This window comes from Alicyclobacillus acidocaldarius subsp. acidocaldarius Tc-4-1 (genome assembly GCF_000219875.1).
GTDB classification, from domain to species: domain Bacteria; phylum Bacillota; class Bacilli; order Alicyclobacillales; family Alicyclobacillaceae; genus Alicyclobacillus; species Alicyclobacillus acidocaldarius_A.
The window spans coordinates 2,061,603-2,119,273 of the sequence record NC_017167.1; the positions used below are offsets into that span (position 1 = coordinate 2,061,603).

Below are 57,671 nucleotides of genomic sequence, written 5' to 3' on the forward strand. Positions count from 1 at the left end.
CCAAGGCGGCCTTCAACAGCTCAGCGGGTCTCACAGCACTCAATTTCATGAAACGCCTGGTGGATGAACATGCGGCGAAGGTCATCGGCGCGAACGAATACCTCTCCGACGGCTTCAACACGAACGCGTACGCGATGGATCTCGATACCGTGGCCGCGATGTCGTTCATCAATAACCCGAACATCCATTGGAAGGTTGCGCCGCTTCCGAAGGGCGTGACCTACGCCGTCCCCACGGCTGGTTTGAATCTGGTGATCTTTAACGCAGCGACACCCGCTCAGAAAGCCGCGGCGGCGAAGTATTTGAACTTCCTCATTTCTGTGCCATCCACCATCGAGTGGGCAGAACAGACGGGCTATCTCCCGGTCCGGCAGAGCGCGCTCACCAACCCGGAATGGACGAGCTACATCAAGACACACCCGAATCAGGGAGTTGCCCCGAACGAGCTGAAGTACGCCTACTTCTCTCCTCGACTCGCTTCGCTCTACTCCGCGGAGCAAGAGATGACCACGCAGATTGGCAACATGCTTGCGGGTCGTCAGACGCCACAAGTCACCCTGCAGAATATGGCGAACATCACGAACAACGCTCTCGCGCAGGGGAAACTCGGGCCAGTGACCCGACTTTCGAGAAGCAGGCGGCCGATTGTGGGCCGCCTGCTGTCATATTGGGCGCCTTGCGCCATGGAGGATGCGACCGGTGCTCCTCCGTGATTTGAATGGGGCTTGCATAATAAATTAACAGGTATATATAATTTGTATCATGCTCTTTACGGAGAAGTGGAGGTGCTGTCCAGTGGCAGACCGCAAAAGTCCGGCTCCGAGCGAAGATGGCGTATTCCCTGCGACGTGGTACGCGGTCTGTTTCTCCGCCCAGATTACGCGTCGCAGACCGCTTGCCGCGCGCGTCGCCGGGCGCGATCTCGTCCTGTTTCGCAATGCATCCGGGCGTGTTCACGCGCTCAGCCGCTACTGCACGCACCGGGGCGCGGATCTCGCGCTCGGCCGCGTGGAAGGCGCGCACCTCGCGTGTGCCTACCACGGATGGCAGTTCTGCGGCGACGGCCGCTGCACCCGAATTCCCGCCCATCCGGATCGACCCATTCCAGACTTCGCCCACACGCGCGCCTATGCCACGTGCGAGTTAGCCGGCATAACTTGGGTCTACCTCGGCGGCGAAGCGCGTCCGCCGGAGTTGCGCGTGTTCTCGGAACTCACGGACGGGTCCTATCGGCTGGTGCCGTATGAAGATGTGTGGCAGGCACACCTCACCCGCGTCGTGGAGAGCGTGCTCGACGTCGCCCACCTGGCGTTCGTTCACCGCAAAACCATCGGGCGCCGCACGCCGGCCGCCATCCCACGCCTGTCGTTTGAAACGGACGGAGGAAATCGCATCCTCATCCGCAACGGCGGCGGCTTGCTCGAGTACTGGTTTCCGCAGATGTGGATTCTGCGGCCAACCGAAGGAAGGGGTGGTTTCCTCAACTTCGTCACCTTCACGCCCGTCGACGAGGAGACCACGCGCATCCTCGGTTACGCCGGCCGCACCTTCGCGCGATCCGTCCCTGGCATGGACGCCCTATTTCGGCGCTACAGCCTGCGCGTGCTCCGCGAGGATCAGCGCGTGGTCGAGAGCCAACACCCGAGACCCATCCCGGAAGCGCTTCGGATGGAGGCGCACGTCCCGGCAGATGCGCCGCAGGTCCGCTTCCGCCATCGCTGGTATCGGTTTCTGACGGGTGATGAGCCTCGCGTGACGGTCGAGCATTCCGATTCCTAAGGCCGTCGTGTTCTGGACGGTGAGTCGGGTTCCACCTCAGAGCGCCGGGCAGCCCCTCCCGCGCGCGTGCGCAATGCGATGGCCCGGCGCCCACACCGCCTATTCTCCGCGGAAATGTGGCTTGCGCTTTTCCGCGAACGCGGCAAGCGCCTCCAGCCGATCCGCCGTCGGCAGAACGCCCTCATACGCCGCATCCTCCATGGCAAGCCCCGTCGCCAAATCGACGTCCAGGCCGCGATCGATGGCCCACTTCGCCTGGCGCACCGCGACCGGCCCGTTTTGGGCGATGGAACGGGCCAGCGCTCGCGCGGCGTCCATCGCGGCCTCGCGCGTATCCGCCACCTCGAGCAGGAGGCCGAGCTCTCTCGCGCGCTCCGCGTCGATGCGCGCGGCCGTGAAGATCATCCACTTGGCCCACGTCGGCCCGATGAGGCGAGCCAGCCGCTGCGTCCCGCCCGCCCCGGGCACGATGGCGAGCGACGTCTCCGTCAGCCCAAGCCGAAGATCGCGGGTGCCGATGCGGAAGTCGCACGCCAGCGCCAGCTCCAGCCCGCCACCAAACGCGAATCCGTGCAGGACCGCGATGGTCGGCTGCGGCAGGCGCGCGACGCGATCAAACGCCTCGCGCGTCAGGCGCACGTTGCGCCGCACCTCGTCGGGCCCCAAGCCGCGCCGCTCCTTCAGGTCCGCGCCCGCGCAGAACCCCTTGCCTTCCCCGCGCACCAAGACGGCAAGCACGCCGCGGTCGTCCGCGATTTCGCGCACGGCATCTTCCAGCGCGCGGAGCAGCGCGTAATTGAGCGCGTTCATCGCATCCGGCCGGTTCAGGACGAGCTCCGCGATCCCGTCGTCTCCCCTGTGCCACACAATCGGCTGTTCCACCGCCGTCTCCCCCCCTCAGACCGGGTACACCGGATGCTTCCGGTGACCGAACGCGACCGATTTCCCTTCGTACATCGCAAATCGGCGGATGAGTTCGTCCCGGAGTTCATCCGCGTCCACGATGTGGTCCACCACGAGCTCGGAGGCCAAGCGGTAAATGTCGATGTCGCGCCGGTACTCCTCCCGCTTCTCCTTCACGAACGCCGACCGCTCGGGCTCCTCCAGTTCCGCAATCTTGTTGGCATAGACCGCGTTCACGGCCGCCTCCGGTCCCATGACGGCGATCTCTGCGGTGGGCAGCGCGATGCAGGCGTCCGGCTCAAACGCAGGCCCCGCCATCGCGTACAGCCCCGCGCCGTACGCCTTGCGCACGATCACGGAGATCTTCGGCACGGTGGCCTCCGACATCGCGGCGATGAGCTTGGCCCCGTGGCGAATGATGCCCTGGCGCTCCACCTTCGTTCCAATCATGAACCCGGGCACGTCCGCCAGGAAGAGGAGGGGGATGTGAAAGGCGTCGCACAGCGCAATGAAACGCGCCGCTTTGTCCGCGGAGTCGACGAACAGCACGCCACCCTTGACGCGCGGCTGGTTCGCGATGATGCCGACCGGCCGACCGGCGATGCGCGCGAGCCCCGTGATGATCTCCTGCGCGAAAAGCGCCTTGACTTCAAACCACGAGCCCTCGTCGATCAGCCGATCAATGAGGTCGTACATGTTGAACGGCACGTTCGGGTTCTTCGGGACAATCTCCGAGGCCCTGCGCGGTGACGGCGCCGGATCGCGCGGATCTTCCATGGGTGGACGCCCGAGGTACGAATCCGGCATGTAGCGCAGGTACCGCCTGCAGGCCTCGATGGCGCTCGGCTCGTCAGGCACGAGCACGTCCCCGCACCCGCTCACGGTGCAGTGCATGCGCGCGCCGCCCATCTCTTCGAGCGTCACCTTTTCCCCGATGACCATCTCCGCCATGCGCGGCGAGCCCAGGTACATGCTCGCGTTGCCTTCGACCATGATGACGAGATCGCAGAAGGCGGGAATGTACGCGCCGCCAGCCGCAGACGGGCCGAAGAGCAAGCAGATCTGCGGGATGTGACCGCTCAGGCGAACTTCGTTGTAGAAGATTCGCCCTGCGCCTCGCCTGCCGGGAAACATCTCGACCTGGTCCGTGATGCGCGCGCCGGCCGAATCCACGAGATAGATTAAGGGGATGTGCAGCTTCTCCGCAGTCTCCTGGATGCGGAGGATCTTCTCGACCGTCCGCGCGCCCCAGCTCCCCGCCTTGACCGTGCTGTCGTTGGCCATGATGGCGACCTTCCGCCCGTGGATGCGCCCGATGCCGGTCACCACGCCGTCGGCCGGCAGATCGTCCGCCGCGCAGTTCGCATACAGGCCGTCCTCCACCTCCAGGCCGTCATCCAAGAGCAGCCTGAGTCGATCGCGGACAAACAGCTTGCCCTGCTCTCGGTTTTTCTCGTGATACTTCGCCGCGCCGCCAGCCATTGCGCGCGCTCGCATCTGTTCCAAACGCTCGTCCGCCACGGCGTCAACCCTCCCTCACGTTGCCTGACACGCGCTTCTCGCCACTTGGCGCGCGTGGCTCGACAGGGGCTTCTTAAGCTTCCCCTCCAACCAGGCGACGACGTCCAGATACCGCTCGGCGTCGACGCCCGTCTCCGCGCCTATGCCATGCAAGAGGTACAGCACGTCCTCCATGGCCACGTTTCCAGACGCGCCTGGCGCGTAGGGACAACCGCCGAGCCCCCCGATGGATCCATCAAACTGCCGCACCCCCGCGACAAAGCCCGCGTAGAGGTTGGCGATGGCCATCCCGCGCGTGTCGTGGAAGTGGAGCGAAACGCGATCCAGAGGCACGATGCGCTCCACCTCGCGCACGACCTCCGCCACCTGCGTGGGTACCGCCACGCCGATGGTGTCGCCGAGCGCCACCTCGTCGACGCCCAGCTCCAGCAGGCGCTCGACCACGGAGAGGACCTGCGACACCGGCACTTTACCTTCGTACGGGCAGCCGAAGACGGTAGACACGTACCCACGCACCACGAGCCCCTCCGCCTTGGCTCCCTCGATCACGGGGCGCAACACGGGATACGTCTCCGCGATGGTCTTGTTGATGTTCTTCAGATTGTGCGACTCGCTCGCCGACATGAACACGTGCACGGCGTCCACCTTCGCCGCCAAGGCTCGTGCGAGCCCGCGCTCGTTGGGCACAAGCGCGGACAGCTCCACGCCGGGCCTGCGCCGAATCCGCGCGAACACCTCGTCGGCGTCCGCCAACTGCGGGATCCACTTCGGATGCACGAAGGAAGAGACTTCGATGAATCTGACGCCCGCATCCATCAGTCGCTCGACGAGCTCCACCTTGATCTCCGTGGCGATCACGCCCGGTTCATTCTGCAACCCGTCCCGCGGCCCGACCTCGCGCAGCCACACGCGTTCTCCCATGCCATCGCCCTCTTCCGCATCAGTCTTCCAGTCGGACAAGATCGTCTCCCTCGTTAACAAAATCGCCCTCGTTCACGAGCACTTCAACCACCACGCCGGCCTGTTCGGCCGGAATGGGGATCTCCATCTTCATCGACTCCAGCACGACGACGTCCTGCCCCGCCTCGACGCGTTGGCCCGGCTGAGCCAGCACGCGGAGCACGATGCCCGCCATCGTTGCCTGCACAGTTGTCATGACGCACCCTCCTCAGCGCTTCCCCCAGGATTCCAGAAAGTCGGTCGTCGTGTCGCCGGCGGCGAACCGATCCGAGGCGATGATGGCCCGAAGCAGCGGCAGGTTCGAGCGGATGCCTTCGATGACATACGCGTCAAGCGCCTGCTTCATGCGATCGATGGCCTCAGCCCGGTCCCGGCCGTGGGCGATGAGCTTGCCGATCATCGGATCGTAAAACGGCGTGATCTCCGAGCCCGATTCCACGCCCACATCGTTGCGAATGCCCTCGCCTTCAGGCAACACCATGCGCGCAATGGTGCCTGGGGACGGCAGCATCTTCTCGGGATCTTCTGCGTACACCCGGCACTCAATCGCGTGGCCGTCGCGCCGGATGTCGTCCTGCCCAAACCCGAGCGGCTCGCCGGCGGCGATGCGAAGTTGCCATTCGACGAGATCGAGCCCGGTGATCATCTCGGTGACAGGGTGTTCGACCTGCAGGCGCGTGTTCATCTCGAGGAAATAAAAATGCTTCTCCTCATCGACGAGAAATTCGAGCGTGCCCGCATTCTCATAGCCGATGGCCCGGCAGATAGCGAGCGCCGCCTCTCCCATCCTCCGCCTAAGCGCCTCGTCGACAAACGGGGACGGCGCTTCCTCGACGACCTTCTGATGACGCCGCTGGATGGAGCACTCGCGCTCCCAAAGATAGACGCCATGTCCATGCCCGTCGCACAAGACCTGGATCTCCACGTGTCGCGGCCTTTGCACGCGCTTCTCGAGGAACATCTCCCCGTTGCCGAAGTACGCCTTGGCTCGCGCGGAGTTTGACGCGAACGCCTTGCGCAGCTCTTCCTCTGAGTTCACCACCTGCATGCCGATCCCGCCGCCGCCGTACGACGCCTTGAGCATGACCGGATAGCCGATCTCGGCCGCGATGCGAACCGCCTCCTCCACGCTCGCCACCGCGCCCTCGCTCCCCGGCACGACGGGAGCTCCCGCGCGTTTCACCGTCTCCCGCGCCGCCACCTTGCTGCCCATGGCCGCAATGGCTTCGGGCGAAGGCCCGATGAAGCGGATGCCCCGTTCCATCGCGGCTCGCGCAAAATCGGCGTTTTCGCTGAGCAGTCCGTAGCCCGGGTGAATGGCCTCGGCGCCAGTCTGCTCGGCCGCATGCAGGATGGCCTCGATGTTCAGGTAGCTCTTCGCGACCGGGGCCTCGCCGATGCGCACGGCCTCGTCTGCCTCGCGGACGTGAAGCGCTTTCTCGTCCGCGTCGGAATAGACGGCGACGGTCGCGATGCCGAGGCGCCTGCAGGTGCGAATGATGCGCCTTGCGATCTCGCCTCGATTCGCGATCAACACCTTGGCAAACATGCCGTCCCCTCCTAACAGCCCAGCTGGCGCGCGATCACCAGGCGCTGAATCTCCGACGTGCCCTCGCCGATCTCGATCAACTTCGCGTCGCGATAGTGCCGCTCCACCGGGTATTCGCGCATGTAGCCATACCCGCCCAAGATCTGAATCGCCTGCTCGCACGTCCGCGTGCACATCTCGGACGCAAACAGCTTGGCGTACGACGCCTCGAGCGTGTACGGCCGGCCCTGATCCTTCAGCCACGCGGCCTTCATCACCGCATTACGCGCGAGATCGATGTGCATGGCCATGTCGGCGAGCTTGTGCTGAATCGCCTGGAACTTGCTGATGGCCTGCCCGAACTGGACGCGCGTCTTGGCGTACGCGAGAGCCGTCTCAAACGCCGCCCGCGCGATCCCGACCGCCAGAGCCGCGATGGCGACGCGCCCGCCGTCCAGCGTCGAGAGAAACTGCTTGAACCCGGCATTCAGCGGCCCGAGTAGGTTCTCCTTCGGGACGCGGACGTGATCGAGAATCAGTTCCACCGTGTTGGACGCCCGCATGCCCAGTTTCTCATACGGCTTGCTCACGGAGAAGCCCTCGACATCCGTCGGCACGATGAACGCGCTGATCCCGCGCGACGCCGGATCCGTCACCGCGGTGAGCACAACGTACTTCGCATAGCCGCCGTTCGTGTTGAAGATCTTGTTGCCCGTGATGACCCATTCGTCGCCCTCCAGGACAGCCGTCGTCCGCGTCCCTCCGGCGTCCGATCCGGCGGCAGGCTCCGTCAGGCCAAACGCGCCGAGCGCCTCGCCGCGCGCCATGGGGACGAGGTACTTCTGCTTCTGCTCCTCCGTCCCGTAGAGCAGAATCGGCGTGCACGCCAGCGACACGTGCGCCTCGTAGCTGAGCCCCGTTCCGCCACAGGCGCGCCCGATCTCCTCCACCGCCAGGCAATACGAGATCATGTCGGCGCCCGCGCCGCCGTATTGCTCCGGGATGGGCAGCCCGAGAAAGCCGAGCTCGCCCATCTTGCGAAACACCTCGATGGGAAAGTGCTCGGTCCTATCCCACTCCGCGGCGTGCGGCGCGATCTCGGCCTCCGCAAACTCGCGAACCGTATCTCGAATCATCTTTTGTTCCGGGGTGAGATCAAAGTCCACGCGGTCTCTCTCCCTTCGCTCTCACCTTTCACTGTAGCCGAATAAGCAAGCGCTTGCAATCAATTTTGAAACGCACAGTTTGCCACAATCGCTAGGGATGCCGCCATTCCTTTCCGATCGATTCGATCATTCACCGCCCGGCGCCCGCTCGCGCAGATCGTGCAAAAGCCGTTCCACGACCTCCCAGTCCTCCAGGCCGGTGACGTCTCCCTTCACTTCGCCGGTCTGCAAAATCTCGCGCAGCATCCGCCGCAGGATCTTGCCCGATCGCGTCTTCGGCATCGCTTCCACGAAATACACGCGCGCCGGCCGCGCAAACGAACCGATGTCCGCCACGACGCGCGCCTTCAGTTCCGCCTCCAGGTCGCTCTTTGGTTCCCACCCGCGCTCGAGGGTCACGAACGCCACCGGGACCTGTCCCTTCACGTCATCAGGCTCGCCCACGACCGCCGCCTCCACCACGGCCGGATGCTGGATGAGCGAACTCTCCATTTCCATGGTGCTGATGCGGTGGCCCGACACGTTGATCACGTCGTCGACCCGGCCGAGCACCCAGAAGTGGCCGTCTGCATCCCGCACCGCGCTGTCGCCGGTGAAGTAAAGGCCTGGCATGCGCGAGAAGTACGCGTTCAGATAGAGGCTTCGATCGCCGTACACGTCGCGTGCAAGAGACGGGAACGGACAGCGGATGACAAGGTATCCAGGCACACCGTCCGGCACCTCTCGGCCCTCTTCATCCACCACGGCGAGATCGTGCCCAAAGAACGGCACGCCGCACGAGCCGGGCTTCATCGGCACCGCGCCGGGCAACAGCGCGAGCGGCGTTCCACCGGTCTCGGTCTGGCCCCAGGTGTTGTTGATTACAGCGACGTCACCGCCCACAACGCGGCGGACCCAGTGCCACGCCTCGGGATTGAATGGCTCTCCGACCGACACCAAGAGCTGAAGCGACGACAGGTCGTATTGCCGCGCGATGTCCTCGCCGTGTTTCATCATCATCCGATAGGCGGTGGGTGCCGAGAACAGTTTGTTGACGCGGTATCGCTCGATCATCTCGTATAGCCTGCCCGGTTTCGGCCAATCGAGCGCGCCCTCGTACAGGAGGGTCGTGGTGCCTAAGGCGAGGCCGCCGACCAGGACGAAGATGTGGGATGTCAGCCAGCCGATGTCCGCTGTGTTCCAGTACACGTCCTCGGGTCGGAGGTCGAGCTGGTACTTCGTGTACGCGTAGGTTCCGAGCAGAAATCCTCCGCCGGCGTGGACGATGCCTTTGGGGCGACCGGTGGTCCCGCTCGTGAAGATGAGAAACGCAGGCTCGTTCGCCTCCAGCAGGGCCGGCGGGCAGTCCCGGGATGCGCCCTCGACGAGCGACTCAAAGTCGAGATCGCGCCCCGGCGTCATCGGCGTGTCGAGATCCGGCAGGCGTCGGTAGACGATCACGTGCTCCACCGTCTCCACGCCTTCAAACGCCCGATCGACGGTTTCCTTCAACCGCAGCACCTTGCCGCGCCTGAGGCTGCCGTTGGCACAGATGACGGCCTTCGCGCCGCACCGCACAATCCGCTCGCGCAGCGCCTCGGCGGAGAACCCCGCAAACACCGTGTTGTAGAGCACGCCGATGCGCAGACACGCCAAGAGCGCGACGTAGGTCTCGATGAGATTCTGCATGTACACGCAGACCACGTCGCCCTGGCGCAGCCCGAGATCTTGGAGCGCGTTCGCAAACCGGGACACGGCATCCTGGAGCTGGAGGTACGTGACGCTGCGGCGCTCGCCGTCCTCCCCCTCGAAGAAGAGCGCCACCTTGTTTCGGTACATCGGATGCTTCGCGTGCCGATCCACGCAGTTCTCGCAGACGTTGATGTAGCTGCCGGGAAAAAACTGAAAGTCGGGAAGCTCGCCCGCGATGACCGTCTTCCCGCGCTGCTGCCAGACCAACTCGTCGGCGATCTCGTCCCAGAATGCCGCCGGATCGTCGATGGACGCCTGATATCTCGCCCGGTACTCTTCGTAGCTCGAGAGATACGACCGAGCCGCGTAGGCCTCCGGTGGCGGGATCAGCCTTGCGTTCGCAATCATGCTCAACACTTCGTCTGCCACGAGGATCCCTCCTCAGGGTGATGGCCGCGCCCGTTTGTCAACGCGAAAGGCGTTCCACGACCATGGCGACGCCCTGTCCTCCGCCGATGCACAGCGTAGCGAGGCCGAAACGGCCGCCTCGGCGCTCGAGCTCGTACAGGAGCGTGACCAAGATGCGCGCTCCGCTCGCGCCGATGGGGTGACCGAGCGCGATGGCGCCGCCGTTCACGTTCAACTTGTCATCCGGGAACGACAGCTCGCGAGCCACCGCGAGCGCCTGGGCCGCAAACGCCTCGTTCGCCTCGATGAGGTCGAGGTCGTCCACGGAAAGCCCGGCCCGGTTGAGCGCCCGGCGCGTCGCCTCGATGGGACCGAGGCCCATTACGCTTGGGTCAAGACCGACGCTCGCGTAGCTGACAATGCGCGCCATCGGCTTCACGCCAAGCTCCTCGGCGCGATCCCGGCCAAGCACCAGCATGGCGGCCGCGCCGTCGTTGATGCCCGAGCTGTTGCCGGCGGTCACGGTGCCGTCTGCCTGAAACGCGGGCCGCAGTTTCGCCAACGCCTCATACGTCGTGTCGGGGCGCGGATGTTCGTCGCGGTCGACCAAGGCCGGATCGCCCTTCCGCCGCGGCACGGAGACGGGCACTATTTCTTCTTTGAAGCGGCCTTCCTCCATCGCTTCCTTGGCGCGCATCTGGCTCCTGAGGGCGAAACGGTCCTGATCCTCCCGGCTGATGCCGTGGCGGTTCGCCACGTTTTCGGCGGTGACGCCCATGTGGATGTCGCAAAACGCGCACCAGAGGCCGTCCCTGATCATGCTGTCGACGACTTCGCGATGGCCCATGCGGTAGCCGTCGCGCGCCCCTGGAAGCAGGTACGGCGCGTTCGACATCGACTCCATGCCGCCCGCCACCAGGACGCCCGCGTCCCCAGCGCGGATGGCTTGCGCCGCGAGCATGACCGACTTCAGGCCGGATCCGCACACCATATTCACCGTCGTCGCCGGGATGTCTTCGGGGATCCCCGCCCGCATCGCGGCTTGCCGCGCGGGATTCTGGCCGACGCCCGCCTGGAGCACGTTGCCCATCACGACTTCGTCCACCGCTTTCGACTCAACCCCTGCGCGCCGCAGCGATTCCCGGATCACGGCCGCGCCGAGATCCGGCGCCGAAAGCAGCGAGAGACTGCCCTGGAACGTTCCGATGGGCGTCCGCACGGCCCCTGCAATCACTACGTCTTGCACATGCCATCCCTCCTGATGTAGCCCGTGATCACTCGACGTCCATCACTCGAACACCCTCGGACGGGATGTGGAGTTCGGGTTCGGTGATGCGCTGCACCTCTTCCACGGTGTGGCCGGGCGCCACCTCACGCAAGAGAAGCCCTTGCTCTGTCACGTCCATCACGGCGTAGTCCGTGATGATTCGGTGCACCACCCTCCGGCCCGTGAGTGGCAGGCGACAGGTCTTCAGGATCTTCGGCTCGCCATTCTTGTTCACGTGCTCCATCGTGACCACGACGCGCTTCGCGCCGTGGACGAGATCCATCGCGCCGCCCATCCCCTTGACCATCTTGCCGGGGATCATCCAGTTGGCGAGATCGCCAAATTCCGAGACCTCCATGGCGCCGAGGATGGCGATGTCGATGTGGCCGCCGCGCACCATGGCGAACGACTCCGCGCTGTCGAAGAACGCGGCGCCTGGCACCGCCGTGACCGTCTCCTTGCCCGCGTTGATGAGATCCGGATCCTCCTCGCCCTCGTAGGGATAGGGGCCGATGCCAAGCAGACCGTTTTCGGAATGAAGCATCACCCCGCGGCTGGGATCGAGGTAGTTCGCCGCGAGGGTCGGCATGCCAATGCCGAGGTTCACGTAGTCGCCGTCGCGAATTTCTTGAACGGCCCGCCGGACGATTTGATCGCGCGTGAGCGGCATCCACCATCACCTTTCCTTTCACAGCGTCATGCCTGAGGACGCGGCCGGACAGTCCGCCGCTCGATCCGCTTGATGGGGTTCGGATTCACGACAATCCGATGCACGTAAATGCTTGGCGTATGAATGAAGTTGGGATCCAACTCGCCTGGCTCCACAAGTTCCTCCACCTCGACGATGGTGACCTTGGCAGCCGTCGCCATCACCGGGTTGAAGTTGCGTTCCGTCTCGTGATAGATGACGTTGCCGAGCTTGTCGGCCTTCCAACCCTTGATGAGCGCAAAATCCCCAGTGATGGCCCGTTCCAGCACGTACTCGCGCCCGTCGAACGCCCGCACGTCCTTGCCCTCGGCGACGGTCGTCCCAACGCCGGTGGCCGTGTAGAACGCCGGGATGCCCGCGCCGCCCGCGCGAATGCGCTCGGCTAGCGTCCCCTGCGGAACGAGTTCCACCTCGAGCTCGCCGTTCAAAAACAGGCGCTCGAACGTCTTGTTCTCGCCGACGTAAGAGGACACCATCTTGCGGATCTGCCGCGTCTGAAGCAAGATGCCAAGCCCCCAGTCGTCCACGCCGCAGTTGTTGCTGACGCAGACGAGATCGGACACGCCCCGATCTCGCAGAGCCTGAATGAGTGCCATCGGAATGCCACACAGCCCGAAGCCGCCGACAAGTAGCGTCGCGCCATTGGGAATGTCTGCGACTGCCGCCTCTGCCGACTCATACACCTTGTTGGAACCCATGAACCTCACTCCTCTTCGACCAAGGCGCGAGGCGCCGTGGTGCCTCCAGAACGAGTAAGCGTTTTCATTCTAACAGAAGCGCGAGGAGGCGCGCTAGACCGAAGGAGGCAGCGTTCCGCGCCCCGAAGTGACGTCCCGGCAAGCTCGAGTCCGCGGCGCGGCTCTCGCGGAGAGCCGCACCTGGCCTTGGCACCTCGGCGCCTCACACGGGCCGCACCGCATCGAGGAAGTTGCCGCGGAACAGCCTTTCGGCCACGCCCCCGATCTCGTCGCGCGTCACGCGCCACCCTTCCTCGGCCAATTTCGTATACTTGTGTACCAATACGTCCACTGCGAGCGCACGGGCGTTCTTCCACTTGTACACCAGGTGTTCCAAGACGCGCGCATCCGAGTGCTGCAGGACGAACGTGGGCCCCAGGAGTTCCAGGCGCATCGCGGAAATCTCGCGCGTCAGCGTGTCCGTGTTCACGAACCACCAGCAGCCGAACGGGATCACGTTCGCAAACTTGCGGGCCAATACGACGAGCTCGTGCTGATCCCCGCGCGACAACACTGTAACAAAGAAGCGTACATCGGGGTTCGAGGCGGCGAGGCGCTCGACTGCCGCGAGGTTCGCCCGTCCGCTGGCGTCGCCTGCCTCCCTGAGCCTTGGGTTCACCTGCCTGCGCACCCCTATCATGAGCGCAAGGGGCAGGCCATTCGCGCGACAAGCCGGCAGGATGCACGCGTCGAGCACGCGCCCGGGGGCCTCTTCGCTCGGGTAGGTGAATTCGGGCGGCGCCGAAAATGCCAGGTACACAGGCCGCATTCGGCCAAACCAGTCCTCGAGAAAGCGGCGCACCTCGGCGAGATCGGGCGCGTCTGCGGACTGAGACACGAAGACGCCCGCATTTGCGAGACGAGTCCGAAGGGCGCCCCAGTCCCCGAGAAAGGAGTCCAGGCGCAGCGCAGCAAGAAAGCGCGGATGAACGGGATCTCCCGCCAGCCAGTGCGCGCGTTCGGCGGGATCGAGTGGATCGTTCGTCATGACCACCTGATCCACTCCCGCGAGTTGAAACACGCGTTCGGCGTATGGCTCGCTCGGCTCGTGCTGCAGCGCTTCCCGAAGCCCTTCGATCCCGTCCTGTTGCAGATCCACGCCGAACGCCTGGGCGATGGCCACCACGCCCATCGCCGCCTCAGACAGGGGACTCGTGCGGGCAAAGATCTGCTCGTACACCCACGCCGCCTGTTCCCGAAGGGGCAGTCCGTAGAACCACTCCGGTGAGCGGCCGCCCGCGCGGATGGCTTCCGCGATCAGGTAATGATAGGTGAGGACGTGATCGGCACCGGAGCGCCAGAGCGAGGAGAACGAGGGCGGAAACAGGTGCGTGTGCATGTCGACAACCCGGACTCGATCGACGGCTTCCCGCACCCAAGTCGAGATGGATGGTTCCATGGGCACACCTCCTGGCCCGATTGTATCACGCTGCCTTCGGGAGGGAGGTGGGCGTTTCCACATGAGTTTCAGCGCCGTGTCAGCCAGCGAGCAAAGCCCGCCTGGCAGGCGGCCAGCTTTTCCAGCATCGGCCGATCCAGAAGCGAACGAGCCGGTTTGGGGTTCATCTCAATCATCCGGACGCTTCCGTCCTCCTCGACGGCCATGTCGAAGCCGACGAGACCGAGCGTCGGATACCGGCGGGACAGCGCTTCGGCAATCGTTTGGGCCGCGCGGACGAGTGACTCCACGGGTACTTCCTTGCCTTCCCGCTTGGCCGCGGATACAAGCCGTTCAAGCGTCCACCGCTCTCCGCCCGCGATGATGTTGGTCACCACGCCGTCTGGCGCGGCGAGCTTCGGCACGACGCCAATGAGCTGCCATTCGCCCCGGTGGTCCCTGTGCAGCACCACCCGAAAGTCGACCTTGCGCCCGCCTACGCGCAGGAGGCGAAGCCCCCGCTGCACCAGATACCTGCCTCGGAGCGAGCGCACAAAAGTGGCGAGGTGCGACCGGTCCATCACGCGCTCCCAGTGCCGCACGCGTCCGCCTCGCCGGTCCGCGCGGGCGCGGACGCCGCCGTTCGCGAGCAGTTCAAGGCGATGCACGTTGACGCCGCCATAGCCGCCGCTCGGCTTGACGTACACGGTTTGCCAGCGCTCCAGCGCTCGCCACAGTGCCTCGGCTGTGGTCAACGCCTCCGTCTCGGGTACAAAGTGGTCCAACCGAGCCCGGCGTAAGAAGCGTATCATCTGCCACTTCCCAGGTAACATTGGGTTAAAGAGCGGCACGCCGCGGCGATGCGCCTCCGCCCTGAGCGGCGCGCTGTAACCCTTGACCGCCAGATGCACATAGACGTTTTCGTACACGACGTCGGGAAATCGCAGCGAGACGGGTTCCCACGCCCCGTCTGGCCGGTCGCGATCGACAGGAGCGAAGGCCGAGAGGCGCGACCAGTCCGCCTGCCGGCCGGGATCGAACACGCACACCCGCAGGCCGTGACGCCTGGCGGCACGCGCGATGCGCCGGTAATGGACGCCAGGACTCCACCTACGACGACCGCCGTGCGGAACGGCCGTCGTGGCGATGCCAAGCCATAATCCTTCATGATGATCCGTCACGCGAATCCCCTCGCATTCGATTCATGGTATGCGAGAGGTGCGGGTTCGCGCGAAAACGCGATCGCCCACCCGCGATCGCGTTTTCCCGTCATTTGCGGTATTCTACGGTCACCTTGGTGTGAATTCCGCCGCGAATCGTGAAGTCGCCCACGACCTTGGCGTAGTGCGGCTCTGCGGCGGCCACGAAGTCGTTCAGAATGCGGTTCACGCAGTCCTCGTGGTAGCTCGCCTCGTTGCGATAGCTCCACAGGTACAGTTTCAACGACTTGAGCTCCACCAGCTTCTGATCCGGCTCGTATTGAATGTAAATGGTCGCGAAGTCCGGCTGGCCCGTCATCGGGCACAGTGTCGTGAATTCCTGCGTCTCCATCTCCACCGTGTACCGGCGATCCGGATGGGGATTCGGCACGGTCACGAGCGTCTTCGACGGCTGGTTCAACATGGAGAATCTCACCCCTTTGGCATTCTAACGTTCGAGTTGCGCGCGGACAAGCGAGGAGGATCGACCGATGCGCAATCCACCCGACATTCCGACAGCCTTCGTGCAACAGATGGAGCATTGGCTGGGCGCCGAGGCCCGAGATCTCGTCGCCGCCCTCTCCGGGAAGCCCTGGCGCGGGCTTCGCTACGCGGCGGTCGCGCGGCCTGATGGAGGTCTGCCGAACAGCCTCGCGCCGTTCTTGGCAGACGTCGTCCCGTGGGCGCAAGACGGTTTCTACCTCGCCCCCGGCCCGTCGCTCGGCTACACGGTGCTGCACCAGGCGGGCGCCTTTTACCTTCAGGATCCGTCGGCGATGGCCGTCGCCGTGGCGCTCGATCCCCAGCCAGGCGAGCGAATCCTCGACCTGTGCGCCGCGCCAGGCGGCAAGACGACACACGCCGCACTTTTGGCGGCGCGGCGTGGCGGCGCTCAGCTCGTCGCCAACGACATCCATCGCGATCGCGTCCTCGCCCTCGCCGAAAACGTCGAGCGCGTGGGCGCCCCGTGCGCCATCACGAACGAACCGCCCGAAGCGCTCGCCGCGGCGTGGCCGCAGGCGTTTGACGCCATCGTGGTGGACGCCCCATGCTCTGGCGAAGGCATGTTTCGCAAGGATCCGGCCGTGCGCGCGGAATGGCGCCCCGATGCGCCAGAACGGTTCCAGGCGCTGCAAAAAGAGATTCTCCGCCACGCGCTCACGATGCTCAAGCCGGGCGGGCGGCTGGTGTATTCGACGTGCACGCTGAATCCGCTGGAAAACGAACAAGTGGTGCTGTGGCTGCTCGAGCACTATCCTGTGGAGTTGGAGCCGCTGCCGGACTGGCCCGAGTGGCGCCCTGCCCGGAGCGACTGGGCGGCCGACCGCGAGGAGGTTCGCCTCGCCAAGCGCCTCTGGCCTCACGTCGGGCGAGGCGAGGGGCACTTCGTGGCGCGCTTCCGCCTGTGCGAGCCGGTGGTTGACAAGCCCCGAAGGCGCTCCAGAACCACGGCGGCCTCAACCGACAAAACGTGGGACGCGTGGCTGGCGTCGCTGCTGACGGAGGTGCCTCCCGCGTGGCGGCGAACCTGCACCCACAAGACGGTCGTGTTCGCCGACCTGCTCGGCGATCTCGCCGTGCCCTCCCTCCGCGTCCTGCGGCCAGGGCCACCGCTCGCGGAGCGCAAGGGACAGGTGTTCGTCCCGCACCACGCGGCGTCGCGCCTCATTCCGCTCGGCGGGTTTCGGGAGACGGTCGAGATCGACGAGGAGACGGCCATCCGGTACCTTGCCGGCGAGCCGCTGGCGGCACCGGACGGGCGCCATCCCGAGGCCCCCTTCTGCGCCGTGGTCCACGAAGGATTCCCTCTGGGGTTTGCCAAGCGAGCGCCGGGGCGGCTCAATAACCTCTATCCAAGAGGCCTGCGCTCCACGCGCATTGAATCGCTCGCCGCGCTCGCCGGAGCCGTCGCGTCTTCCTCGTAGACGTAAAACCCCTCTCCGCTCTTCCGCCCGAGCTTGCCCGCCCGCACCATCTGGCGCAACAGGCGCGGCGGAAGGTAGCGGCTGTCCCCGGTCTCCCGGGCGAGCTTCTCGCTGATGGCGAGGACGTGATCCAGCCCCATGCGATCCGCCAGTTGCAGGGGGCCTACGGGGTGCTGCAGCGCGAGCCGCATGGCTTCATCGATGTCGCTCGCGTTGGCGACGCCCTCTTGCAGCGCGCGGATGCCCTCGTGGATAAACGGAATGAGGAGGCGCTGCACCAGAAACGGCGGTACGTCGATGGTCTGAATGGGCGTGAGCCCCGCGCGCTTGCAGAATCGCAGCGCGAGATGATGCGCCTCCTCGCATGTGACATATCCGCGCACCACCTCGACCACGCGCGACGACGTAGGCGGCTGTGGAAAATGAAGACCCAGGAACCACTCCGGCCGGGAGGTGGCGCCGGAGAGCTCCGTGATGGAGAATGTCGAGGTGGTGGTGGCTAATACGGCCCGACCCGGGGCGAACCCATCAATCTCGCGCCACACGGCCAGCTTGGCCTCGAAGTCCTCCGGAATCGCTTCGACGACGAGATCGGCCGCGCAGGCGGACTCGAGCCGAGTCACGGTGCGGATGCGCCGAAGGACTTCCTCCATCTCGCCGGGCGTCAGGCCGTAGTGGCGCGAACGCGCCGCCAACCGCTGCCCCATGTGAAGCAGCGAGCGCTCGAGCACGTCTTCATTGATGTCGTACAGATGCACCCGCATGCCGCCCAGCGCGGCTGCCATCGCAACGCCACGGCCGATGAAGCCCGCCCCGATGACTCCGACGGATTGAACGTCCACCGACCTTCCTCCTTCCGCCCAAGGCCCAGGCGGTTCCCTTTGGCCGAATTGATGGTATAGGAAGCTCGAATCCTTCGAAACCTGTGAAATGCTGACGCAGAATCCGTTCACCAGATGAGAGGAGGCCCCCGGGATGCGCGAAACCACGGCGTATCTCATCGCTGCGGCCTGTTTCGCCGCGTACCTGACCTGGCGTCTTTCAGACGGCCTCAGGCGCTCGTTGAAACAGCGCAATGGCGGCGACGAGGAATCCAAGTCCTAGGGTTCGGGCCTGCGCGGGAAGGAGTCCTTCGCCACGATTTCGCGGGCGCCGGTGACCTCGAGTACGGTTCCATTCACTTCCTGGCTATCTTCGCGCAAGAACCACTCCACCGCGCGGGCTACGTCTTCTCCCACCGGCGGCCGCAATCCTTCTTCCGTCCGCACATCTTTCACGTCTTCAATCATCCGCATCTTGTCCTCGCCGCGGATGTCCCCCGGGCACACCATGTTGGCCGTGATGCCGTACATGCGCTCCTCCCGCGCGATGGAACGCGTGAGGGCCGCAAGTCCGGATTTCGCCGCTGCGTACGCGGCCCGATAACGCCATCCTCGGGCTTCGCCTGCGCCGTCATACCCGATAGTGACGAAGCGGCCAAACCGCCGAGCGCGCATGTCGTGCACGGTGGCTCGGTACAACCAGAAGAAATTCGTCAGATTGCCGTCCATCATCTGGCGCCACATGTCATCGTCGTAGTCCGCGAGCGGCCTGCGCTCAAACACAAAAGGCCCAAAGTTGTGGACGACCGCGTCGATCCCGCCCAACGCACCCTTGGCAGCCGACACCGCGGCCTGAATCGAGTCGGAGCTGAACAGATCGCAGTGGAGGGGCAGGGCGCGGCGGCCCGCGTTCTCCACGCGTCTCGCGAGCGCCACCGCTTCCTGCTGGCTGTTCCCGTATGTAAACGCCACGTCCCAGCCGGATTTCGCCAGCGTGAGCACCATGCTGTGGCCGAGCCCCTTCGCGCCGGACGTGATGAACACCACTTTCGCCACAGCTTGTCCCCCTTTCGAGCGTGCGGTGGGAGGGGGCCCTCACCACCACCAGGGTCCCCACCACCAAGGTGCGAGTGCTAAAGCCACAGCCCATGGAATGAAGATGAGCGGCCAGAGCCACCACGCCGTCTCGGCGTCGAGCGATTGCGGCGCTTGATCGAGTGTGCGAATGTCGGGCTCGCCGTCGAAGCCCATCACGCGCGCGCCTGGACGGTACACGCGCAGGTACATGCCGCGATCGTCCACGTGGTGCAGGATGCCGCGGTGTATGCCGTTGTGCGTGTGCACAACAACGGGCCGGCCGATATAATTTCGCGCGACCTCGCGCAGATCCGCCACGATCCATCCCTCCTTTGCCGCGTTTGTTGTACGGTACGCAGCAAAGGAGCGAAAGGGATGGACGGAACGGAAGGGTTGCCGCGCAGAAGGGCACAGGCCTCGACCCAATTTCCACTCATTGTACGGGTTTTACAGGTGCGAAGCCAGCCCCAAACGCGACGAGCGCGGGTCGGGCCGCCGCCCAGCCTACGACACCGCACCGCTTTGCACGCGGTGGTAGATCCGCATGCACAGGAACGCGCCTGCGAGAAACAGCGCCGGAACGAGGCCAAGCAAGAGGCGAAATCCTTCCACCGCGCTCGGCGGTTGCACGTTCGCGCCCGCGCGATACCCTGAGACGGCGAAAAAGATGGCCATGACGGCGTACTGCAGGGACAGGCCGAGGCGCACGATGCACCCGTTCACGCCCAAATACATCCCTTCGCGTCGGCGGCCTGTCCGGCTCGCGTCGAGATCGATCACTTCGGCCATGAGCATGTTCAAGAGGACCATGAACCCCGCCACGGGGACGCCGAGGCAAAGGCCGGTTGCGAGCACGGAAGCAGGCGACCGATCGACGAGCAGGAGCGCCTCGATGCACGCGTACAGCGCAATGGCGACCATGGCCGAGCGCGCCGCGCCGTAACGGATGGCTGCCCGAGCCCACACAAAGGCGACCGGCATCGCGACGACGAAGATGCCGCCGAGAAAAAGCGAGTTCTGCAAGGGGCTCAGGGACACCACGTACGATGTGTAGAACGAGGACGCCGTGGTGAAGAGCGTGGTCGTGAACTGGACGAGGAAGCTCGCGACGACATACCAGATGAACGCTCGATTTCGAAACGTCTCCCAGAGCGCCTCGCGCCAGCGAAAGGGTTCGACGGGATCGCCCGTTTCAAAGCTGCCCCAGAGCGACACGTACATGGAGGCGATGGCCACCGCGGCGAAGATCCACGCCATGCGAGACCAGCCAAGGGACTGACCGAGTGATTTGGACAGGGCGACGCCGGCGATGAGCCCAACGATGCCAAAGACCTGCTGGAGCGCCGACACATACGCGCGGTCCCGAGGATCAGTATACATCTCCGGGTACAACGCGTTCGCGTTGAGGGCGGCGAACGTAAAGGCGAGGTCGAACAAAAACGTCATGGCGAGAAAGTACACGACGAGACCTGTCTGCGTGAGGTGGGGCGGAGAGAACAAGAGCGCGAAGCACACGGCGTACGGGATGGATGCAATGGCGACATACGGAATGCGCCGTCCGAAGCGCGTCCTGGTGCGATCGCTCACGTGGCCCGCCACGAGATTGAAAATGGCGTTCAGCACGCCATAGACGATGAGGCCACTCGACAGCCGCACCGCAGACACGCCGTGATACGCCACGTAGTCATACACGGCCACCGCGTTGAACGCCTGCCACAGCATGTTGACGGCAATCTGATTGGCGGCGTACGCGGTCTTCTTCGCAACCGTCGGGCGCGGCCGGGCGGAAGGATGGAGGCCGACCTGGGCCATGATTTCGCCCCCGTTTCAGCTCGTCATGGCATCGGGAAAGAAGTGGAGCTGGCGAGGCGACAGGAGCTTGAACGTCTCCGCGAATCGCCCGTCTCCCGAGCCTTCAAAGAATCGCTGTGCCGCGACTCGCGCCTGAAACTCCAGGTAAGCCCTCAACGCGGGCCATTCAGGCGTGGCAAACTGACTCTCGTGCGCCTCAATCGCCCGGATCTTCCTATCCCAGAAATCCGTCACATCCACGGCGGCATTCGGATACGCGCTCGCGTAGAACGCAAACATCGGCGGAACGTACGCGGGTGAGGTTTGCGACACCGTGAGACTCGCGAGTCGGATGGCGCACTCCGCCACGGCGCGCCCGGTCTTGACGTGATCGGGATGCGCCTCGTACGGCGTCCAAGGGTCCACGGTGACCACGACCTCCGGCCGGATGTCGAGGAGCACCGGCACGAGCTTGTTGACGACGTCCCTCTCGGTGTACGAACCGAGATCTTCGAAACCGAATTCGATATGCTCCTGGATGCCGAGCGCCGTGCAGGCCGCCACGAGTTCCTCCTGCCTGCGGCGGGCGAGCTGGGCTGGATGAACCTCGCCTACGGCGCCGTAGCGCCCATCGGTGACGGTCACGGCGACCACTCGACAGCCTTTTGCGGCGAGCTTCGCCATCGTGCCGCCGGCGCCCACCTCGTTGTCATCGGGATGGGGCTGGACAAACAGCGCCGACTGCACGTCGTCAAGCGCTTTCAAACCAAGCAACGCGCGTACATCCATAAGGCGTCCTCCCTGCCGACGCGGTGGTATCGTACCAAGGATTCGACGCCCATTGGCAAAGTCCTGTGTACTCGTGAAATCGTGCGCGACAGAAAGCGGTTTGGCCTCCGCAGAAAAAGTCAGTACAATGGGAGCGGAGGTGTCCGCGCCATGAAATACCGCAGACTCGGAAAGAGCGGACTCAAGGTGTCTGAGATTGCGCTCGGCAGCTGGTTGACATATGGGACCGTGACCGAGCGGGAGCAGGCCATTGCCTGCGTGCGCAGGGCGTACGAGCTTGGGATCAACCACTTTGATTGCGCAAACGTGTACGGTGCAAAGCCCCACGCCGCGGAGGAGGTCATGCGCGAGGCACTCGCCCCCTTCCCGCGCGAAAGCTACGTGATCACGACGAAAGCGTTTTGGCCGGTGGGACAGGGGCCGAATGACCGCGGGCTGAGCCGGAAACACATCGTCGAACAGGTCCACCAGAGCCTCAAGGCGCTCGGCGTCGACTACATCGACATCTTTTACTTCCACCGCTACGACGCGGAGACGGATCTCGAGGAGAGCCTGCGCGCGGTGGACGACCTCATCACGCAGGGGAAGATCCTGTACGCGGGCTTCAGCGAATGGCCTGCGGACAAGATTGCGGAAGGTGTGCGCCTGCAGCGGGAACTTGGGCTGCATAAGTTCGTGGCAAGCCAGCCCATCTACAACATGTTCGAACGGTATATCGAAGCCGCCGTCGTGCCCATCTGCGAGACGGCCGGCATTGGCCAGGTGGTGTTCTCTCCGCTCGCGCAAGGCGTGCTGACGGGCAAGTACCGCAAGGGCCAACCCGCTCCGGTGGGATCGCGCCTCGCGACGCCGGGCGTCAACCAGTTCATGAAAGTGACCGACGAGATCCTCGACAAGGTCGAGCGGCTCGAAGTCGTGGCAAAGGAGGCGGGCCTCTCCCTGGCGCAACTGGCCCTCGCCTGGACGCTGCGCCTGCCCAACGTAGCAAGCGCGCTCGTCGGGGCGAGCCGACCCGAACAAGTTGAGGAGAACGCCAAGGCTTCGGGCGTGGCGCTGAGCGAAGACGTCCTGACGCGCATCGAGCAGGTGCTGAAAAGCTGAGGGCGAGTCCGATGGAACTTGTCACATTCGATGAAGCGTGGACGCGCCTCGAGCGGCATCTGCCGGTGCGCCCCACCGTCTCCGTCAGCTCATGGGTTCACGCCGAGCCGCGCTTTCTGGCTCAGGATGTGGCGGCGGCAGTTGATCTGCCGCCGTTTTCTCGCTCGATGATGGACGGATACGCCATCCACGCCGAAGACCTTGGTGCCGACGACACCTGGCTCCGAGTGGTGGCCGACGTGCGTGCGGGCGATGCGGCCGCGGGTGTCGCCGTGGCACCAGGACAAGCTGTGCGCGTGCGCACGGGGGCGCCCGTCCCACCCGGGACGGCCGCTGTGGTTCGGGAGGAATGGGTCGACGTCGAAGGCGACGCCATTCGGTTGCTTAGGTCCGTGCCTGCGGGCGAGTCCGTGCAGCCTCAGGGCGACGACGCACGGCGCGGCGACGTGATCGCCCGAGCCGGCCAGGTATGGGATGGGCAGACACAGGCCGTCCTCCGCGCAGCGGGCGTTCACGAATGCAGATGCTTCCGTCCGCTCACCGCGGCGATTCTGTCGACGGGATCCGAGTTGGTGATGGGGCCTCACCTCGAGGGGGCCCGCTGCCCGGACAGGTGTTTGCTGCGACGGACGCCTTCCTTCAATCGGCGCTGGACCAGCTCGGCGTGTCGGTCATCGCGACGGAGCATGTGGCGGACCATCGCGACGTTATCACGTGCGCGGCGCAGCGCCTCGCCCAAGCGGCGGATCTGCTGATTCTGACGGGCGGCGCTTCCGTGGGAGACGCGGATTACGCCCGGGACGCCCTCCATTCCATCGAGGGAGATGGCCCGCTTCTCTTTGAACGCATCTGGATGCGGCCGGGCGCGCCCTTCCTTGCGCGCCCCACGCCGAACGGATTCGCGTTTGGCTTATCGGGAAATCCGGCGGCCGCCTACGTGCAGTTCCACGCCCTCGTGGTGCCGTTCGTGTTGCGATGGCTAGGTGCAGAAGAGGCGCGCCCGTTTCCCCTCACGGCGCTTGTCGAAGGCGAGGTGCGCGCGAAGCCGGTCAAGCATACGCGCGTGCTCCGCGGTCACCTGCGCCTCCGCGGCGCCACGCTCGTGTTTCGCGCGGAGGACAGGCAGTCTTCAGGAAGCCTGACGGGCCTCGTGTCCACGAACGCCATTGCTCGGATGGACGGCGACCGCCTTTCCGAAGGCGAGACGGTTTCCGTCGCCTGGACGCGAGGATGGCTGCCGTCGCTCGGCTTGACCGGATTTCCAGATACAGGCGTGGCGCGCGCGTTGCAGGATGGCTAAAATATGGAGGACAGGCCGATTTGTGCGAAACATCGCAGAGGTGAAGCATATGAAGGTCAGAAAGGCGGTCATCCCGGCCGCGGGATTTGGCACGCGGATGCTTCCGGCCACCAAGGCCGTGCCCAAAGAAATGCTGCCCATCCTCAACAAGCCTTGCATTCAATACATCGTGGAAGAAGCGGTGTACTCGGGCATTGAGGAGATTCTCATCATCACCGGCCGCGCGAAAAAGGCCATCGAGGACCATTTCGACCGGTCGCCGGAGTTGGAATTGCACCTGGAGCAAAGCCGCAAGTCCAACATGCTCACCGAAGTGCAGGCCATTTCCGATCTCGTCAACATCCACTACGTGCGCCAGAAGACGCCGCTCGGCCTCGGGCACGCGATTCTGTGCGCGCGATCCTTTGTGGGTGGAGAGCCGTTCGCCGTGCTGCTCGGTGACGATATCATCCAGTCGGATGAGCCCGTGGTGCGCCAGCTCATGAAGCAATACACGGATCCAGAGCGCGCCCTGCTCGGGGTGCAGCCCGTCCCGGCGGCCGACGTGTCGAAGTACGGGATCATTGAGCCCGCTCGCCTTGTCGTCGGATCGGAACCATTCCCCGTGAAACGGCTCATTGAGAAACCGAACGAAGCCGAGGCGCCTTCGAATTTCGCCGTGCTTGGACGATACATACTGCCTCCATCCATCTTTGATGCGCTGGAGCAGACGCCCATTGGGCACGGTGGCGAACTGCAGCTGACCGATGCCCTTCAAAAACTCGCCGCGATGGGGCTCGTCGACGCATACCAATTCGAGGGCGTGCGGCACGACATCGGCAACCTCGAGGGGTGGCTCAAGGCGAATCTGGCATTCGGGCTGGAGGATCCGAAGCTGGCCGCGTCCATGCGCAAGTGGCTGATGGACGATCGCGTCCAGAGCCGCCTGGCGAACTACTGAGTTCTGCATACCTGGCGCCGGGATCACGAGAGACCGGCGCGTGGGTTCTAGAATATCTGGAATAAATGATTATGGATGCTTTTTCTCTGGTTTGATTTACATAAAGGAGTCTTCGCGTCCGCCTCGAAATCGAAATTTGTCTAAAACCTTCGATTTCGAGAGGATGGAGAGACCGAATGAGACGACCGCGCGCCTGGATGTTCACCACCCTGACGCTCAGCTTCGCCGCACTTGGCTACGCCACAGTTTTCGCGGCCACCGAAAACCAGCCCGCCACGTACACGGTTCGCCAAGGTGATACGCTGTATCGTATCGCTGAAGCCCACCACCTATCGCTCACGGCTTTGGAACTCGCCAATCCCCAGTTGTCCAATCCGAACGAGATTGCCGCAGGGCAGAAAGTTGCGCTGCCCACAACCTACACGGTCCAGCCGGGCGACACCGTCTATCTCATCGCCAAGGCGCACCACCTCACGCCATCGGCCATCCTCAAAGCGAACCCGGGGATTCAGCCGTTGGATCTCCTCGTCGGCCAGACGCTGTATCTGCCCATTTCCGCGGCCAGCAGCACCGCACCTCCTCCGGCGAGCGGCACCGTGACTGCAGGCGGAACCTCAGCCAGTGCAGGTCACCCCGCCTCCACACAGACCCAAGGTAACCGAGCACAGCTTCGCCAGGAGATTCTGACATACGCGAAGTCGTTCCTCGGCACGCCGTATTGCTGGGGCGGTGACTCACCGAAGACAGGCTTTGACTGCTCCGGGTTTGTCGAATATGTCTTCGGACACTTCGGAATCCAACTGCCGAGAGAATCGCACGATCAGGCCGCAGTCGGGACGGCCGTCAGCCCATCCAACCTCCTGCCTGGCGATCTCCTCTTCTTCACCGACACGGACAGTTACGCCTCGCTGTATCCCAACCACGTGACACACGTGGGCATTTACATGGGCAACGGTGCGATGATTGAGTCCTCTTCTGCCCACAACGGCGAAGGCGTCGTCATTGTGCAAAACGTGTTTCAAAATCCGTACTATGCCGCCCACTACTACGGGGCGCGAGACGTCATTGGTCCCTGAAACCAACCGGGGGGCCGGGGCACTTGGCCTCAGCCGCCCTCCGCATCGCCGCACTGTGTTGCTACACCCTCTTCATACCTCAGTCAGGTGGTAGGGGGAATCCGCTCGCCGTGCGCCGCGCCCATTGCTCCAAGCGAGTCCCCAGCGGACTTGGCACGGTCGCACGAGCTTCTCTCGCGTGCACGAAGTACAGATACACCTCTGGCTCCGCCCCAACCGCCTCCCGGACCGCCGCCGCGTATGTCGCGACCTGAGGTTCATACGCCCGCACCAACCGGTCGAGATCGGACGCATCCCGCACCTGATCCGTCTTGTAGTCGATCACAGCATATCCGCGCGCATCCCGAATCAAGCAGTCGATCACGCCCTGGACCACCACCGGCGACTGCGTTGCGCCTACGCGCACGTCCAGGCGGTAGAAGAACGGCTGCTCGCGGTACACCTCACCCGCCGTGAGGACGCGTCGCCCCAATGGAGAGGCGAAAAAGGCAAGGACGTCGTCAGGATCAAGTGCGGACGCCGTGCGCTCGTCCAGAAGCCCCTGCTCCAGAAGCGCCTGCGCGGCGCGCCTCACGTCGCCCGGATTCGCATAAGGCTCAATAGGCGCTCGCTGCATGAACGCGTGAAACGCCACGCCTCGCTCGCGGGGCGACGCGCCGTTCTGACGGATGAAAGCCGGATCTTCCAACACTGCCCCCGCGTGGTGGCCGCGCGCGCGAAGCTCTCGCTCAGCAAACAACCGCCGAATGTCGGTGGCGGTGAGCTTGCTCGGCAGCGAGACGCGAGACACCTGCTGCTCCGACGTAATCCGCACGGCGCGATACCGCCACGCTGGGCCTTGCCACAGGCGGCGAAGCTCGCGCTCCACTTCTTCTGCAGGCGGAATCGGCCCTTCCAACACGGACGAGCGCGGCTCGCCGCTGTCCGGTTCCTGCGGCCTGCCGTCCACCTCGACCTCGAGTTCGAAGCGAACGCCGTTCGCATCCAACAGGCCGGCGCGCGCGTCTCCCGCCTCTTTCCTAAGCCACGCGCCATCTGGATGGCGCATGAGCGCAGGCAGGAGCCAGGAGGCATAGGAGTTCCCTTTGAGGAAGGCCTCCGGGGTCAGGCGTCCCTCATCGTCATGGCTTTCGGCCACATCCGCGAGCTTTGCTACTTTGCCCGCGTGACCCACGAGCACGAGGCGCTCCTTCGCCCGCGTGAGCGCGACGTACAGGACCCTGGCCTCCTCCGCGCGCGAAGCCTCGAGATTGGCCTGGTCCACGGCAATGGAAGGAACGGTTCGCCAATGAACGCCCGTCTGAACGTCGCACATCATCGCACCGATGCCCAGGCGGCGATGCAGTGCGAGCGTGCGCTTGTTGTTCGGAAACTGGCGGCCGAGGCAGAGCACGTACACGTGCGGGAACTCGAGCCCTTTGGAGCCGTGAATCGTCATGACCGCTACGCTGTCCGCACTGGCCCCGTGCGCGTGGCCGAGATCGACGTCCGCTTCTTCGAACCCCCGGACCAGGGCGAGAAAACGGTAGAGATCGCCCGCGTGAGGCGCATGCGTGTGCGCTAGGCGAATCAGTTGCTCAAGGTTCGCCGCGCGGATCCGTCCCCGGGGCATGGCGCGGAGATACAAGTCGATCTCCACCTCGCGGGCGATCTCGCGCAGGAGATCCCCCGGCGAGAGCGTGTGCGCGAGGGCCCGCCACCGCTCCATCCGCTCCACGGCCCGGCGCAATGTGTCGCGTGCGCCCTCCGATTCGCGCGCAGCATGACGCACTGCATGCCACAAGGGTCCACTCGGGCGCGCGATCCTCGCGGCGGCGAGGTCCTCGTCGCTCAAGCCCACAAATGGCGACTTGAGCGCCGTGGCGAGCGCCAGGCTGTCCAGCGGGTTGTCGAGCGCCGCCAGCAGGGACATGGCCCAGCGGATCTCCATCGCGCGAAAAAATCCGCTCGACGAGCGCGCCACTGCGGGGATTCCGCGGGAAGCAAGCACCTGCACCACGGTGTTGAGATGCTCGCCGCCCGCGCGAAGCAGAATGGCCACGTCCTGGTATCGCAGCGGTCGATACGCGTTCGCCGCGCGATCGTACACCTTCTCATGGCGCTCCATCGCTTGGGCAATCTGTTGGGCGACCCACAGGGCCTCGACCTCGAGTTTTTCGCGGGCCGCCTGTTCGTCCTCCTCCTCACTCTTCCCTTCGGAGCGTTCACGCTCGTCGGCCTCTTCCTTCCTCTCTTCGTCCCCAGAAAAGAACAGCTTGACTCTGACGGGACACGGACCGCTATCATCGTCTGGATAGGCCGCCTCGGGTTTCATCTCATGCCCGTCCGCGTAGTCGAACCCCGCGACGTCCGCGCGAAACAGTTGGGCAAACAGATAGTTGACAAAGCGGACGATGCCGGATCGACTTCGGTAGTTGGCCGAAAGGTCGATGGCCTCGCCGCCGTCCTTCGCTGCGTACCTGCGGTATCGGGCCAGAAACAGCGCAGGCTCCGCCATGCGAAAACCGTAGATGCTCTGCTTCACATCGCCCACGAGGAACAGTCCGCCAGAGGTCGCGACGGCGTCGACGATGGCGTCCTGAATCGGGCTGGTATCCTGGTACTCGTCCACGAACACGTACCGGTATCTCGCGTGAAGCGCGGCGCGAACACCTTGGTCTTTGGTCAGAAGCTCGTGCGTCAGATGCTCGAGGTCTGAAAACGACAGGCGGTTTTCCTCGAGTCTTCGCGACTTGGCGCGATCCAGCGCGTCCCGCGCGACCGCTGTCAACACCTCGATGTGCGGCTGCATGGCCCGCACGTCGGCCTCAAGCGCAGATCGACCGCGTCCGAGCACCTTGCGCACGAGCTTCACGGCATCCTTTGCCTTTTCTCTCCATTTCTTAAATGACTCGTACTCCTTCGACAGCCGCGCCGATTCCCAGTGGACGAGGGGCGCGAGGCGGTTGGGATCGAACGGAGCACCAGGCGTCGAAAGGAGCGCAAGCGCTTCTTTCAGTTGGCTGAGGATGGAGAGCGCGCCCGCCACGACCTTCTCCGGCGCCCGCATGCGCTCGAGCTCCCCCAGTCCTTTCCGCATGTGCTCGAACGCCTGTGCAATCTGGATGCGCGTCCAGCGGGCGAACACCTCGCCGAATGGTCCCGCCCACAGCTGGTCCGCATCGTAGTGCCGGGCGATCTCGGCGAGCCATCCGCCGGGATCGACCTGGCTCAGCGCCACGCGGCACAGTTCGAGCACCGCGTTCACAGCCTGCTGCTGCCGGTAAAGCCGGAGGGCCGCGAGCGCGGTGCCGAGTTGCAGCCCGCGCTCAGGATGGCGCGCCCACTCGTCAAGCGCCGCTTGGGCCTCATCTCGAAGCAACACGGCGTCTTCCTCGCCCGACAGCACGCGGAAGCCTGGAACGAGCCCTGCCTCCACGGCGTGATTCCGCAAGAGAGCGAGGCAGAAGCTGTGAATCGTCGAGATCTGGGCGTCATTCGCGCGATGCGCCAGCCTGCGGAATCGGCGCGCCTTCGCGGATTCGCCCGCCTGCTCCGCCTCGGCGGCGCGTTCGGCCAGCCTACGCACGATGCGCGCGCGCATCTCTTCCGCCGCCGCCTCCGTGAACGTCATCACGAGCAGTTGATCCATCCGAAACGTCGGGTCCTCCTCCGCGAGGCTCGCGACGCGCTCCGCAAGCACCGCCGTCTTGCCCGATCCGGCCCCCGCCGACACCACGAGATTCGTTCCCCGGGCCCGGATGGCTCGCGCTTGTTCCTTCGACCAATGCACGCTCATCAGTTCGCATCCCCTCCGGCGATCACGTCGTCGAATTTCAGCTTCGGCACAGAGCGGTACAGGTCGAAGTGATCCGCGCGCTCGAAGTGGCACAAGGCGTTGTAGGGGCAATTCGTACAGCCGCTGTCCACGTGGCTCAGATGGTACGGCGAAACGCGCACCTCACCCTCCGCTATGGCTTTGGCAGCTTCCTCGGCCCGCCGTTCAACGTGACGGAGCACCACCTGCCACTCGTCGTCGCGCCAGGCGGTCGCATCCGCCGCCCAGGCTCCGTCTGCGCGAAACTGCCTGCCGTACAACGCGGAACCTCGGCCAGGCGCGAGGTCCTCGTTCACGCGCAAAACCGCTGCCTCCTCCCGCAAGAAGAACCCCTTCGCCCGATACGCGCCGAGTTGCGCAGAGCCCTCGCGCTCTTCAGGCGGGACATCAAGGGCGTCCCGCTTCGCCACGAGCGGCATGTAAAACGCGCCATACAGTCTCACAGGCGCGCCTTCGACAGCCTCCGCCTCTCGCATGGCCATGGCTGCGTAGATCAGGAGTTGCAGCTGCAGCCCCTGATACACCTTGGACGGATGAAGCGCTGTCTCCGACGACTTGTAGTCGTACACGCATAGCGCCGCCTCGCCCGCCTGGAGCCGATCGACGCGGTCAATCCGTCCATCGAGCACCACGCGCGCCCCATTCCACTCGCCCACGTCGACATCGCGAAATTCTTTCTCGAGCCAGAGGGGACGCATTTGGCCCCGCGAGAGCTGCATCCAGATGGCCCGCACGACGAATTCGAAGTGGCGCCGCCGCTCCCCTACGTAGACGGCCACATCCGGCCGTTCGAGCGTAACTTGCAACTTCGTCGCTTGCGCAGCCTGTTCCAGCGCCTGATGAGCTATCTCGAGAAGGGCAGCCTCCAACTCCGCGTGGCCAAGTTCGGAAAGGCGCGGGTAGTCCTCCGCCAATCGCTGCGTCGCCAGCTGAACCGCGGCGTGGATCCAGGTGCCGGCGCTCCGCTCCGCTTCCGGCTGAAGCGCGAGCGGCTCGAGCCGGAGCGCATACTGAGCGAAATGCCGATAGGAACACTTGGCGTACGTCTCCAGTCGACTCACGCTCACGCGGATGGGATCGCCGTACAGAGCCCGAATCCATGGGGGAGGCAATCGCCAGGGCCGCGGGCGATGGCAGAGCCCCGCGAGAACGCGCTGAAACCGGTCGACGTCAGTCGCGCCGGTCCACACGTGCGTCAGCACGTCTTGCACGACCGGGTCCTGCATCACCTGCTCGAACGGCGCCCCGGCATGCACCCGGCTCAGCGCATCGGCGAGAAGCCGCATCGCTTGTACCGGATGAACCGGAACCGCTCCTTCCCCGCACGCCGCGTCGACCGTCAGATGGCCGCGCTCGACGAGCGAGGCCAAGGTCGGCGTCAGGTGGCGCTCGATCCCGTCGTCGGTCGCCGCATACGTCACCACAAGCGCCTCGGACGCGCGCGTCATCACCCGGTACGGCAGGCACTCGAGGGCGCGCCGCTCATCCTCCGAAGTGCGCCCGAGGGGGCGGAGAAAGACCTCCGCAAAAGCGAGGCGTTCGTCATCGCGCAGGATGCCCCCTTCATCCGGGCGCGGGGGCAGCGAGGCGTCGTCCGCGGACACGACGAACACCCGCGGGCGGGACCAGTTGTCGGCGCGCGCGAAATCGCACACGAACACCGCGTCTGCATCGCTCGGGATGCGCGTGAGGCGCAGACTGGCCATGGACTCGAGGACGAGATCGGCCACCTCATAGGTCGGGAGCGCGACCTCGGGCTGGAGAGTGGCGAGATCGTCGAGGAGCGCCGTAATCCCGCTCCACGCCTGCTCGTGGATCACGCCAGCCATGGGGTCCTCCCCCACCTGGACCACGGATTGCGCGAGGGTGTCCTTGACGTGAAACGCCTCAAGCAACTCCCAGAGCGCTCGCGCCGCTTCCACAGGGCGAAGCACCGGCTCTGCAAAAACCTGGATGATAGGCCGGAGCGCGTCGGCCACGTGTCGCCTGATCTCATCGGCCTCCTCGTCGCAAAGACCGGATGCCGTGCGCGGGGCGCGAGCGGCAAAGTCCCATCGCTCTGGTGCCAGCCATGCCGAGAAGCCGCTGACGTCGTGCTCGCGGAGATACAGATCGAACGCTTCCCGCCGCTTCACGGGCACGAGTGGGCAGCGGAGCAGTGCGGCGACGGCGTCGAGACTGAACCCGGTGCGCACCACGGCGATGGCGGCGCGCAGCAGTTGACCGACAGGGTGGTCCGCCAGGGTTGAGAACGAGTCGATGGCGACCGGAACCCCGCGCAGCTCCAGCTCGTCGGCGAGACGGCGCCCGATGCCGTCGAGCGTCGGGACGCACACCGCGATGTCCCGCGGTCTCACCCGCTCGTGCTGCACGAGGTGCGCAATCTCGTCCGCGACCGCACACAGTTCCTCCTCGCGATGGCCAAACGCGCTCACACGGATGCCCATCAAGGGCTGAACCGTCGGGTGCCCCGCGAGCGCCCGCTCGAGGTGAATGAGCGGCGATGTGCCGAACCGGCCCTCGGCGGCACCGAGGGGCATGCGGCAAAACACCTGTTCCAGCGAATCTCGCGCGAAATCGCGTGCGCACGCGAGGAGGTGGTACGCGGCGACGGCCTGCACTTCGCCGACGAATCGATCTTCGTGTTTGTCGAGCCAAACGGATAGATGCGGCCACGCGGGAAGCAACGACGCCTCCTCGCGAAGCGCCTCCCACCGCTCTCCCTCAAGGCCGGTGTCCTCCCAGGTGATGACCAGCCGCTTCACGCGCCGCGCAAGCGCTGAGATGAACTGCCGCTCTGCAGGCGAAAAGGCGTGAAAACCGTCGAGATACAGCGACGCACCTTCAAGCCACGAGACGTGTGGCACCGCGTAGACCGCATCGAGGAACAGGAGGGCCGGATCCACGAAGCCCGCGGCTTCGGCGCGTTGTCGGTACCTCACGTACAGCTTCAGCACGTCGCCCAGCTTGCCGACGAGAGAGCGATGCACCGCCCTCTGCTCCTTCTCCACTTCATCGCAGCGAGCCGCGGACATCTCCAACAAGGCCGCGAGCTGTTCCGGGGACACCCCATGCGCGGTAAGCTCGTCGAATGCGGACAAAAGGTGATGATACAGGGACGAATTGCGCACGGCACGGCGCAGTGGGCCAAGTGAAGGCTCGAGTTCATCGTACGCCGCGCGCAAGAGAAGCTGCCGCCCCACTTGCGTCAGGCGTGGTCGCGCCATCCCGCCGTGCGCGCACACGCGGTCGGCAAGTCGTTTCATCGTCACGACTTCGACGCGAAAGGCCGCGCGAACGCGATCCATCAGCAGCGTCTCGGCCGCAAACGCCGTCGACTCGGGCACCACCCAAAACACGGGCGGCCCAAATGGATGGGCTTCCGCGGCGCGGCGCATCTCCTCCGCCACACGGGACGATTTGCCACTCCCCGCAGCTCCAATCCACCACTCCACCCGGTTGCCCATGGGCTTTCATCCCTTCCGTCGTTCTTGAGCCGACATCGACGCCGGCTTGGGCGGCTGTCACCGTTCGCACATGCGGCACATATACCGTGGGTAAACGCACATGTGAGGTGAGCGCAGTGGTCGATCCCGTGTCTATCCCGGTCAAGCGCGTATCCGCGGCTCGAATCCTTGTCTCTTCCGGCCTTGGCCTCCTGTTTGATGCGTTTGACGTGGGCATTCTGTCGTACGTCCTTGTGGTCCTTGCCAAACAGTGGCACCTGACGCACACGGTGACCGGCCTCGTCGGAAGCGTGAGTTCCCTCGGCATGGCCGTGGGCTCTGCCCTCGCGGGCCTTTGCGCCGATCGATTCGGCAGGCGTTCGCTGTTTATGGTGACCATCCTGATTTACAGCCTCGCGACGGGCCTTTCCGCGTTCGCGGCTGGTATCGGCATCTTCTTCGTGCTGCGCTTTTTCGTCGGCCTCGGGCTTGGGGGCGAGTTGCCTGTGGCGACGACGTACGTGCTCGAATCCTCGCCAGACGAGGTTCGCGCGCGCCGCGTGGTGTTCCTGGAATCGTTCTGGGCCGTGGGATCCCTCGCCGCCGCGCTCGTATCGTACTTCGTCATCCCCTCCGCCGGCTGGCGCGTGGTCTTCCTCATCGGTGCCATCCCAGCCTTGTACACCCTCGTGCTGCGATTTGCGCTGCCAGAGGCCGCGCGCTACGCTCGGCTCCAGCGCCGAAGCACGTTTGGCGAGTCCGTGCGCAATATCTGGTCGCGAAAGCTGGGCCGCCGATCGCTCGTGGCATCCGTCGTCTGGTTCGTGATGAACTATAGTTACTATGGCATGTTTCTCTGGCTTCCGTCTGTCTTGTACGACAAAGGATACTCGCTGGTACACAGCCTGGGCTACTCGCTCATCATGACACTCGCTCAAATTCCAGGATACATGACGGCCGCGTGGCTTGTCGAACGTTGGGGCCGCAAGCGCACGCTGGTTACCGCGATGATCTTGACGGCGCTATCCGCGCTCGCGTTCGGGTTTGCCTGGAACACGGCATCGCTCATCGTGTTTGGGCTTTTGCTTTCGTTCTTCACACTCGCGGCCTTCGCGGCAACGTACGCATTCACCGTGGAGCAGTTCCCGACGATGTTTCGGGCGACTGGCATGGGATGGGCGGCCGGATTTGGCCGCTTCGGCAGCGCCATCGCCCCGTTTGCCACGGGCTGGCTGTTTGGAGCGCACCTCGGGTACGAGTGGGTGTTCGGCGTCTTCTTCGCCGTGTTGTTCGTGGGGTTCGTCATTGTGACGGCGCTTGGAAAGGAGACCAAGGGGATCGCACTGGAGTAAACCGTTCGAGGGCCCTATACGACGTGTGGCCGCCGATCGTCGGACATAGACGAACGGCGGCTTTCCATGGTCCTCGTCCTCGAACAACACGAGCATGGTGATCAAGCCGTCTTTCGGCGCAGCACCCATTCGCAGTAGTCGCGCAACACGGCCTCCATGCCCGCCATCGTCGTCTGCTGATTGATGAGCGTCCGCACCTCCGCGGCGCCGGGCAGGCCCTTCACGTACCAGGCCGCGTGCTTGCGCATCTCCCGCACGCCGATGTCCTCGCCCTTGAACTCCACCAGCATGCGCATGTGTCGCAACGTCACCTCGAGCCGCTCCTCGACCGACGGCGCAGGCAGGAGTTCGCCGGTGTCCAGATAATGCGCGATTTCGCGAAAGATCCACGGATTCCCAAGCGCCGCCCGGCCGACCATGACTGCGTCACACCCGGTTTCCTCCATGAGCCGCTTGGCGGATATTGGATCGACCACGTCCCCATTGCCAATGACGGGAATGCGCACGGCCTCCTTCACCCGGCGGATGATATCCCAATCGGCCTTCCCGCTGTACATCTGCTTCGCCGTCCGCCCGTGAACCGCCACCGCCTGCGCCCCCGCCTCTTGGACCGCAAGCGCCACCTCGACCGCGTTGACGTGATCGTCGTCCCAGCCTTTTCGGAACTTCACGGTCACCGGCTTGTTCACGCGGCTCACGACCGCCCGCACGATCTTCGCCGCGTAATTGGGATCCCGCGCGAGCGCCGCGCCGCTTCCGGTCTTGCAGATTTTCAACACGGGACAACCCATGTTGATGTCGATGAGATCCGCGTTGGTCTCACCCACCATCTCCGCGGCCTGTTCCATGGAGGCGAGATCATACCCGACGAGCTGGAGGCTCACGGGATGCTCGTCCGGCAAAATGGTCGTCATCTTTTTCGACTTCTCGTTTCCGCTCACAAGCCCTTTGTCACTGACCATCTCCGCGCAGACCATGCCCGCGCCGAGCTCCTTCGCGAGCCGGCGAAACGGGGGATTGCACACGCCAGCCATCGGCGCGAGGATGACCGGGTTGTCGAGCGTCACGCCAGCGATGGTGACCTTCACACGAACCTCTCCTTCGACCGTTCCGGATTGCATGTCCGATATTATAAAGCGAGCCGCGGCTGGGGTTCAACCGCGGTAACCCGCCAGTCCGTGTCAAGTTGTCGTAGGGGAGGACCTCACCGCTTAGGTTGAGTCAGGCAACCGTGGCTGAAACTCTGGCGAGCTCACGAAGCACGTACTTCACCCATGGTCGGTCCGCATGCGGACCGACCAATGCTGGCATGTGTTTTTCCAGCCAAGTCGCCGCTTCTTCGACCCGTCTCGCGATTTCCGCCTCGTTCACTGGCTTTGTCTTCACCGGCACTTCCGCCTGCATTTCCGAACGAGAAGGCGTGTTGGCCCGCAGAGGCTCGTGATTGGCGCGCGTTGCAATCAGCCGCACTAACGCATCCGCCCTGGCTTGCTCCAACGTGCCCCATGGCGCTTCATCCGTCGCGCCACGTGGTGGAACACCTGGCCCTCAATTGCACCCAGACTCACCACATCATCATCGCCCACAATGCCTTGCCAATTCTTCTCCATGTATGATTTCAGCTTCGAGATACGCTGCTTCTTCGCCCCTTCGCTTTGCTTCTCCATCTTCGTCAGCACCTTTTCTACCCGCGACCACTCCTCGGTTCTCACCGCATCCCATACCTTCCGGTAGGCCTGCGTCTCCCGTCCCAAGGCCGCAACCATCGCCTGCCGCAGGTGAAAGGGATCCAATCGATATCGAGCCCCAGGGAGCATTCCGACGCCCTTCTTCGCCCATTCCGCCCGTCCGCGCCGAGCCAACATCGTTTCACGCTGGCCCAATCCCACACGCGCCCAAAAGAGGACACCGCTTCCTCCCAGAAGCGTTCAGCTTCCTCAGTCCCCGCGACCACCTGTCGATTCATCAGGGCGCGCCGTTCCCGCCCTTGTTCCTGCTTGCCTTCATACGCCACGGCCACCTTCAATTCGAAGTGTGACTGGCCATCTTCCTCCCTGCGCCCTCGGACATACACGCCATCCGCTTCCACGAAGAGTGTCTCGGCTTTGCGTCTCCCTCCCGGAGCGTCTCCTTGTTCGAACACCTTCTCCCGCTCCAGCTCCGCTCGGACGCGCTTCTCCCCTCCGAGCCTTTGCACTTCTTGCCAAATCGCCATCGCGCTGATGTCCGGCACCCAAGTCTGTAGAATCTCTGCCGCGCGCCGGTACGACACATCTAAAGCCAACGCCACAGCTTGGTCTCTTAACTTCCCGCTCAATCGACGACGGGGTTCGAACCCTGCTACCTCATCCAACAGGAAGCGACGTTCGCCCGTCTTTCGATTGCGGTAGTAACGCCGACGATACGTGATCTCTCCCAGGGTGGACACGACCGTCCGTGGTTTACGCTGAATAAGTTCCCACTCATTTCGGTCACGCTCCGCCGCCAGCTTCTCGTCCCACGCTTCGAGCAAGCGCGGAACCATTTCCCTCATGAATTCGCCGAAGGACCTCATGAGCCTCTCTTCAAGAATCGCGAAGTCGCACGGATGCTCAGACAACCACAACAGATTCATCCACAGCGGCAGGAAACCCGCCGCGCCATCACGAATATCCAACATGAGAGACCTCACCTCTTCATCCGCGCTCCGAACGCGGGTTGTTTTTGTGCTCAGTGAGGTCTCTTCTCTTTGTCCCCGGAAAATCCTCCCGAGAACACCCCCTACTCAAACTTTATACGCTCAACCCGCCATGCGAGCCGTCAGGACGAGATCGAAGAGCCACCAGATGCCGACCGCAAAGAGAAGGATATGGCCAATGACAGTGGACGCCACGAGTCCGCCGACCACGGTGCACGCGGCCATCAGGAGCCCTGTGCCGACGTGGCCAAGGTACACGCGATGCACGCCGAGGTACCCGAGAAAGAACCACAGTACGTACGCGAGCGCGACACTTCTGCGCATGCCGTACCCCCCATAACCCGACGTAGTAAAGGTTATGAGGAGCCCGCTTGTCAACTTGCTGGGTCTTCCGGAGACGTGAGGCGGTTGGCCCAGGTGAGCAGGCGAACCGTCTCGCGGTACATGAGGCTCTTGCGCGGCGCACCGAAGACCACGCTCACCAAGATGTGGCCGTCGGACGGACGCCGCACCGCGGTCGCGAGGCAGTACATCGCGCGCGACGTGAATCCCGTCTTGCCGCCGATGAACTCGCCAATCGAAGCGGGAGGGCTGTACAACAGGCGGTTTCCGTTTCGAATGGTCTTCCCCGCGATGGTCGCCTGCGGGGTCTGCATCGCGCGAACGATGCGCGGATACGTGATAGCCTTGGCCGTGATGAGGGCAATGTCCTTCGCGGACGTGGTGTGGGCGTCTGCATGAAGTCCATTGGGCGTCACGAACTGCGTGTGGGTACAGCCGATGAGGCGCGCCTCGACATTCATCATCCGCGCGAAACCTTCCTGCGATCCGCCGACGGTCTCCGCGATCCCGTACGCGACGTCGTTCGCACTTTTCATGATGAGGGCGAGCAGAGCCTGTTCCGCCGTGAGCTCGGTTCCAGGCCGCAGCCCCAGGCGCACGCGCGGCTGACGGCTCGCGGTCTCGCTGATGTACACCGGATCGCCCGGCTGAAGGTGTTGCACGAGGAGGATGGCCGTCATCAGCTTCGTCGTGCTGGCCGGGTACATCGGCTCGTCCCCGCGCTTGTTGTAGAGGACCTTTCGATCGGTGGCGTCGTACACCACCGCCGCCTTCGCGTTGACCACGGGAGGGCGCGCGACTTCCGCCTTGGCGGTCGGAACGGCAAGGGCACCTACCGCCCATGCCACGGCGATCGCGGCCGCAAATATTGCTCGCCACCACACGCGATGCTGTCGAGCAGAAAACAAAACGACCACCTCTCTCGCGTGTCGTCGCGGTTTAAGGTGGACGTTTTCCGCTCGTTCTATGCCTTCCCGCCGCCTGTCACCGAGGAACAAGCGTCAGGCCGTCTGACTCATCGGTTTCGGGCGCACCTGTACGCGATGGGCGACGGCGGGATCGAGCGACAAGGTCTGCTCTCGCACGGTCACGGTCACGCCGGCAGCATACGGCTCCGGCTCGTGGACCTGGACGGTCTCTCCCGGAACCAGGCCCGTTCGATGGAAAAACCGCAGCAATTCGAGATCCTCCTCGGCCACTTCGACGATGCGTATCACTTCGAGCGGTGTGTTGGGTGGCGCCTCGTCCAGCCCCACGCCCTTGGGCACCGCGTGGCCATTTCCCGGGATGACGTTCCCGTGCGGGCACGTGGCCGGGTGGTTCAGCATCTCGTTCAACTTCGATTCCACGAGTGGAGAAATGCTGCCTTCCAGCCGCGCGGCTTCCACGTGCGCGTCCGCCCAGTCCAGACCCAGAACATCAGTAAGCCAACGCTCGAGCAGCCGGTGTTTTCGAATAATGGCCTCCGCGCGCTTCCGGCCCTCTTCCGTCAGGACCAACTCGCGGGTATCGCTCACCTCGACGTAGCCCTGTCCGACCAACCGCTGCAGCGTCTGTGAAACGGTGGGTCTGGACACACCCAGATAATCCGCGACGCGCGAAGACAGAACCTGCTCGCCTTCCGAATGAAGCACGTAGATGGCTTCGAGGTAGGTGTCGAGGGCACTTCCGCTCACGGCGATCCCCCCTCGTGTGCGGAGAATCGAAACGTCGCCCATGGCTCGCCGTTCATGAAGAGCGTGAGCTCATCCCCGGGACGCACAGGTCCGACGCCGCTCGGCGTTCCGGTGAACAGGATGTCGCCTGCGGCAAGGCCATACACGTCCAAGCAGTGGAGCATGAGATCCGATAATGAAAATACCATCTCGGAGGGCACACCCTCCTGAACCACGCGCCCGTTCTTCTGCAGGGCAAACCGCGCGTTCTCGACGTCCGCGGCGAAGTCGTCAAATTCGTAGAGATCCGTCACAATGGCGGAACGGCGAAAGCTCTTTGCGGCCTCCCATGGGTATCCCTTCTGCTTGAGCGCCGACTGGAGTTCGCGATCCGTCAAATCGATGCCAAGCGCAACCGCTCCCACGGCCTCGAGCGGCCTCTCTCGGATCGGGGTGTCCTTGAGAACCAGCACGATCTCGAGCTCGTGATGGACGTCTGACCTGCCACTTGGATACGGCACCTCGCCAGATGCCGGAACGAGCGCGTGCGTGAATTTACCGAAGATCATCGGAGAATCGGGCACCTGATTGCCCAATTCGGAAGCGTGATCGCGAAAATTCCGTCCCACGCAAAAAATGTTTCGAACCTCTGGTATCCAAGCCTCGGCATGCTTCTGTTTGCGAAACCCCATCGCGCCGCCCAACCTCCGATCGTTCGATTGCACTTAGCATACCACAGTCGTGCAGAGGGGCACACGGCGCTGCCGCGACGACCGAGCCGCGCGGGCGGCGCAGCACCAGTTGACGCAACCCTTTCAGCTTGTCCATCCGCGAAACGGGCGGCGGAACCGGGGTCCCGCCGCCCGCTCGCGCGCAGTCGAAGCGCGTGCAGTGCCATCAGTTTGTCTTCGGCTCGCAGTATTCGTTGAACAGCGCAACCAACTTCTCCGCGACGCGCTCGGGCGTCGAGCCCTCGATGTCGCTGCGGTGAAGCACGCCGACAAGCTTGCCGTCTTTGAACAGGAAGAACGACGGCGACGAAGGCGGTTGGCCGACGAAATATTCGCGGGCGCGCGCCGTGGCTTCCTTGTCCTGGCCCGCGAACACTGTCACGAGCCGATCCGGCCTGCGGTCATTCCTGAGCGCCATGGCGACGGCCGGGCGGGCGATGCCACCCGCACAACCGCACACCGAGTTGACCACAACGAACGTGGTCCCAGTCTTCTCGGCCATCACAGCGTCCACGTCTTCCGGCGTGCGCAGTTCCTGAAACCCGATGCTCGTGAGTTCGTCGCGCATCGGTTGGATCATCATCTGATAAAAGTCGAGCTCGAGGCTCACTCGGCCCACCTCCTGACTGTGCAAATCCAAACCTTATTATACTCTTTCGGCAGCGCCAATGACAGTTTTGTAAACCCGCACACGGGCGACCCGAACGCCCGGCCGCGTCGGTTTGCAACCGCAGATGCGCGTTGGGTATAACAAGGGAGGTACAAATGTTCGAAGGACAGGCATGAGGAATGGGGACTTTGCCGTGAACAATCGCTTTCTTCGCGCTTGCCGCCGCGAACCGGTGGATCGCGTACCCGTGTGGTTCATGCGCCAGGCAGGTCGATACGATCCCGAGTACCGCCACATTCGCGAGACGTACACGTTGCTCGACATCTGCCGAGAGCCGGAGCTGTGTGCCCGCGTGACGCGCATGCCGGTGGACAAGCTCGGCGTCGATGCCGCCATTCTGTTCTCCGACATCATGGTCCCCGTGGGCGCAATGGGGATGTCGTTTTCGCTACAGGAGCATGTGGGACCTGTGATGGAACGCCCGTTGCGCACCGAGGAAGACATCGCAAGCCTGCGCGTGTTTGAGCCGGAAGAAGAACTCCCTTTTGTGCTTGAAACCATCCGTCACCTCGCGAACACCCTTCCGGTCCCGCTCATCGGCTTTGCAGGCGGCCCATTTACGCTCGCCAGCTACATGGTGGAGGGCGGACCCTCCCGCGACTACGTCCACACCAAGGTCTTGATGCTCGCGCGCCCGGACCTCTGGGGCAGGCTCATGAGCAAGCTGTCGCAAGCCATGGCGCGCTACCTGCGCGCCCAGGTTCAGGCTGGCGCGAGCGCCGTGCAGATCTTCGATTCTTGGGTGGGCAGCCTGTCCGTTCACGCGTTCCGCGCACACGTGAAACCGTATATCCAGGCGATGCTTGCGGATCTCGCCCAACTCGGCGTTCCGCTGATCTACTTCGGTGTTCACACCGGTGAACTGCTCGCCGATTTCGCCGAGGCAGGCGCCACCGTCGTCGGCGTCGACTGGCGCACGCCGCTCGACCGCGCGCGCCAGCGCGTCGGGACGTCGGTCGCGCTGCAGGGCAACCTCGATCCCGTAAGCCTCTTCGCCCCTCCCGACGTCCTCCGGCGCGAAGTCGAGACCGTGCTCTGGCTCGGCACGGAGAGCCCCGGCTACATTTTCAACCTCGGCCACGGTGTCAAACCCACCACGGATCTCGCCCAGCTCCAGCGCGTTGTCGAATGGGTGCACACGTTCGAGCCAAAGGCACAAACCGCGCACTGCACAAAGGAGGAACGCGCATGACGACCCTCGGTATTCTCATGATGGCCTACGGAACGCCTCGAAGCCTGGACGAGGTGGAGGCGTACTATACGGACATCCGGCGCGGCCGCAAACCCTCTCCGACCGAACTCGCCGATCTCGTCCGCCGATATGAAGCCATCGGCGGAACCTCGCCGCTTCGGGAGATCACCGAGCGGCAGGCGAAGGCAGTCGAACACGCGTTGAACGCGCAAGGCGAAACCGCTTTTCGCGTGTACCTGGGGATGAAACACGCCGAGCCGCGCATCGCGGGCGCGGTGGCGGACATGCGCAGGGACGGGATCGAGCGGGCCATCGCCGTCGTGCTCGCGCCCCACTATTCGGCGATGAGCGTCGAGACCTATCACGAGCAGGCGCGGGAGGCCGCGCGCGACGGAGGGCCAACGCTTTACTGTGTGAACCAGTGGCACCTCGAGCCTCGCTTCCTCGACGCGCTTGCCGCGCGCGTCGCGGAGGCGCTTCACCAGTGCCGTCACCCCGAGGAGGCCATGGTCATCTTCACGGCCCACTCCCTCCCCGCGCGCATCCTGGACATGGGCGATCCGTACGTCGACCAGTTGCGCGAATCCGGCGAAGCGGTGGCCAAGCGCCTCGGCCTTGCACACTATACCTTCGGCTGGCAGAGCGCCGGCCGCACGCAAGAACCGTGGCTCGAGCCGGACCTGCTCGACACCCTCGAGTCCCTCGCGAACCAGGGATATCGCGAAGTCGTGGTGTGTGCCCAGGGCTTTGTGGCAGACCACCTGGAGGTTTTGTACGACATCGACATCGAGGCGAGAAAGCGCGCCGAGGAACTCGGCATCCAGCTCGTTCGCACCCGCCAGATGAACGACGATGCCGACTTCATCCGCGCGGTCGCGGACGTGATCGAGCGCGCGAAACGTGACGCAGGGTGGTGATGCACATGAAACGCGTGGCAGTGGTGGGCGGTGGAATCACCGGTCTCGCGGCTTGCCTGCGCCTGTTGTCCTCCGACGCTCACGTGCAGATTGTTCTGTACGAGGCGAGCGATAGGCTTGGCGGGCGTGTACAGACGATTCGCGAGCCTCATCTTGGTCTGACCGTGGAGGCGGGCCCAGACTCCATGCTCGCGCGAAAGCCCGCCGCCATGCGGCTGATGGAGTCCTTGGGCATGGCGGAAGACGTCGTGTCCACGCGGCCCGAGGCGACCGAGACCTACATCGTCCGAGACGGCGGCCTCTGCCCCATGCCGAAAGGATACTTGGGAATTCCGTTCGATCCGTCCTGCGTTCGCCCGCCCCTCTTGACGGACGCCGGATTGGCGCGCGCCCTGGAGGAAGAGCGGATGCCGCTCGATCTTCCTGAAGACGACACCGCCCTCGGCGCCTTTCTCCGTGCGAGGCTCGGCGACGAATGGGTGAACTACGTCGGCGAACCGCTCATGGCGGGCATCTACGCGGGCGACATTGATCGTCTGTCGCTCATGGCCACGTGGCCCTCGCTCCTCGATCTCCTCCGCAACCATGGCAGCCTCGTGGCGGCAAGCCGCGCCCTGGTCGCGGCATCGAGCCCGCGCCAACCTGGCTCGAGCCGGAGCGCGTTCATCACCGTGCGCGGCGGCCTGTCGTCCGTCATCGAGCGCATGGTGGATCGGATGGCACGGAGCGGCCGGGTTGAGATCCGCACCGGTGCGCGCGTCGGCGCAGTGACTCGGCGCGGCTCGGTGTACCGGTTCCATATCGATACGGTCTCCGGGGAGCACTTGGAGGAAGACGTGGATGGCGCCGTGTTCGCCCTCCCGCCACAGGTCACCCGCGAGATCATGAGGCCGATGATCGACCTACCCGACGTGGAAACGCACTACCAGTCGACCGCCACCATCGTGCTCGTGTACGAGCGCACCGCCTTCGGACCGGATCTCGTGCGAGCTTCGGGCTTCCTCGTGCCGAGGCCCGAAAGAATGGCCATCACCGCGACCACGTGGATGTCGAACAAGTGGCCGCACGTTGCCCCTGAGTCCCTCGCCGTGATCCGCGCCTACGTCGGCAGGCGCGGCCAGGACGAAGCCCTCGCGCTGTCCGACGACGAACTGGCGCGTCGCGCGGCGGAAGAAGTCGGACGCCTCACCGGTGCGCGCGAACACCCGATTTGGACGCGGGTGACGCGCTTTCGGGAGGCGATGCCGAACTACGGTATCGGACACCTCGCCCGCGTGGAGCGAGCAGAAGTGACGTTGCGCGCGTCCTGTCCCGCATTCGCCATAGCCGGAGCTGGCTACCGCGGAGTCGGGCTGCCCGACTGCGTGGAGCAGGGCGAACGGGCGGCCCATCAGGTCCTCGCCGCCATCGGCCCATGAAATCCCGCTTGCGATCACCGCACCGGAGCGAAGCGATCGCGCAGCCCCTGCGTCGCGAGCAGCACGGTTTGCGTCAGGCTGGCGTTGGCCGCGAGGACGAACCCTTGTGTGTAGGAGACGTAGTCCACATCGAGCACGCAGGGATACGTGTCGAGCCATTGCTCGAGCGTCGTAGAATGCACCGTGAGCCACGTGGTGCCGGAGTCGCTGGTTCGCATGAGCCGCCCATCCTTGATGGCGTAACCGTAATCGGGCGTCACGAACGCGCACGGCGCACCCTCCGCGTTGGCGCGCGCCCCGAGCAGCACATCGCAAACTTGTCCTGCGTACGAGTCGCCGCCATCGCGCGTGCGAAAGACCACGACGTGATGGCGCACGCCGGCGGCGCTCTTCGTCCTCCAAATGGAGGCGAAAGTGACCTCCTGCTCCAGGGCACGCGGCGGAAAGAGGTGCGAGACTTTCGCTCCGGCGATGGGAGCTGGAGCGGACAAGGCGCGCCTTTCGAAGTGCACCCCTCCATCCCTCGTCTGGTACGCCACGAGCTTTCCGTCCGGATTCGCGGCGTAGACGTAGCCGTCCCGCAGATTCGCGAACGACACCTCGATCTCGGCACCTGGCATGAAGCCAGAGCCGGGCGCCGAGGGGTCCACCTTGACCTGCGCCACGCGCGCTCCGGCATCTGACACCCGGCAGAGCAAGGGCCCCGCTCTGCCTGCCAACGCTGGAGCATCGAGCACCACCCACGCGTCCTTCCGGGTCGGCTGGCTGACACTCGTCACCCGGTAGCCGCCGTGCGGCAATTCGCTCGACGCGACCTGCCATCGACGGCCTCCATCGAAGGTGGTCAGGCGAACAAACCGGTTGCCTTGGACGCCATAGAGGGCGACCGTGTCGAGATCGACCACCGCGACCTGCGGGTTTTCCGCACTCTTGTAGCTCGACTGATCTGAAAGTCGGAACGCGACGGGCAACGAGATTGGCTTCCAGGTCACGCCGCGATCCGTCGTCCGCTCCATACGAAACTGGCCCCGGATGTAGCCGTATCGGTATCCAGTCTCTCCGTCGACGAGCCGCACGTGATACCACAGGTTCCTCCGCTGAAGCTCAGCGAGCGAGATGGCGCGTGGGGCAGTCGAATGCGATGGCTTGTCCAGCATCGCCGCACTTTGATCCGGAGGCTTCAACGCGGACTGGGTCTTGGAAAGTTGAGCGCCTTGGCCGTCTCCACATCCCGCGAGGGCGAGCACTCCGCAAAGCGCCATCCACGCCAAGGTGCGTCTCGTAGCCTTCATCGTATCCCCCCAATCGAAGCATCTAGACGTAGGTTGTCATCGTGGCAAGAATCCATACCGAATCCAGACATTGTGGGCTTGCGCGAGCCGCAGTACAATGATGGACGTTTACGGATGGGCGATGGCGAGGGGGGTCACCGGTGGAACATCTGACGTGGGCGCACGTGCTCATTCTCGCGGTGGGAGGCTATGTGGCGGCGTTTATCGATTCGACGGTAGGCGGAGGTGGCCTTATTTCTCTGCCGGCTCTTTTGTCGATTGGATTGCCTCCTGCCGCGGCGCTCGGCACCAACAAGTTCGCGGGCACGATTTCGGCCATCACAAGCTTCAGTTCTTACCTGTTGTCAGGCAAGGTCCGCCTGAAACTCGTAGGACCGCTGTTTCCGCTGGGTGTCATGGCTTCCGCACTCGGCGCGTACATCGTCCACCAATTGCCTTCGTCGTTCCTGCGTCCGTTCGTGTTGGTCATGCTGGTCATTGTGGCAGCCTACACGCTGTGGAAAAAGGACCTCGGCCTGGTGGAATCCATTCGGCCGCTGACGCGAAAGACGTTCGCGCTGACAGCGCTGTTGGCCGCCTGCCTGGGATTTTACGACGGGTTCTTTGGCCCCGGGACGGGATCGTTTTTGGTGATGGGCTTTCTTCTGCTGGGCTTCGACTTTCTTGCCGCGAGCGGCAACGCGCGCACGCTGAATCTAGCCAGCAACGCGGGCGCGTTGGCGACCTTCATCGCGGTGGGCTCCGTTCGATATGAGGCGGGACTCGTGCTCGGCCTATCGATGGTTCTCGGCGCGCTGACTGGCTCGCGCTTTGCCATCCGCAAAGGCGCTCGCTATGTTCGCCCCCTCTTCATCGGTGTCACTTGCTTGGTCATCGCACAGCAGATCGCGCAGTGGCTCCACATCGGATGAAGCGCGAGATGCGACAAAGAGGAATTTTGCTGAAACGCGTCGAATCGCTCCAGTGGTTTGATCCGTATTCATCGTTGTCATTCTGTTCCTCTTCTGTGGAATTATATTCCATGGTCCTGGACGACACGAGGCGGTGGCTTTGTGACTCTCGATGCGTTTTCCGGACAGCGCGACGCCCTGACGAATCTGTTGGGACGCGGTCAATTTCTCTTCGTCGTGTCCCAACGGGTGAAGGACGCTTCGCGCAGTGCCATCATTGTGGTCAATCTCGATCGGTTTCGACTGGTCAACGCGCACCTGAGCTTCGCCGACGGAGACGCGATTCTCCGCAGCACGGCGTTGCGCATCGCCCGCAGGATCCCGGAAACCGCCGTGGCCAGCCGCCTGAGCGCAGACGAGTACGCGGTCGCGTTGTTTGACGACGACGTGGACAAAGCCGAAGCTGTGGCTGAACAGTTGAGGGCCGCCATCGCCGAGCCGCACGCCGTGGCGGGTATGAACGTCATTGTGACGGCCAGTGTCGGTGTCGCCGAGGGCGCCAGGGGCGCGAGCGCGGACGAACTCCTCCGCCGGGCGGACGAGGCCATGCGCTTGGCTAAACAATTTGGATCGAACCAGGTCAGGCGAGATCGGGAGCTGGTCGCAAGGCGAGACGAGCTCCCGCCGCTCCTCGTGGAAACCATGCTTAGACAGGCGCTGCAGAAGGGCGAGCTGGAAATTCACTATCAACCGAAGATTCACACGCGGTCCATGCAGGTGGTGGGCGCAGAGGCGCTGTGCAGGTGGACCCACCCGGAACTCGGTTACATTCCGCCTCAGGCGTTCATTCCCGTCGCCGAGTCGAGCGATCTCATCCTCCCCATTGACGAGTACGTGCTGCGCAACGTATGCCAGCAGGGCGCGTCTTGGATGAAGCAAGGCTACCGCGTGCGCATCAGCGTCAACATCTCGGGCCGGCAGTTCATGCAGGACGGCTTTCCGAGGCTCGTTCGAGAGTGTCTTGCGCAAACGGGCATGGATCCCCAGTTGATTGAACTGGAGATCACCGAGCGCACGGCCATGTGCGACGTGGAGCGCGCCGTCTACGTCCTGCAGGAATTGAGGAAGATTGGTGTGCGAATTGCCCTCGACGACTTCGGTGTGGGATACTCGTCGCTCAATTATTTGATCCAATTTCCCGTGCACACGTTGAAGATCGATCGCACATTTACAGCGGGGATACAGAGCGCCGTCAATCAGACGCCTATCATCGGAGCCATCATCTCGCTCGCGAAGTCGCTGAATTTGAGCGTCGTGGCGGAAGGGGTCGAGACGTTCCAGCAATTTGATTTTCTTAGAGAAAATAGGTGCGACGAGATTCAGGGATTCCTTTTTGGCGCCCCTGTGCCGCCAACTTCGTTCCAGCTCTCCGCGTTCGTGGCGAAGTTGCAGCCTCGCGTGCCCCAGCCCACGGCAGCGGAGGAGCCGAGTTCGGAACCCACATGGTTGGAGCGCCTGTACCTGGAGACCAAGCGCCTGCCGGATTGGCGACAGATTGCGTCTCACCTGGCCGACAGCATCGCACCGCACGTGCCGCTGGATCGTCTGAGCGTCGAATGGTGCGAAGAGGGCGACGCGTTTGTGGACGTCTGTGAGGTGTCGCTTCGGGACGAGATCCCGGCCCGGCCCGTCGGAACTCTTGTGCCGAAGGGCTCGAGCGCCGCGCCGACCGTTTTTCGCGTCGGAATTCCAATGATCTCGCCAGACGTCCTGGAGCGGCCCGAGTTTGAAGAGGACGATGGCCTAGCGGCCGATGGAATCCGGTCCGTGCTCCGCGCGCCCCTGGTCCACCTCGGTCAGCCGTTCGGCATCCTCACGGTGCAATCCGCCCTGGAGCGAGTCTACACCGATGGAGATCGGCGAATCCTCAAAGAGGTCGCGGAGCGCGTCGAAGAAGTGGTCTGGTCGGCGTATCAGCGCGAGCGAGCGCTGTATGATGGCCTGTACGACGCTCGGACGCGGATGTTCCACCGAGCCTTTCTGGCGGAGTGGATGACCGCGGACGACCCGGTCTGGTTCCTCTCGCGCGCCAAGCGACGGCCGTACCAGGCCTGGACCCACGCGACCGCATCGGTGCTCCGGATCGAACCATTGGAGAAATGGCCTCCAAGCGAAGCGGAGCGAGTCGCCCAGCAAGTCGGCCAACTGTGGAACGCGTACGGCTCGCCATCATGGCCCGCCGTGCGCATGGAAGTTGGGGGAATTCCTTCTCATCTCTCTGGATGGAGACGACGGATCGTTCTATACGTTTTTGGAACACCTGCGGATGCATCTGAGGATGATGGAGGTACGAAACCGCCGCCTTGGCTCTCCCTATGCGTCCATCTCCATGGGATGGGGCACATGCAGAGACGCCTGGCCGAATCTCTGGAATGCCTACTTGCAGGCGCGCACCCAGGCCGTGTCAGCGCTCCGCGGATCGGATCGGCAAGGCGAGCCTACCGATGATGAAGCGCAGTAAAAGAATTCACGGCGTGACACCGCGGACACTGAAGCTGGATGGACATCTCGATGTACGGCCCTTTCGCGCCTGTGACGGTGATGGTGGCATCCACCTCGTTGCCGTGGGACAGGACAATGCCGCCGAACATGTGCCCGGCGAACGGAATCACGTGTCCACAGGCGAAGCAGGTGTGGTACGCGTGGATTTCGCCTTCGTCGGGATCGCGTTCGAAGGTGTCGATGAACATCGCGCTTCCCCCCTCGGCCGTAGTGTCGCGCACACCCTGCGCGCTGATGCGCGGCACATCGTGCCAGCGAAGAGGGCGAGCACACGATGCACCTGCCATGCCACCTGTCAGAACTGCCGCTTGCTGTCAAGCAGGATGGTAACCGGGCCGTCATTGACGAGCTCCACCTGCATCATCGCGCGAAATCGCCCTGTCTCGACCCGAAGCCCTTGAGCGCGCAAAGCCTCGTTGAACGCCTCATAGAGCCGCTCCGCCACGTCAGGCGGCGCCGCATCCGCGTAGCTCGGCCGCCGCCCTTTTCGGGCGTCGCCGTACAACGTAAACTGGCTCACGGACAAAACCGCGCCGCCCATCTCGCGCACGTCTCGGTTCAACTTGCCTTCCTCGTCCGGAAAAATTCGCAGACCCGCGATCTTCTCGGCCAGGTACTGCGCGTCCTCAGGACCGTCGTCCTTGCCCACGCCGACGAGCAACACGAGGCCGAAGTCGATCTCGCCCACAATCTCCCCATCGACCCTGACCCGCGCCGGGCCCGATCGCTGCACCACCACCCGCATAGGCCATCTCCCTTCTCATTGAATCATGCGCCGCACGCTGTAGATATCCTTGATCCGTTTCAAGCGCTCGACCACCGTTCTCAGGTGATCCAGGTTGCGAATGCGGATGCTCATGTGGATGTGCGCAATCTTCTTGGCGTCGGCCCTCGCGCTCACCGCGGTGATGTCGGTTTTGGTCTCCGCCACCGCATTCAGCACTTCGTTCACGAGGCCATGTCGATCCATCGCCGTGACCTCAATCTCCGCGTTGTACGACCAATCCTTATCCGTCGCCCACTCCACTTCGAGCGTGCGTGCTCCACTTTCCACCATCGCCGCCACGTTCGGGCAGTCCCGCCGATGGACCGATACGCCTCGCCCGCGCGTCACAAACCCGACGATCTCGTCGCCCGGCACGGGATGGCAGCAGCGGGCAAACCGGATCAAGATGTTGTCGACGCCTCGCACGCGGACGCCCATCTCCGCCGGCTTCGCCGTGCCCTTTTGGATGGTCACCGTCTCCGGTGGCTTTTCTCCCTGGTTGCGCCTGAAGATCTCGATGAGCCTCGTCACGACCTGCGACGGGCCCAATCCCCCGTACCCAACGGCGGCGAACAGATCTTCCTCCCGCCCAAAATTGAACTTCTGGAGCACCTCGGTCATCGCCTGTGGCGTCATGAGCTGCTTCGGTTCAAACTTCTGCCGCGCGATCTCGCGCTCGATGAGCTCCTTGCCCCGCGCGACGTTTTCCTCTCGCTTTTCCCGCTTGAACCATTGGCGGATCTTGCTCTTCGCTTGAGACGTCTGGACAATTTTCAACCAGTCCCAGCTCGGGCCGTACGAATGCTTGCTCGTGATGATCTCCACGATGTCCCCGGTGCGCAGCCGGTAATCGAGCGGGACCATCTTGCCGTTCACCTTGGCCCCGATGCAGTGGTTGCCGATGTCCGTGTGAATCCTGTATGCGAAGTCAATGGGGACCGAGCCGGCCGGGAGCTCAATGACGTCGCCCTTCGGCGTAAACACAAACACCTGATCCGAAAACAGATCGATCTTCAGCGTCTCCATGAACTCCTGTGCATCTCGGAAGTCCTGCTGCCACTCCAGAACCTCCCGGAACCAGGCGAGCTTCTTCGCGAAATCGTCCTCGACCCGCTTGGAACCGGACTCCTTGTACACCCAGTGCGCCGCGATGCCGTATTCCGCCGTCTGATGCATCTCCCACGTCCGGATCTGAATCTCGAGAGGTTCGCCGTTCGGCCCAATCACCGTGGTGTGCAGGCTTTGATACATGTTCGCCTTCGGCATCGCGATGTAGTCCTTGAACCGGCCGGGCATCGGCTTCCACATCGTGTGAACGACGCCGAGCGCGCCGTAACAGTCTTTGATGCTCTCCACGATAATGCGGATAGCGAAGAGGTCATAAATTTCGTTAAACTCCTTGTGCTGAGTAACCATCTTGCGATAGATGCTGTAGATGTGCTTCGCGCGGCCACTCACGTCGGCCTTCAGATTCAGCTCGGCAAGCTTCTCACGCAGGACCGCAATCACGCCTTCGATATACTGCTCCCTCTCCTGCCGCTTGCGAGCCATCAGATTGACAATCCGATAGTATTGCTGGGGATTCAGGTAACGAAGCGAGAGGTCTTCAAGTTCCCATTTGATGGTATTAATCCCGAGTCGATGCGCGAGAGGCGCAAAAATCTCCAGCGTCTCACGGGCCTTGCGCACCTGAGTCTCGGGACTCTGGTACTTCAGCGTCCGCATGTTATGCAGCCGATCCGCCAATTTGATAATCAGCACCCGAATATCCCGCGCCATCGCCATGAACATCTTGCGGAGATTCTCCGCCTGCTGTTCCTCGCGCGAATCGAACTTAATTCGCTTCAGCTTCGTGACCCCGTCCACCAACGTCGCCACTTCCGCGCCGAACGTCTGCACGATTGTGGAGTCACTCACCGACGTGTCCTCCACCACGTCGTGCAGGAGCCCGGCCATAATCGCGGCAGCGTCAAGCCGAAGATCAGCGAGAATGTAGGCGACGGCGAGCGGATGGCTGATGTACGGCTCCCCCGAAAGCCGCGTCTGGCCCTGGTGGGCTTTGGCGGCGAACTCGTATGCGCGCCGCACTGCGGCAATCTCCTCTGGGCTCATATAGGACTGAAGTTTCTGGCACAGACCATCGATGGTCTTTTCCTCCGTCTCCACAGCCACGGCCGCTCACCTCCTCAGACCTCCGTCAGTCGTCAAACTGGACAAGCGTGTATACGGGTATATCGCCAAGCCTATCACGGCCGCCCAACTGTTTCAATTCGATAAGAAACGCTGCGCCGACAACCACGCCTCCGAGTTTCTCCACCAGGTCCATCGTCGCGCGCATCGTGCCGCCGGTCGCCAGGAGGTCATCCGCCACCACGACGCGCTGTCCCGGCTGAATCGCGTCCTCATGAATTTCCAAGCGATCCGTCCCGTATTCGAGCGCATACTCCACACTCACGGTCTTATACGGCAGTTTGCCCGGTTTTCGCACCGGCACAAACCCAAGGCCCAGCGTCACAGCAAGCGGAGCCCCCACCACATACCCGCGGGCCTCCGGCCCGACCACCAGCTCGGGCTTCCACTCCTCCGCTTTGGCTGCGAGTGCCTGAATGGCCTTCCGATACGCAGCGCCGTTTCCCAGAAGCGGCGTGATATCGCGAAACAGAATACCCTGCTTGGGGAAATCGGGGATGTCGCGAATCCAAGTCCGATAATGATCGCTCAACTTGTTCTCTCCTCTTCCGTTCGTTCACCCGGCCCACCGCCGACCGGCTGCAGATGTCTGCGCACAAATGCCTGGTACGCCAGGGAATCGCGCAGATCTCGTTTTTCGCTCGCAATCACATGATACAAGCCGCCCTCCTGTGCAGCAAATCCGAGTTCGACAAAGGTCGCCACCACGGACTCGAGATCCCGGTCCAGATCGGCCGAGATGCCTCTCACGCGCTGCCGCAGCGTTTCGAGCGTGCAGGGGCCTCTCCTGAGCGCCCGGAACACAGCCGCAAACGCCTCTCTCGACACGGCGCGTGGCAAGCGGTAGCCCCGTTCGATGCGAAGCTGAGGGCGGACGGTTCCTCTCCACGCATTGGCAACCAGCTCGACGATGAACGCCCAAAGCCCGGAGGTATCCCTGGCAATCCCGTCGGGCGCGCGAAACCACACCGCTTCTTGGTGCGCATCGCCCTCCGCCAACGTGAGCCTCAGATGTTCTCCACTTCCCATCCGCGCGCACCTCACGATCTCGACGGGACCCACGAAGAATCGAAACGGCTCGTGCTCGGGACCAAATGGAGCAAGCCGTTCCAACCAAAGCAAGATCTCATCCGCTGGCTCCGACAACCCCAAATAATCGTCCGCAATGACCGCAGGCGGATCGACCGTTTTGCCCATAGCCCGCGCGGCGACCGCGGCTTCCATCAGCGCCGCGCGAAGCGCAGGCAATTGAGAAGCGTCGAGCTCACACCCCACCGCAGCGTCGTGCCCACCATAGCGATGGAGGAACTCGGCACACCGATGAAGAAGCTCGAGCATCGAGGCGTCTTCAGGAGCCCGCCCGGAGCCTCTCAGCGTCCCATCCCCCATCCGTGCCAGGGCGATGGCCGGACACGCGTACGTCTGCGCGAGGCGGCCAGCGACAAGCCCCACCACGCCGAGAGGCCAATCCCCCGCCACGACGATGGCTGCAGGATTCGGTCCGTGATCCCGCTCCACGGCTTCGACCGCCTCGGCGAACGCTGCCTCCACGGCCTCCTGCCGCTTGGCATTGAGCACCTCCATCTCGTCGACGAGGCGCTTGGCCTCCTCGTCGTCCTCCGCCATCAACAGCCGATAGGCGAGATCGGCATGCGCCATGCGGCCTGCGGCGTTGAGCCTCGGAACCAAGCGCCAAGACACGTCGGACGCACGGAGTGCATCTCCACGCACGCGGGCGGAATCGCAAAGCACCCGCCAGCCTGTGCTCCCCTCTGTGGCTAACACCCGTATGCCCTCGCGCACCAGCCGGCGATTTTCTCCCACGAGCGGCATCATGTCGGCCAAGGTGCCGAGCGCCGCAAGACCCATGAGCCATCTCCGCAACGCGTCCATCTTCCCCAGCCCGGCCGCGTCAAGCAGCTGGACAGCGAGCTTCCAGGCCACAAATGCGCCACAACCTCGCTTTGCCGATCCCGGATCTCGGTGGCGCGTGAAGTGAAGCACCGGCACGCCGTCGGGGAGCGTCTCATCTCCGGGCTCATGGTGATCGGTGACCACGACACGCAGGCCGTCGGCAACTGCCGCCGAGATCGCCTCCACGGCACGAATTCCGTTGTCGACCGTGAGGATCAGGGACGCGCCTTCGCTCTTGGCAGCCTCTAGCAGACGGAGTGAGAACCCATAGCCGTCCGACACGCGGTCGGGAATGTGGCACGTCACCCGCCCGCCCAAAGCCTGAATGGCGCTAGTCGCAATCACGGCGGCACTCACGCCGTCCACATCGTAGTCCCCTATCACAGCGATGATCTCACGCTTTCTAACGGCCTGCAGGATTTGCTCACACGCCGCACGCATGTCCGTAAAGTCCAGGGGATGGCTCCACGGCACGTCGGCCGCGAGCAGGCGCCGCACTTCGTCAGGGTCCTCATAGCCGCGAGCTGCAAGCAGGCGTGCCACGCGCATCGGCATCTGGAACGCGGAGGCCAGCCGGCGGGCGACATTGCCAACGCCTGCGGCTCGCCAAAGCGGAATGCTCATTCCGGGCGCCCCCTCTCGCGCCCGCGATGTTCCTCACTTGGATCGTAAGGATTCACGTGAACGAACACGTCCTGGACGCGGTCGAATTTCTCACGAAGCCGGTCTCGCACGGCCGCCGCGATGTCGTGGCCGGCGAGAACCGTGATGTCCGCGTCGACGGCAATCTCGATGTCCACAATCACATATTGGCCGTGATCGCGCACTCGGATCTCGTCGATGGCGCGAACTCCGGGAACCCGAAGCACCTCACACCGATACGGCTGCAGCGCTTCTTCGGCAAGCACGACGCGGTCCATCAAGATCTCTAACGCGTCCTTCGCGATCTCGACGGCCATTTTGAGGACCAGCGCGGCGACCAAGATGCCCGCAGCGGCATCTGTGTACATCAGCCACTTGACGCCGACGCGCTCGCCCACGACAGCCATCACGATACCGATGAGTGCGGCGAGGGAGGAATATACGTCGGCCCGGTGATCGGAGGCTTGTGCCAAGAGGCTCTTCGACTGCAGGCGTTTGCCGAGCCTCACGTTGTAACGGTAAAGTGCCTCCTTGACGACGACGGCCGCGGCGGCCACTAGCGCCGCCGTCCATTCCGGGGCCCGGGGACTGTGGAAGAACGAAGCCGCGGACGAATAAAACACTTCGATGGACGCGGCGATGAGCAGCACACTGACGCAGATGGAAGCGATGAGCTCCGCCTTCCCATGCCCGTATGGATGGTCTTCGTCCGGCGGCTTTCGGGCGATGCGGAGGCCGACAATGACCGCCACGGAGCCCACCAGGTCAGACGCGGAGTGCACGGCGTCCGCAATCAGGGCCTCGCTGTGCGCCAGAATGCCAATGATGCCTTTGGCAAGTGCGAGGAGAACGTTCAGGACGGCATTCACGTAACTGAGCATGGAGCCGCGGCGCTCAAGTTGATTCGTCACTGGAAATCACCGTCGAATCCTTTCATCAAGCGCTGGACGAAGGAGGGGAGCGCCACTCGGATGCGCTCCCCCTGCCATCATTCCGGAATCGGTGCGGCTTTGTCGCCGCGACTGGCCTTCTTCATGGAGCGAGATCGCCACGCGACCCATATGGGGCTCGCGATAAAAATGGACGAATACGCCCCGCTCACGAGGCCGATGATGAGCGCGAACGTGAAATTGCGAATGGAGATACCGCCAAAGAAATAGAGGATGACGGCTGCGATAAGCACTGTGAGAACCGTTCGTATGGATCGGTTCATCACCTGCCAGAGGCTCTTGTTGACGACCGCCCGCAGGTCGTCCACCGTTTCCGGTTTGTCGATCTTCAGATTCTCGCGGATGCGGTCGAAAATGACGATGGTATCATTGATGGAATAGCCCACAATGGTCAGAAGCGCAGCCACAAAGGTTAAATCCACCTCGCGCCTCAGCAGCGCAAACGCCGCAAGGACAATGAACGCATCGTGAAGAAGCGCAATGATCCCCGAGATGGCAAAGCGGAACTCAAACCGAATGGCGATGTACACGACGATGCACGCAGCCGCGGCAAGCACGGCGTACACCGCTTTGCGAGCTGTCTGTTCCGCGACAAACGGATCCACCGAGTTCACCTGAATATCCTGTTTCGCGTCCGGGAAAAACCGGTGTTCCGCTGCTTGAATCTCGCTGATCTGCTTCGCCGTGAGCTGCTCGGGCAGCGTGACCATCACGACATTCTGCTGAATGCCGCCCACCGTCAGGCTGGTGTCGCCAAGCGGCAGCCCAATGGACGCAAACATCTCGCGCACTCGAGCCTCGGGCACCCGCTGATTGAGTTCAAACTGCACCTCGGAACCCGATTTGAAATCCGTGCTCAGGTTGAACCCGAAGAGGGCGAAGACAATCACGCCCGCCACAGTGATGGCTCCCGACAGCAACAGGCACCACCGACTCACCCGGAGGATGTCAAACCTTGGCTTCACGGCTCTTCACCACCCCTCTCGGCGCGCCGTACCACCAAGGATTCTTGACCGCCTGCGCTGCCGTGAACGTCATCAACATTGCCCGGGCAAACAACACGGCGGTCAAGAGGCTCACGATAATGCCCACCATCAGGGCTACCGCGAAGCCGCGGACGTCGCCTTCGCCGCCGAAGATGTACATGATGAGACCTGCGATGAACGTGGTCGCGTTCGAATCCACGATGGTGCGAAACGCATTCCTATTGCCGACGCGCACGGCGGACCGCAGGCTGCGCCCGTTTCGCACCTCGTCTTTGATTCGCTCATACGTAATGATATTCGCATCGACCGCGATGCCGACGCCAAGGATCAGGGCAGCGAGCCCCGACAGCGTCAACACGACGTGCAGGCCGGCGAACGTCAGGAGTGTGAGGTACCCGTACGCCACCAGCGCGATATCGGCAATCAGCCCCGCCATGCGATACGCGGCGATCATGAACGCGAAGATAAGCACCACGGCGATCACGCCCGCGATGAGCGTCCGGTGCAGGCTGGTGGCGCCTAGCGTCGGCCCGACGCTCGTCTCGCTTTCGAGGGTCAGCGGATAAGGCAAAGCGCCGGCATTGAGTTCATTGGCGAGATCGATGCACGCCTGTGGCGTCGTGAGATTTCCACCAGAGATCTCGCTCTGCCCCGTGTACATGACCTGTTCGACGACCGGGTTGGTCAGCAACTGGCCGTTCAGAAAGACGTAGATAGGTTTCTGCAAGTACCGCTTGGTGATGCTTGTCCACAGGCTCGCGTTTTTGAACTCGATGGCAACGGCGTTCTGCCCTGTCTGCTGATCCACCACCCAGTGGGCATTCGACTTGAGATCCGCTCCCGTCGCGAGCGGTGGCCCAACCGGGACAACCTTTCCCGTCTTAGGGTCGATCTTGGCGCTCCCGTAGATGGCGAGCTGCGCCGTGGCCCCAATGACGTTGACGGCCTCCTGCTGATTTTTCACACCCGCGACTTCCACACGAATCTGATCCTGGCCCAGTTGATTGTGGCCCTCGAGTTGAATAATGGGCGACGACACGCCGAGCGAATTCACGCGCATCTCTATCGCGCGAACGAGCGCCGCTTTACCCGTGCTGTCAAGCGGATGACCTTTCGGCGTATCGACGGCGTACAGCAAGTCCACGCCGCCTTTCAGATCGAGGCCAAGAGGTATTGACTTCCATATTTTTGGACCCGTGCTGATGGTGAGGCCGAG

General features: G+C 63.8%; 50 protein-coding genes and 1 pseudogene (2 of these 51 cut by a window edge). 15 read left to right on the forward strand and 36 right to left on the reverse strand.

The window, feature by feature from the left end:
* Positions 1 to 713 carry the 3' portion of an ABC transporter substrate-binding protein gene (locus tag TC41_RS09960; protein WP_014464920.1) on the forward strand. The gene continues 703 nt to the left of window position 1, outside the view, so the window shows 713 of its 1,416 coding nt (coding positions 704–1,416); its start codon lies beyond the left edge, outside the window; its stop codon occupies positions 711 to 713.
* Positions 714 to 795: 82 nt separating this feature from the next.
* The gene (locus TC41_RS09965) at positions 796 to 1,779 is read left to right on the forward strand and encodes an aromatic ring-hydroxylating oxygenase subunit alpha (RefSeq protein ID WP_041695310.1); all 984 of its coding nucleotides are present in this window, start codon (positions 796 to 798) and stop codon (positions 1,777 to 1,779) included.
* A gap of 99 nt (positions 1,780 to 1,878) precedes the next feature.
* Here the strand turns inward: TC41_RS09965 and TC41_RS09970 are convergent, their stop codons facing one another.
* From TC41_RS09970 to queF, 13 genes are all read right to left on the reverse strand, one after another.
* Positions 1,879 to 2,661: an enoyl-CoA hydratase-related protein gene (locus tag TC41_RS09970; RefSeq protein ID WP_014464922.1), complete on the reverse strand. Its 783-nt coding sequence runs from the start codon at positions 2,659 to 2,661 to the stop codon at positions 1,879 to 1,881.
* A gap of 15 nt (positions 2,662 to 2,676) precedes the next feature.
* Positions 2,677 to 4,179: an acyl-CoA carboxylase subunit beta gene (locus TC41_RS09975; protein ID WP_049784426.1), complete on the reverse strand. Its 1,503-nt coding sequence runs from the start codon at positions 4,177 to 4,179 to the stop codon at positions 2,677 to 2,679.
* A 39-nt stretch (positions 4,180 to 4,218) separates the two neighbouring features.
* Positions 4,219 to 5,124 carry a hydroxymethylglutaryl-CoA lyase gene (locus tag TC41_RS09980; RefSeq protein WP_014464924.1) on the reverse strand — a complete coding sequence of 302 codons (906 nt, stop codon included), beginning with the start codon at positions 5,122 to 5,124 and terminating at the stop codon, positions 4,219 to 4,221.
* 19 nt (positions 5,125 to 5,143) lie between these two features.
* Positions 5,144 to 5,359: an acetyl-CoA carboxylase biotin carboxyl carrier protein subunit gene (locus TC41_RS16885; RefSeq protein WP_041695311.1), complete on the reverse strand. Its 216-nt coding sequence runs from the start codon at positions 5,357 to 5,359 to the stop codon at positions 5,144 to 5,146.
* A 12-nt stretch (positions 5,360 to 5,371) separates the two neighbouring features.
* Positions 5,372 to 6,712: an acetyl-CoA carboxylase biotin carboxylase subunit gene (locus tag TC41_RS09990; protein ID WP_014464926.1), complete on the reverse strand. Its 1,341-nt coding sequence runs from the start codon at positions 6,710 to 6,712 to the stop codon at positions 5,372 to 5,374.
* Positions 6,713 to 6,723: 11 nt separating this feature from the next.
* Positions 6,724 to 7,857 (reverse strand): acyl-CoA dehydrogenase, encoded by a 1,134-nt coding sequence (locus tag TC41_RS09995; RefSeq protein ID WP_014464927.1) that lies wholly within the window; start codon positions 7,855 to 7,857, stop codon positions 6,724 to 6,726.
* 126 nt (positions 7,858 to 7,983) lie between these two features.
* Entirely contained in the window at positions 7,984 to 9,957 is a 1,974-nt protein-coding gene (acs, locus tag TC41_RS10000; protein ID WP_014464928.1) for an acetate--CoA ligase, read from the reverse strand.
* Positions 9,958 to 9,994: 37 nt separating this feature from the next.
* Positions 9,995 to 11,182, reverse strand: coding sequence for an acetyl-CoA C-acetyltransferase (locus TC41_RS10005; protein WP_014464929.1), 1,188 nt, complete (start codon positions 11,180 to 11,182; stop codon positions 9,995 to 9,997).
* A gap of 28 nt (positions 11,183 to 11,210) precedes the next feature.
* The gene (locus TC41_RS10010) at positions 11,211 to 11,873 is read right to left on the reverse strand and encodes a CoA transferase subunit B (protein WP_014464930.1); all 663 of its coding nucleotides are present in this window, start codon (positions 11,871 to 11,873) and stop codon (positions 11,211 to 11,213) included.
* 26 nt (positions 11,874 to 11,899) lie between these two features.
* The gene (locus TC41_RS10015; RefSeq protein ID WP_014464931.1) at positions 11,900 to 12,610 is read right to left on the reverse strand and encodes a CoA transferase subunit A; all 711 of its coding nucleotides are present in this window, start codon (positions 12,608 to 12,610) and stop codon (positions 11,900 to 11,902) included.
* A 202-nt stretch (positions 12,611 to 12,812) separates the two neighbouring features.
* Positions 12,813 to 14,048, reverse strand: a complete 1,236-nt coding sequence (locus TC41_RS10020; protein ID WP_014464933.1) for a hypothetical protein — start codon at positions 14,046 to 14,048, stop codon at positions 12,813 to 12,815.
* A 68-nt stretch (positions 14,049 to 14,116) separates the two neighbouring features.
* Positions 14,117 to 15,208 carry a YheC/YheD family endospore coat-associated protein gene (locus TC41_RS10025; RefSeq protein WP_014464934.1) on the reverse strand — a complete coding sequence of 364 codons (1,092 nt, stop codon included), beginning with the start codon at positions 15,206 to 15,208 and terminating at the stop codon, positions 14,117 to 14,119.
* A gap of 88 nt (positions 15,209 to 15,296) precedes the next feature.
* Positions 15,297 to 15,650: a preQ(1) synthase gene (gene queF / locus TC41_RS10030; RefSeq protein ID WP_008341475.1), complete on the reverse strand. Its 354-nt coding sequence runs from the start codon at positions 15,648 to 15,650 to the stop codon at positions 15,297 to 15,299.
* Between the two features lie 67 nt (positions 15,651 to 15,717).
* Here queF and TC41_RS10035 point away from each other — a divergent pair, with 67 nt between their 5' ends.
* Positions 15,718 to 17,151 (forward strand): methyltransferase RsmF C-terminal domain-like protein, encoded by a 1,434-nt coding sequence (locus TC41_RS10035; RefSeq protein WP_014464935.1) that lies wholly within the window; start codon positions 15,718 to 15,720, stop codon positions 17,149 to 17,151.
* Here the strand turns inward: TC41_RS10035 and TC41_RS10040 are convergent.
* A complete protein-coding gene (locus tag TC41_RS10040; RefSeq protein WP_041695312.1) occupies positions 17,076 to 17,993 on the reverse strand; it encodes a 3-hydroxyacyl-CoA dehydrogenase family protein in 918 nt (305 codons plus the stop codon). The two genes, TC41_RS10035 and TC41_RS10040, sit on opposite strands and share 76 nt — an antisense overlap.
* A 133-nt stretch (positions 17,994 to 18,126) precedes the next feature.
* On the opposite strand from TC41_RS10040, the gene TC41_RS17070 reads away from it, so the two are divergent.
* Positions 18,127 to 18,255, forward strand: a complete 129-nt coding sequence (locus TC41_RS17070; RefSeq protein ID WP_014464936.1) for a hypothetical protein — start codon at positions 18,127 to 18,129, stop codon at positions 18,253 to 18,255.
* On the opposite strand, the gene TC41_RS10045 is transcribed toward TC41_RS17070, so the two are convergent.
* The 4 genes from TC41_RS10045 to TC41_RS10060 all read right to left on the reverse strand — a co-directional run bounded on the left by TC41_RS10045 (position 18,252) and on the right by TC41_RS10060 (position 21,629).
* Positions 18,252 to 19,028 carry an SDR family oxidoreductase gene (locus TC41_RS10045; RefSeq protein WP_014464937.1) on the reverse strand — a complete coding sequence of 259 codons (777 nt, stop codon included), beginning with the start codon at positions 19,026 to 19,028 and terminating at the stop codon, positions 18,252 to 18,254. The genes TC41_RS17070 and TC41_RS10045 overlap by 4 nt on opposite strands.
* A 39-nt stretch (positions 19,029 to 19,067) precedes the next feature.
* On the reverse strand, positions 19,068 to 19,367 hold the full coding sequence (locus TC41_RS10050) for a hypothetical protein (protein ID WP_014464938.1): 300 nt from the start codon (positions 19,365 to 19,367) through the stop codon (positions 19,068 to 19,070).
* 186 nt (positions 19,368 to 19,553) lie between these two features.
* Positions 19,554 to 20,861: an MFS transporter gene (locus tag TC41_RS10055; protein WP_014464939.1), complete on the reverse strand. Its 1,308-nt coding sequence runs from the start codon at positions 20,859 to 20,861 to the stop codon at positions 19,554 to 19,556.
* A 15-nt stretch (positions 20,862 to 20,876) separates the two neighbouring features.
* Positions 20,877 to 21,629, reverse strand: coding sequence for a PIG-L deacetylase family protein (locus tag TC41_RS10060; RefSeq protein WP_014464940.1), 753 nt, complete (start codon positions 21,627 to 21,629; stop codon positions 20,877 to 20,879).
* Positions 21,630 to 21,779: 150 nt separating this feature from the next.
* Between TC41_RS10060 and TC41_RS10065 the strand changes: the two genes are divergently transcribed.
* The 5 genes from TC41_RS10065 (at position 21,780) to TC41_RS10080 (ending at position 26,046) form a co-directional block, all read left to right on the forward strand.
* Positions 21,780 to 22,730, forward strand: a complete 951-nt coding sequence (locus TC41_RS10065; protein WP_014464941.1) for an aldo/keto reductase family protein — start codon at positions 21,780 to 21,782, stop codon at positions 22,728 to 22,730.
* A gap of 11 nt (positions 22,731 to 22,741) precedes the next feature.
* The gene (locus TC41_RS16890) at positions 22,742 to 23,485 is read left to right on the forward strand and encodes a hypothetical protein (RefSeq protein WP_237699900.1); all 744 of its coding nucleotides are present in this window, start codon (positions 22,742 to 22,744) and stop codon (positions 23,483 to 23,485) included.
* The gene (locus TC41_RS16895) at positions 23,395 to 24,030 is read left to right on the forward strand and encodes a molybdopterin-binding protein (RefSeq protein WP_237699901.1); all 636 of its coding nucleotides are present in this window, start codon (positions 23,395 to 23,397) and stop codon (positions 24,028 to 24,030) included. Before TC41_RS16890 ends, TC41_RS16895 begins: the two co-directional genes overlap by 91 nt.
* A 49-nt stretch (positions 24,031 to 24,079) precedes the next feature.
* A complete protein-coding gene (galU, locus tag TC41_RS10075) occupies positions 24,080 to 24,970 on the forward strand; it encodes a UTP--glucose-1-phosphate uridylyltransferase GalU (RefSeq protein WP_041695836.1) in 891 nt (296 codons plus the stop codon).
* A gap of 176 nt (positions 24,971 to 25,146) precedes the next feature.
* Positions 25,147 to 26,046: a C40 family peptidase gene (locus TC41_RS10080; protein ID WP_041695313.1), complete on the forward strand. Its 900-nt coding sequence runs from the start codon at positions 25,147 to 25,149 to the stop codon at positions 26,044 to 26,046.
* A 79-nt stretch (positions 26,047 to 26,125) separates the two neighbouring features.
* Here the strand turns inward: TC41_RS10080 and addA are convergent, their stop codons facing one another.
* Together addA and TC41_RS10090 are read right to left on the reverse strand one after the other, a co-directional pair.
* The gene (gene addA, locus TC41_RS10085; RefSeq protein WP_014464945.1) at positions 26,126 to 29,824 is read right to left on the reverse strand and encodes a helicase-exonuclease AddAB subunit AddA; all 3,699 of its coding nucleotides are present in this window, start codon (positions 29,822 to 29,824) and stop codon (positions 26,126 to 26,128) included.
* Positions 29,824 to 33,330 carry a PD-(D/E)XK nuclease family protein gene (locus TC41_RS10090; protein WP_014464946.1) on the reverse strand — a complete coding sequence of 1,169 codons (3,507 nt, stop codon included), beginning with the start codon at positions 33,328 to 33,330 and terminating at the stop codon, positions 29,824 to 29,826. The genes addA and TC41_RS10090 overlap by 1 nt, the downstream gene beginning before the upstream one ends.
* A gap of 116 nt (positions 33,331 to 33,446) precedes the next feature.
* On the opposite strand from TC41_RS10090, the gene TC41_RS10095 reads away from it, so the two are divergent.
* Entirely contained in the window at positions 33,447 to 34,661 is a 1,215-nt protein-coding gene (locus TC41_RS10095; protein ID WP_014464947.1) for an MFS transporter, read from the forward strand.
* Positions 34,662 to 34,762: 101 nt separating this feature from the next.
* On the opposite strand, the gene dusB is transcribed toward TC41_RS10095, so the two are convergent.
* The 7 genes and pseudogenes from dusB to TC41_RS10130 all read right to left on the reverse strand — a co-directional run bounded on the left by dusB (position 34,763) and on the right by TC41_RS10130 (position 40,649).
* Complete coding sequence (dusB, locus tag TC41_RS10100) at positions 34,763 to 35,749, reverse strand: tRNA dihydrouridine synthase DusB (RefSeq protein WP_041695314.1); 987 nt, start codon at positions 35,747 to 35,749, stop codon at positions 34,763 to 34,765.
* A gap of 133 nt (positions 35,750 to 35,882) precedes the next feature.
* A pseudogene (locus TC41_RS10105) lies at positions 35,883 to 37,320 on the reverse strand (ISLre2-like element ISAlac1 family transposase).
* A gap of 120 nt (positions 37,321 to 37,440) precedes the next feature.
* Positions 37,441 to 37,662 carry a TM2 domain-containing protein gene (locus TC41_RS10110; RefSeq protein WP_014464951.1) on the reverse strand — a complete coding sequence of 74 codons (222 nt, stop codon included), beginning with the start codon at positions 37,660 to 37,662 and terminating at the stop codon, positions 37,441 to 37,443.
* A 50-nt stretch (positions 37,663 to 37,712) separates the two neighbouring features.
* Positions 37,713 to 38,528, reverse strand: a complete 816-nt coding sequence (locus tag TC41_RS10115; protein WP_237699902.1) for a D-alanyl-D-alanine carboxypeptidase family protein — start codon at positions 38,526 to 38,528, stop codon at positions 37,713 to 37,715.
* Between the two features lie 153 nt (positions 38,529 to 38,681).
* Complete coding sequence (locus TC41_RS10120) at positions 38,682 to 39,356, reverse strand: metal-dependent transcriptional regulator (RefSeq protein ID WP_041695316.1); 675 nt, start codon at positions 39,354 to 39,356, stop codon at positions 38,682 to 38,684.
* Positions 39,353 to 40,027, reverse strand: coding sequence for a fumarylacetoacetate hydrolase family protein (locus tag TC41_RS10125; protein ID WP_041695317.1), 675 nt, complete (start codon positions 40,025 to 40,027; stop codon positions 39,353 to 39,355). Before TC41_RS10125 ends, TC41_RS10120 begins: the two co-directional genes overlap by 4 nt.
* Positions 40,028 to 40,232: 205 nt before the next feature.
* On the reverse strand, positions 40,233 to 40,649 hold the full coding sequence (locus TC41_RS10130) for a BrxA/BrxB family bacilliredoxin (RefSeq protein WP_041695838.1): 417 nt from the start codon (positions 40,647 to 40,649) through the stop codon (positions 40,233 to 40,235).
* Between the two features lie 199 nt (positions 40,650 to 40,848).
* On the opposite strand from TC41_RS10130, the gene hemE reads away from it, so the two are divergent.
* Genes hemE through hemG form a run of 3 tightly spaced genes read left to right on the forward strand, consistent with a single transcriptional unit; the run spans position 40,849 to position 44,263 of the window.
* Positions 40,849 to 41,928 (forward strand): uroporphyrinogen decarboxylase, encoded by a 1,080-nt coding sequence (hemE, locus tag TC41_RS10135; RefSeq protein ID WP_014464956.1) that lies wholly within the window; start codon positions 40,849 to 40,851, stop codon positions 41,926 to 41,928.
* Entirely contained in the window at positions 41,925 to 42,845 is a 921-nt protein-coding gene (gene hemH / locus TC41_RS10140) for a ferrochelatase (RefSeq protein WP_014464957.1), read from the forward strand. Before hemE ends, hemH begins: the two co-directional genes overlap by 4 nt.
* 5 nt (positions 42,846 to 42,850) lie before the next feature.
* Positions 42,851 to 44,263 (forward strand): protoporphyrinogen oxidase, encoded by a 1,413-nt coding sequence (gene hemG / locus TC41_RS10145; protein WP_041695318.1) that lies wholly within the window; start codon positions 42,851 to 42,853, stop codon positions 44,261 to 44,263.
* A gap of 14 nt (positions 44,264 to 44,277) precedes the next feature.
* On the opposite strand, the gene TC41_RS10150 is transcribed toward hemG, so the two are convergent.
* On the reverse strand, positions 44,278 to 45,555 hold the full coding sequence (locus tag TC41_RS10150; protein WP_014464959.1) for a hypothetical protein: 1,278 nt from the start codon (positions 45,553 to 45,555) through the stop codon (positions 44,278 to 44,280).
* 140 nt (positions 45,556 to 45,695) lie between these two features.
* Between TC41_RS10150 and TC41_RS10155 the strand changes: the two genes are divergently transcribed.
* Both TC41_RS10155 and TC41_RS10160 read left to right on the forward strand, forming a co-directional pair.
* On the forward strand, positions 45,696 to 46,466 hold the full coding sequence (locus tag TC41_RS10155; protein ID WP_014464960.1) for a sulfite exporter TauE/SafE family protein: 771 nt from the start codon (positions 45,696 to 45,698) through the stop codon (positions 46,464 to 46,466).
* A 141-nt stretch (positions 46,467 to 46,607) separates the two neighbouring features.
* Complete coding sequence (locus tag TC41_RS10160) at positions 46,608 to 48,953, forward strand: EAL domain-containing protein (protein WP_014464961.1); 2,346 nt, start codon at positions 46,608 to 46,610, stop codon at positions 48,951 to 48,953.
* On the opposite strand, the gene TC41_RS10165 is transcribed toward TC41_RS10160, so the two are convergent.
* From TC41_RS10165 to secD, 8 genes are all read right to left on the reverse strand, one after another.
* Complete coding sequence (locus TC41_RS10165; protein WP_237699904.1) at positions 48,944 to 49,252, reverse strand: hypothetical protein; 309 nt, start codon at positions 49,250 to 49,252, stop codon at positions 48,944 to 48,946. The two genes, TC41_RS10160 and TC41_RS10165, sit on opposite strands and share 10 nt — an antisense overlap.
* A gap of 50 nt (positions 49,253 to 49,302) precedes the next feature.
* A complete protein-coding gene (gene dtd, locus TC41_RS10170) occupies positions 49,303 to 49,752 on the reverse strand; it encodes a D-aminoacyl-tRNA deacylase (RefSeq protein WP_014464963.1) in 450 nt (149 codons plus the stop codon).
* 15 nt (positions 49,753 to 49,767) lie between these two features.
* Positions 49,768 to 51,945, reverse strand: coding sequence for a RelA/SpoT family protein (locus tag TC41_RS10175; protein WP_014464964.1), 2,178 nt, complete (start codon positions 51,943 to 51,945; stop codon positions 49,768 to 49,770).
* A gap of 25 nt (positions 51,946 to 51,970) precedes the next feature.
* Positions 51,971 to 52,495: an adenine phosphoribosyltransferase gene (locus TC41_RS10180; RefSeq protein ID WP_014464965.1), complete on the reverse strand. Its 525-nt coding sequence runs from the start codon at positions 52,493 to 52,495 to the stop codon at positions 51,971 to 51,973.
* Entirely contained in the window at positions 52,492 to 54,501 is a 2,010-nt protein-coding gene (gene recJ, locus TC41_RS10185; protein ID WP_014464966.1) for a single-stranded-DNA-specific exonuclease RecJ, read from the reverse strand. Before recJ ends, TC41_RS10180 begins: the two co-directional genes overlap by 4 nt.
* The gene (locus TC41_RS10190; protein ID WP_014464967.1) at positions 54,498 to 55,430 is read right to left on the reverse strand and encodes a cation diffusion facilitator family transporter; all 933 of its coding nucleotides are present in this window, start codon (positions 55,428 to 55,430) and stop codon (positions 54,498 to 54,500) included. The genes recJ and TC41_RS10190 overlap by 4 nt, the downstream gene beginning before the upstream one ends.
* A 77-nt stretch (positions 55,431 to 55,507) precedes the next feature.
* Positions 55,508 to 56,434, reverse strand: coding sequence for a protein translocase subunit SecF (gene secF / locus TC41_RS10195; RefSeq protein WP_041695319.1), 927 nt, complete (start codon positions 56,432 to 56,434; stop codon positions 55,508 to 55,510).
* On the reverse strand, positions 56,418 to 57,671 hold the 3' portion of the coding sequence (gene secD, locus TC41_RS10200) for a protein translocase subunit SecD (RefSeq protein WP_014464969.1). 48 nt of this gene lie beyond the right edge of the window; the window shows 1,254 of its 1,302 coding nt (coding positions 49–1,302); its start codon lies beyond the right edge, outside the window — the gene reads right to left on this strand; it ends in the stop codon at positions 56,418 to 56,420. The genes secF and secD overlap by 17 nt, the downstream gene beginning before the upstream one ends.

Coding starts and splice junctions, on each gene's coding strand:
- TC41_RS09975 (WP_049784426.1), bottom strand. CDS start 4,179: ATGCGAGCGCGCGCAATGGCTGGCGGCGCGGCGAAGTATCACGAGAAA.
- TC41_RS09980 (WP_014464924.1), bottom strand. CDS start 5,124: ATGGGAGAACGCGTGTGGCTGCGCGAGGTCGGGCCGCGGGACGGGTTG.
- TC41_RS16885 (WP_041695311.1), bottom strand. CDS start 5,359: ATGACAACTGTGCAGGCAACGATGGCGGGCATCGTGCTCCGCGTGCTG.
- TC41_RS09990 (WP_014464926.1), bottom strand. CDS start 6,712: ATGTTTGCCAAGGTGTTGATCGCGAATCGAGGCGAGATCGCAAGGCGC.
- TC41_RS10010 (WP_014464930.1), bottom strand. CDS start 11,873: ATGCCGCTCACGCGCGATCAAATCGTCCGGCGGGCCGTTCAAGAAATT.
- TC41_RS10015 (WP_014464931.1), bottom strand. CDS start 12,610: ATGGGTTCCAACAAGGTGTATGAGTCGGCAGAGGCGGCAGTCGCAGAC.
- TC41_RS10020 (WP_014464933.1), bottom strand. CDS start 14,048: ATGGAACCATCCATCTCGACTTGGGTGCGGGAAGCCGTCGATCGAGTC.
- queF (WP_008341475.1), bottom strand. CDS start 15,650: ATGTTGAACCAGCCGTCGAAGACGCTCGTGACCGTGCCGAATCCCCAT.
- TC41_RS10035 (WP_014464935.1), top strand. CDS start 15,718: ATGCGCAATCCACCCGACATTCCGACAGCCTTCGTGCAACAGATGGAG.
- TC41_RS17070 (WP_014464936.1), top strand. CDS start 18,127: ATGCGCGAAACCACGGCGTATCTCATCGCTGCGGCCTGTTTCGCCGCG.
- TC41_RS10055 (WP_014464939.1), bottom strand. CDS start 20,861: ATGGCCCAGGTCGGCCTCCATCCTTCCGCCCGGCCGCGCCCGACGGTT.
- TC41_RS10060 (WP_014464940.1), bottom strand. CDS start 21,629: ATGGATGTACGCGCGTTGCTTGGTTTGAAAGCGCTTGACGACGTGCAG.
- TC41_RS10065 (WP_014464941.1), top strand. CDS start 21,780: ATGAAATACCGCAGACTCGGAAAGAGCGGACTCAAGGTGTCTGAGATT.
- TC41_RS16890 (WP_237699900.1), top strand. CDS start 22,742: ATGGAACTTGTCACATTCGATGAAGCGTGGACGCGCCTCGAGCGGCAT.
- galU (WP_041695836.1), top strand. CDS start 24,080: ATGAAGGTCAGAAAGGCGGTCATCCCGGCCGCGGGATTTGGCACGCGG.
- TC41_RS10080 (WP_041695313.1), top strand. CDS start 25,147: ATGAGACGACCGCGCGCCTGGATGTTCACCACCCTGACGCTCAGCTTC.
- addA (WP_014464945.1), bottom strand. CDS start 29,824: ATGAGCGTGCATTGGTCGAAGGAACAAGCGCGAGCCATCCGGGCCCGG.
- TC41_RS10090 (WP_014464946.1), bottom strand. CDS start 33,330: ATGGGCAACCGGGTGGAGTGGTGGATTGGAGCTGCGGGGAGTGGCAAA.
- TC41_RS10110 (WP_014464951.1), bottom strand. CDS start 37,662: ATGCGCAGAAGTGTCGCGCTCGCGTACGTACTGTGGTTCTTTCTCGGG.
- TC41_RS10125 (WP_041695317.1), bottom strand. CDS start 40,027: ATGGGGTTTCGCAAACAGAAGCATGCCGAGGCTTGGATACCAGAGGTT.
- TC41_RS10130 (WP_041695838.1), bottom strand. CDS start 40,649: ATGATGATCCAACCGATGCGCGACGAACTCACGAGCATCGGGTTTCAG.
- hemE (WP_014464956.1), top strand. CDS start 40,849: ATGAGGAATGGGGACTTTGCCGTGAACAATCGCTTTCTTCGCGCTTGC.
- hemH (WP_014464957.1), top strand. CDS start 41,925: ATGACGACCCTCGGTATTCTCATGATGGCCTACGGAACGCCTCGAAGC.
- hemG (WP_041695318.1), top strand. CDS start 42,851: ATGAAACGCGTGGCAGTGGTGGGCGGTGGAATCACCGGTCTCGCGGCT.
- TC41_RS10150 (WP_014464959.1), bottom strand. CDS start 45,555: ATGAAGGCTACGAGACGCACCTTGGCGTGGATGGCGCTTTGCGGAGTG.
- dtd (WP_014464963.1), bottom strand. CDS start 49,752: ATGCGGGTGGTGGTGCAGCGATCGGGCCCGGCGCGGGTCAGGGTCGAT.
- recJ (WP_014464966.1), bottom strand. CDS start 54,501: ATGAGCATTCCGCTTTGGCGAGCCGCAGGCGTTGGCAATGTCGCCCGC.